Raw genomic sequence first — 57,671 nt, 5'->3', positions numbered from 1 at the left:
TAAGGAAAGGTTGGCTGCAGAAGTACAAGCCTTGCATTGGCAATACCTCCTCTGATCATAAGCCATCAGATTTTTGTGAAACTGGCAAAACATCTGCGCCACTTGCTGATACAATTCTTTAAGTTGCGGTGGTTCTCCGAATTTATAAAAAAGAATGGCATCACCTTCTATTTCAGAAATTTCAAGACCCATTTGATTTGCATTGATGATCAATTCAAGCAATTCTTGTATAATCACTCGGCTGTGGTTGATTTCAGATTCTGTAACAAATCGGGTGAAGCCACTAATGTCAGGGATAAAAAGCAGGCCTTTTGTTTCCATTTTCTATTAAAGTTACAAACAATAAATACATTAGGCAATCCTCCTTATTAAATTGTACTAGTAAAAACTAGCACCCGATTTGGCTTGAAATAAGGGGGATTTCAGATTAGTATATTTCGGAAAAGTGGGAAAGAACCTGCGTTAGCGAAATCTCCATTTTATTGACATAAACGTTAAAATAATGTGTCAAGCTTCAATATTCGGGCTAAATCTCCCATTTTAAATATTTGCTCAAAATATCTTCGTAATTTGAAAAGAAGGAAATCGTCACATACACTCCATTAGGAAGTAATAGGAGTTTGGTCGGATAGCCTCTGATCTTGAAATCCTTCTCCACTTTTCCGTCAGACATCAGCACCTGGTAGCTGTACTTTTCTTTCGCCATAAAGTCATCTACATTCTTCTTCTTATCATAACAAGCTATCGTGGTTACCACGAGCTTTTCGGGATTGGGGTTCTTCAGATGTATGGCTTCAATTCTATCTATTTCCGCTACACAGGCGCCGCACCAGGTCCCCCAGAAATCTACAAATACAAATTTGTTCTCATGATCTTTATTGGCAACTGTTTTTCCTGACCGCTCATTTAAGGAGAAAGTTGGAATTACGGGAAGTTTACTTTTCAATGCCGAGTTGAAGAAGGCCTTGAAATCACCATTTGGATAAGCTTTCAGGTAGTTTTCTTTCAAAGTGGTATAACGCTCCGGTTCGAGGATCACCATGTCGACATACTTGTTAAGTTTGGCCTCATCATTCATGCCGGTGCTGCCACCGGAAGCTAAATAAAGATCAGTATAGGGAACAAAGGGTGTGAATTTGTATTCGCTTTTTAAACCAAACTCATTGTCTACAATATCCTGTTGGGTAGGCAGGTAATCTGCTGCCATTTGCAAATAGGATTCTTCAGTCTTCCTATCCAGTTTACTTTTACGGTAATAGGCATCTGCCAGGTTCTTTTTGTAAATGATTTTGTTCCCGGTAATGAAGGTTTTAAAGATGAAGGAAGGAATATTTTCTATGGAACCTGAGTCGATCTGATCCATTTTTTTCTTTATCAGATCTATGGTGTAATCGATATAGGCGCTCTTGATGGAATCCGGAACCTGTTTTTTTACGAGCTCATCATAAATCAATATTCGGTAAAGTCCAGCTTTATCATACGCTGTATTGAAATGGGTATTGGCTATTGCCGCCAGCACAGCTTGATCGGTCGATAGCTTTGCCTGTACATAGGTCTTCAGTCCTGTGAGCATATCAGTAACGATCTGGATTTTGAGTTCCTCCAGGTCTTTAATAATGTTGTACGCAGTTTGCAGCGTTGCTTGATCCTGAGTCCGGAAGATCAACCCACCGAAATTCTCGTGTATGGAGTTGGCGGTGTTCGGCATGTTCAACGGATAATAATCTTTTCCTTTAAATTTCGTGAAGGACAACTCAATGGCCCTTTTAACCTTACTAAGATCACCCTTTCCCAGGTCAGCGCGCATTTTATTGTCAATGTCATTCTCACCAGGTAAGCTTTCATAGGGCACTTTCTCGAGAATCTCCTGATAATTGCCACCATTTAGGTAGGTTAAAACGCCGAGCTTTGCACCCAAATACCGGTAGTCATCTTTTGCAAAGCCCTTGTCCAGTGAATCCAATTGTTTCAAGATTTCCGCTTCAACGGTCTGGCTTCCTTTCTCCCGGTGGTGCTGATTAGCCAGTTCCTGAATTTTACGGGTTGCCTTGTTGAAAGGCGTATAATAATCAGCATAGTTCAATTTCGCTTTGGCCTCTGACATAAGCGGAGTAGATAAGCCAATGAACTTATCTTTTGATGTAGTGATCAGGTTAAATTTTGTGATGGTATGTGTAGTGCCCATCTCAGCGCCTTCAGGCGAGCGCTGAGTTACTGTGGTGTCACGGTTAAAAGAACGTACCGGGTGTTTAAAGAAGGGTAAACGCTCCTTAAAATAATCTTCAGAAGCAACCACTTCAAGCAGCTTCTGATGTTTTTCATAACCTTCCGGAATGTTTAGAGCTTTCAGTTTGGCCATGATAGCTGCCCTAATTTCAGGTATTCCGTTTATTGTTGTAATGTTCCCTTTTTCATCGATCTTTAATTCATAGGAGGAAATGGTCATCACTTTCTTTGCAACTGCCATAAAAACAGCCGGCTGTTCTTCAAAAGGAACGGTAGAATCATGAATACCATCGCCCCATTTGGTCAGAAATATTTCCGGTGATGCTTTTAAGGTGTATATGCCGTTTTTATGACTGATCACCTCAAAATTGGTTTTCCAGTACTCATAAGTATTGGAACTATATTGTTTGGCTTTCCGGTCACTGCTGTTTATGGCATCGTAACTAAATTTTTGCCCGGGTTTTAGTTTCAGCATTTGTGCATTTACTGTTCCGCAGATCAGAAGCATAGCAATTAAGAGGTTAATTTTCATAGCGTTTATATTTGAGTTTTTTGAAGATAAGATTTATAATGTATGACTTTAATTTACAAGTATTTACCGTACTTGTAAAATATTTAACCTTATTTAACTTTAGCACAAATCTGTTTGATTATTTTAGTTGGAGACCAGAATAAAATTGTTCAACTTGTATCTCAGTAACCTAGTTCAAAGCATTAAATCTGGTCTGTGGTACCATTTTCTGCAACCAATATTTCATTTCAGAACCTAAATGCCACCCACAAGGAAAAGGGAGATGTCAGCAATACTTATTAACTTGCAAAACGATTTAAAACCAACAAATACCAATAATGAAGCTGCTGAGATTCTATTACTTTACATTCCTTTACCACTACCGGAATAAGCCGGAAAGCTGGGTAGGAGACTTCAGGGGTGTACTATTGGTGGAACTCAGTATGTTCTGGTTCATATTGACTTTATGGCTATTGTTAGATCCCGGATTTTGGTCAATGGGCTCCTGGACAAAGCCCATTGTACTAGCCAGCAACATGATCCTACTTATTGCCCTAAAAATTTATTTAATGAACAAGGGGAGGGCTGAGCTTATCTTTCAGGAATTCAAAAATCATCAATTGAATAACCAAACCAACAGAACAGTCTGCTGGGCAGTGTGGGCAGGATCTTTTGTCCTCTTTTTATTATCAGCCTCACTGCAATAGATACAGTAAAAAATGTTACTAAGGTTGGCAATTCTCATCCTTGTTTTACAAAATCTTTATCATTGTGTCCGCTTCCAGATATCCATATGATGTTTTTTTACTTTTCGCCACCACAATAAAGCGCCTGTAATGGAAAGTAAGCCAGGCAATAATCCGATGATCACATATAATATTTTGATGGGGATACCACCAAAACTGCCGACATGAAGAGGAAAAAATGTGGCTTCTGCCTTTTCCCAAACTCCCTTTTCAGCCAAACGTTCAATAGAGGTTATTTTTCCGGTGTTGGGATCAATCGAAATAGAATTCCCGTTATAGAAAAATGCAGATTGGCCCTTTAGGGTGCCACTTGCCTGGAAATTCTTTCCAGGCTGAGTTGGCAGATAGACTTTTTTTAGCATTAAATCGGGCATGCCTTTTTTAGCATTACTAAGCATTTGGTCTATGTTTTGGAAAGACAAGGTATTTATCGGAGTTGAAACAGTTTGCCTCTTCCAGTATGCGGTGTCTAACGAAAATTTATTCATCCAGAAACCAGTAAAGAAAATGACCACATTAAAAACCAATGCCCAGACCCCCACAACTCTGTGGAGGCCTGAAGATGTAGTTCTCCAATTGTTCCATTTGATCTTTTCTTTAAAGGTTAGGACTTTCCATACATGCTTTCGGTAAATGATCAACCCTGTTAGAGTAGATAAGAGCATAGTGATGCCAAAGATTGTAGCCAACAGCAATCCCGGTATGCCAAGCTGGAAACTCCAGTGAAACTGCAATATCCAATGCATGACGCTTGGATTCAGGTCTTTCAGGTTTCCTTCACGCAAAGTCTTACCGGAGTAAGGATTGATACTGATCATACCCAGATCGTAGGTGCTGATCTTTCCGTCATTCTGATACAGCCTAAATTCATATGCTTCTTCAGGAGTCCCTTCGGGATTTAACCAGGCAATACCTGTCAAGTTCGGACGATCAGTACCAATTTTTCTGTAAAGCGTATCTAAAGACAACACTTTACCAGTAGGTTTCACCTGAAGTAAGTCTGAATTGATCGCATGATCGATCTCCTTTAAAAAGACCAGTGCCGAGCCGCTTAGCCCTAACAATAGCAGGAATATCCCACTGATAAGGCCAAGCCAGCTGTGCAGAGAAAATGCCAGTTTGGTTATTGATTTACTCATTGGATCTGATAGCTTATTCCAATTCTATAATTAAACGGATCACCCAGACCGCCAGAAACAGTGCTTGATCTGCTGCCGGTGAAATAGTGTTTATTCGTCAGGTTATAGGCATTAAACTGAATATTATAGCGCCCTCTTTGGTAATTGATGGCTGCATCTAATACAGTGTACTCCGGGAATACAAAGTTTTGATTGCTGATGAGACCAACCTGATCGCTCACATAGCGAACACCACCGGCTATCCCCAGCCCTTTTAGTGTGGTACCATAAAGGTTGTATTTTAACCAGAGGTTAGCGATGTGTTTTGGTGCATTTGCAAAACGATCACCTTTTTTACCATAGGCGCTTGTGCTCAGGATGATATGTTCGTTATAGGCATATCCGGCGATGATATTAAAATTTTGAATCGTGCCAGTGGCAGAAAATTCAATTCCCCTGCTTCGGGTGCCATCAATGGCTGCCTGGCGATGGGAGTTTTCTTCTGTAGGCGCAGCAGTGAGGATATTTGCATATTTGATTTGGTATACGGACAATGTGGTCGACAATTGCTGATTAAAGAAATTAGCTTTAGAACCCAGTTCGTATTGAGTGGCCTTACGGGTAGGAAATGGACCACCAGAAAGCGCATTATTAGAGGTTTGAGGATTAAAAGACTTAAGGTAAGTACCATAAAAAGATAAATTTTCTAAAGGTAAGTAGACCAATCCAACTCGTGGAATCCATCCGGAGGCCTGCAGTTCATCACCTTGTTTATTATCTCTGGCTGATAGCGGAGTTTCCTTTGCGTCATAGTTATCGTATCTCAAAGAAAGCAGTGCTTTAAGCTGTCGGCCAAAACTAACCTGATCCTGAATGTATAAACCCATTAGATTGGTAATGCGCTTGTTGTCGTCTGCTTCCTCAGTCGGAACATCAGCTCCCGGGATATCATTGCGGTAATCAGGATTAAAAATTGAAATACGGGAAGAGGGCTTGTATTGGTAGTCATTTTTCGTCCAGCCATAACGGTTGTAATCAGCACCAACTATGATCTGATGATTTAAGGAGCCGGTCTTGATATCATAGCTTGCATAAGCCGTCGTTTGCAGGCTAAACCGATCGGTTTCCCAGTCCTGGTACCCTCTGCTGATGGAATCATTTTTGATCTTTCCTAAAGGGATATGATCGGTAAAGTCTAGCACATTTCTTACTGCACGTTGTACGACTGTTAGTTTCAATTTTTCGTTGAAGCTATGGTTAAATGTCAGCGTGGCCGATGAATTGTTGGTTTTTCCATAATCAGTTGGACTTTGGATGGTCAGGTTGTTTGGATAATAATTGAAATCAAAAGTGCCGTCAGCTCTGGTGCGAATAAAAGTTCCATTGTCATATTGGTGAACGGCTTTTTGATGGGCATAATTAACTTCCAGATTAAGATTTGTTTTCTCTGAAAAAAGGTAAGTTAATGATGGTGCCAGGAAAATATTTTCTTTATCCTGGTCGTTACGGAAACTTTCGGATTTGTCGTATCCTATGATCGTACGATACAATAGCTTTTTGTTTTTAGTTAATGGCCCTGTAAGGTCTGCGGATGCCCGACGGAATTTCCAGCTTCCTAATGACAAGTCGATGTTGTATCTGCTTTCTGAAAGTGGTTTCTTGGTTACAAAATTGATAACACCGCCGGGAGCTCCTTCACTAAACAAAGCTCCGGAGGGACCACGAAGTAGTTCAACAGATTCTATGTTATACAATAGTGGTTGCTGACTCCATAGGAAGAGGTTACCTCTTATGCCGTTGTAAAGCAGGAAACTAGCATCATTAGGAGAGTAGGCAGTAAATCCGCGCATATTGAATGAACCACTTCCATTGTTGGCTTTCATGCCCGTGAAAGTACCTGCAAGTTCATTCAGCGTAAAAGCTTGCTTGTCCTGCATTACCTCTGATGAAACGACTTGTACAGACTGTGGGGTTTCAAGCAGCGGAATATCCATTCTGGTCGCACTACTGGATCGCTGTATGTGATAACGTTTCTTGATGCTATTGATGGCTACCTCCTTCAATTCCTGCTTGCTTTCTGAGAGCTGCAAATTGAGAAAGGCATTTTTACCTTCAGTAATGATTAGATTTTGCTTAAGGGCGGTATAGCCTATATTGGAAACGACCAATACATAAGTGCCGGCCGGAATAGCATCTAAGCTGAAATTTCCATCTGAATCTGTTTGCGTGCTGATTCCTGTATTTTGTAATTGAACTGTGGCGCCGATAACAGCTTCATCTTTAGTTGTTACGATACGGCCTTTTAAATTTCCTGAGCCAGGTTGTGCAAAGGATTTACTACTGATAAACAATAGCAATAGTATGCTGAAAATATTGATTTTCATTTGAAAGTATAAAATATGTTAATGAAGCAACCATCGTGTACGATTTTTTGCATACGGTCTGTATCTCTTCATTTTATTCAATTGATAATTTTTGCGACCTGGGTCAGATCAAATTAACCGGCCCGAGTCACATCATGAATTCGACCACAAAAATGGCACGTGGGGTAACCTTAGGATACTCCAGAATTATGATTAATAAGATAAGAATAGATTAGGCAGAAGCGTCCTGAGGTGGTTTGAAGATATCGTTGGTAAAAGAAGAAGGTTTAAACTTTAAGTAGAAAGGATTGAAATCATTAGTTGTTGGCAAAACCTGGGATCCATTTAACTCCAATCTGTTCAATTTGCAAAAGAAGAGCACATTCGCTTTTTCAAGATTCGCTGTTCTTTGCTTTTCTTCATTCTGTTCGGCTTGTTTGAGTTTTTTTGCCAGGACACACCGCCCGTTACAGTGCATTTCCGGTTTGTCTTTATTTTCACAAAAGGCCGAAGCAATGTAGTCCTGATTAATTTTAAAAGCAAGGATGATTCCGAGCTTATTAAAGGACTGCATGACGATCATGAGTAGTAATAAAAGGCAAACTGATCTTCTCAATTATTGGTTTTTTACGGTGGCAAAGGTATTGTTTTTTGCGGTACTGGAGAAGTTGTTTTTACTTTAAGTAATGTGAAATCATTCGGGTTACTTGACTTAGGATTAGTTCTCCCCATTACAGCAGTCCGGATCTGCGTTTTGAAGTGGATGGAGCGAATGCAGCCAGAGCCACATTTGAGTGTTCTCTATTGCTTATTCTTGTTTAGATCATCTACGACAAAGCTTATCCATTTGTTATGGGGGAGATGGCCAAGGTCTCTTTCGGGCTGAAAACCTTTTCCATTGATTGGGGCGGTATCTGTCCAGGATGCTTTCGTATCAGGAATGACAAGATAGAAATCGCTGAATGGAAGTTTTGTTTCCTCGGACATACCCATGTAATCCATCATTCCATAGGTATGTGTACCGTATCTTTTTATCTTTTTGCTTTGTCTGGAAATGTAAAAGAAAAATTCAGTTGAGCTTCCTCCCAGGTCGTCGAAGATAAGGGCAATATTGCCTGGACTTTTGGCAATGGAGTCTGCTGTCAGTAGCATAGAGGGGATAGGGTAAAATGCTGCTTTGGATTGCGGGATTTCCTGGTAAGCTTTTTTATTGATTGCAATAAGTTCTGGAGTATAATTTTTTTTCAAAGAGGGATCGGTTGGGGGATTGTCCAGAAATGATTTTATTTTTGGCATCGTACGCTTTTTGTTTTCTTCAGAAAGTCTTAGCAAGGATGGACCCTGGTCGATAGGGTTGGTGTAAAAGTAAGGCATTAGGTAAAACCAGCCTGAGTTTCCACCGGCATTGCCTCTAAGATCGACGATAAGGTTCTCACTGCTCCTGATTAATGAGTCATTTTTTGCAATGATTTCCCTGATTTTATTGTCGTTGTTGAATGACGCTATCCTCAGCAAGGTGGTTTTGTCATTGAGCTTTGAAATGCCAAGTCCGAAATTATAGTTTTTCCAGGTAGCAAGCTCTGTTTTTTCTGCGGCGTTCATCGGGGTTGGATATTCTCTGCCCCAGATTTCGAAGTTCCAAAGGAAGAGCAATCCACCTCTAATGCGCACAGGATAGTCTGGAGTAATCCAATTGTATTTATCAAAGGTGTATCCGCCGGTGGTTTTGGTGATGGTGCTATAGACAAGTCCCTTTGGAAGTTTTACGTCGTTGCTTTTTACGATGACTGCCTGATACACATTTTTTGCTTTGGGGATGATGGCAAGCTTTATACTAGAGTCTGGATTGGTCCAAATTCCTTCAACTGATCCCGGTTTTATTTTGCTGTAAGTACTACGGAATTGTGCTTCGGTGATTTGGTTGTATTCTTTATTACTGTCATCATTTAAGGCATACTCAAAGTCGAAGTGTTTGTCGTTAAAATAACCGACGTATGCTTTGATAATCTTAAAACAGGCTCTAGGATTTGATGTTCCAACAGCACCTTGTTTGAGTTTTTTTACCAGGGTTTTATATTTGGATATGGTTTTTTCAGTAACTGCTGATGGGAAGCCTGCATAGTTTATTTCTGTTTTTTCAATGACTTTGTCCAGATTCTCCAGGCAATTACAGTTTTTTTGTTGGGAAAAGATATTTGTAGTCAATGCCAACATGAAAAGGGTCAGGTAGATTTTGTTCATATGGTTTGTTTTATTTGGTTCATTAATATAGGTATTAATATCTTTTTTGAAAAAGAATGTCCAATTTTACTGGTTGGGTTGTCAGTGCTTGGTATCACATTAAAAATTAAACGAATATGAATGAGTTTTTATTGATTTTCAGGAGAGATTTTACCAATAAGGAGGCGCAGCCTTCTCCTGAGGAATTGCAACATTCGATTAAAGCCTGGCAAAACTGGTTCGGTGGGATTGCGGCTCAGAATAAACTGGCAAGACCTTTACAGCGCTGGGATATTGCCGGTCAAGTGGTGAAATCGGACAAGCAGGTGATCAATGGTCCCTTTGTGGAGATCAAGGAATCCATTGGAGGGCTGATTATTGTCAGGGCAGAAAACTATGAAGAGGCTGTTGAAATTGCACAGGGATGCCCGATCCTGGAGCTAGGTGGCAATGTCGAGGTACGGATGGCTACTGAGCCTGAGGGTTAAATTTTGGAGATAATATTTTTGCATTCGAGTGTAAAAGCATTTTAGATGTGTATATGGAGCAACATGAATTGATCCCAAACTTATTCAGGAACGAGTACCGGAAAATTGTTTGTGTACTTTGCCGTTTGTTTGGTATCGCTCACGTGGAAACAGCAGAGGATATTGTGAGTGATACTTTTCTTTCAGCTACGGAGATCTGGAGTGTAAGGGGAGTGCCGGAAAATCCAACTGCCTGGTTGTATACAGTCGCTAAAAACAAAACCAAAAATTATTTAAAGCGGGATAGTTTGTTTCAGCAGAAGCTATCTCCTGAGCTTCAGTATCAGGCGGAAAAAATGGAGGAATTTGAGCTGGACTTGTCCATCAAAAATATAGGAGATAGCCAGCTGGCCATGATCTTTACCGTATGCAATCCTCAGATATCCACTGAATCTCAGGTCGCGCTTGCACTGAATCTACTTTGTGGTTTTGGCATTCAGGAGATTGCCGATGCTTACCTGACCAATAAGGAGGTCATTTATAAAAGACTTAAGCGCGCAAAGGACCGGTTGAAAGCAGTAAATATGAAGATTGAACAGCCCGGTTTAACTGAGATCAGCTTACGCATGGATACGGTGCTGACCACATTGTATCTCCTGTTTTCTGAAGGCTATTATTCTACTGCACAAAATACGACACTCCGAAGGGATTTCTGCGCGGAAGCAATGCGTTTGGTTTACCTATTGGCGGATCAGGAAACTACAAATCTTCCTGAGGTAAATGCATTGCTTTCCCTAATGTGTTTTCATGTTTCCCGCTTTGATACCCGTGCGAACTCGGAGGGAGAGGCCATTTTATACGGTGATCAGGATGAAAGCCTATGGAATCAGGAATTGATAGGGCAGGGTAAGTATTATCTGGGTTTATCCGCCAGCGGCAGTCGGTTGACCAAGTATCATTTGGAAGCCGGTATTGCCTATTGGCATACACATAAGGCGGATACTGCTGAAAAATGGCAACAGATTCTTCAGCTTTACAATAACCTGCTGGTACTTGAATATTCGCCCATTGTGGCGCTAAACAGAACTTTTGCACTGGCCAAAGTCGATGGGAAACTAGCAGCCATTGCTGAAGCGGAAAAATTGAAACTTACCGGAAATCATTTTTACTATTCGCTGTTGGGTAACTTGTATACAGATGTCGATGATGCACTTGCTTTACAGCATTACAGGCAGGCACTGCTACTCGCAAGTTCGGATGCTGATAAGCTAATCATCAGCAGACACATCCGGCATCTGGATGGTTAATCTTTAAGAGATTTGTCCAGGTAATTGTCCAGGCTCCATTTGTAAGAGGATAAAGAGGCAAACAGCAACTCAAAAACTTTTGTTAAATGCGAAAGGTCGCCTGTTTTCTGGTCAGACGACCTTTATGGCGTTGAAAGATTGTAATGCTTACTTATCTTAAGTTACCCGGTTTGCGGATCCACTCTCCATAAGTTTGTTTGCCGATGCGAGGCTGATCTCCCGGGACAAGAGACTGGTCATTGATTTCTGCACCAAAATATGGGGCGTGAACGTCTGAGATCACTTGCCTGGTGTCGTTTTTAAGACCCAGGTATTGCCTGACGATTTCATCAAGGCCGATTTTTTCAGGACCGGCTACTTCTGTTGAGCCGTTTAAGGGAGATCCAGTGGTGACTTCTGCTAGTGCAGCAACTACATCTTCAGCTGCAATGGGCTGAAATAATGCAGGCGAAACATGGATCTGATCTCCCTGGGTTCCTGCCTGGGCAATACCGCCTACGAACTCAAAGAATTGTGTAGCATGCAGAATAGAATAAGGAATTCCTGATTCCTGAATCAGTTTCTCCTGTGCCAGTTTAGCCTGGAAATAGGTGTTGGCATTTGGGCGGTCGGTACCAACAACTGATAGCGCGACATGGTGTTTTACATTCGCGTCTTTTTCTGCTGCAATCAGATTTCTTCCGGAAGTTTCGAAGAAATCAAATACTGCTTTTTGTTCAAATGATGGGGAGTTAGCTACGTCGACTACAATATCTGCACCAGTTAATGCTGTAGCAAGTCCCTCTCCGGTAATGGCATTTACCCCGGTAGCTGGGGAGGCAGCTAGTACTTCATGCCCAGCCTCGCTTAAAGTTTTTACCAGTTTTGTTCCAATGAGGCCAGTGCCTCCGATTACGACAATTTTCATATGTTAACGCTTAAATTTTGATTGTTTTACATTGATAACAATCGATATTTTAAAATTGGACAGGCTCCGTTGTTTTTATTTCTCGTTTGTTAACATTCACAAGGCGGTAGTAGCCTGTTGTTCTACGGGATCATTTTTATGTTAACTTTGGGTAAAGTTATTTTTAGAAATAGCACGATTTAGATGAAAGCTAAGGAAGTTTTAAAGGATTATGTCGCAAAAAATGCTACACTGACAGATGAACAGTTTGAATACTTCTTTTCCCATTTTGAGCTTCAGAATTTCAAAAAAGGGCAGGTAATCATTTCCCAGGGGAGCATTGTCGATAGTGAATATTTCGTGATCTCCGGTTGCCTGAAATCTTTTTTCATTAATGAAGAATTGAAAATGTTCATTCTGCAGTTTGCGATGCCAAACTGGTGGGCTTCCGATTTTGAAGCGCTTTATAACCACACCAAAGCTAGTACATCATTAGACTGTATTACCGATGCCGAGGTATTGTGTCTTAGCAATGCAAATCGGGAAAAAATTTGTAGTGAAATTCATGCCGTGGAAAGCTTCTTCCGCTGGCGAACCAATAAGGGCTATGTAGCCAGTCAGAAAAGGCTATTATCGTTCATGAACAATAACGTCAAATTCCGATATGAAGAACTGTTGAACTTATATCCGCAACTCTATAATCTTGTGCCAAAAAATCTGATCGCCGCTTATCTTGGTGTATCAAGGGAGACATTAAGCAGACTTTATCATACCTAAGATGTGATGTAGGTCACCTTAACCGACCGATTTTTCTCCCGTACTTTGTGGTGTAATTAAAAAGCAAATCACATGGAAAATCAAAAATTCATTATTGATACTGTAAAGAGCAATATTGATTGGGTAGGTAAAATAAATTGATAAGTTAAATTTATGTGGTATCAAACAAAAGCATCCAAAATATTAGATATTCGATATCCGATTTTGCAAGGACCATTTGGTGGCAACCTGTCATCTGTTGAGTTGGTAGCAACAGTATCAAACCTGGGAGGTCTTGGGGGCTACGGGGCCTATAATTTAAATCCTGAGGAGATTATCGCGATAGATAAGCAGATCAAATTGGCTACAAATAAGCCTTATAATATGAACCTATGGGTCTCGGATTCCGATGCGTTAGGTGGTTCGGTTTCCGATGAGCAGTTTAATCGCGCTCAGCAATTGTTTAAACCTTATTTCGAGGAGTTAGGAATAGCGCCCCCGGAAAAACCGGCACCGTTCAAAAGCCGGTTCGAAAATCAGGTCGAAGTGATTTTGCATCAGCGCCCACCAGTATTTAGTTTTATGTTTGGAGCTCCGGAAGCGGATATCCTGGAGCAATGCCGTAAACTTGGTATAGTAACCATTGGGGCAGCTACGACATTAGATGAAGCCATTACTTTGGAAGCTGCAGGAGCAGACATGATTATCGCATCCGGCTTTGAGGCAGGAGGACATCGTCCATCGTTCCTGGCCTCAGCGGAAAGCTCTACAATCGGGACATTTGTATTGCTCCAATTGATTAAAGAGAAGATAAAGACACCTGTGATTGCCGCAGGTGGGATCGCTAATGGAAAAGGCGTTGCTGCCGCACTGGCTCTTGGGGCAGATGCAGCACAAATTGGCACTGCTTTCCTAGCCACCGAGGAATCTAATGCTACTGCCATTCATAAGCAAATGCTCTTTTCTGATGCAGCAAAATATACGACCTTAACTCGGGCATTTACCGGCCGGCTTGGCAGAGGAATAAGCAGCCGCATTGCACATGATTTAATTCACCAGGAAAATGGATTTCTCCCGTTCCCTCTGCAGACGCAATTTATGTCACATTTAAGGAAAACAGCTATTGAACAAGAAAAATGGGATATGATATTGTTTTGGGGTGGTCAGATCGCGCCTGTACTGAAATATACGAAGGCAGCTGATTTGATGAAATCAATTTTGGAAGAAACGACGGCATACTTTGATCATCTAAAATCTTAAAATCAGTTGCATCTTATTCGGTTTGCGAAATTGGTGTCTTTGGAACACTCCGATTTACTGTAAAGACCTAATTTGCATGCCTGGCCAAAATAATTGGCTCATATAAATATGGAAATATTATCTTTTGCAATCATAATTGGGTCTCTGGCGCTAGGAACTGTCAGCCCTGGACCCAGTTTTATCATGATTGCCAAAACAGCCTTGGGTAAAACAAGGAAGGATGGCATTTTTGCCTCCTTTGGAATGGGAACAGGTGCTGTAATTTTCGCAGGTCTTTCTCTTGGAGGATTACAGTTGCTGTTCAGTGCCATTCCCCTTCTTTATTCTGCTTTAAAAATTATCGGGGGATGTTATTTGTGTTATATGGCCTGGAAGACCTGGCTATCCAGAAACGACTTTGCTTTTACTATGGGACAACACATTGCCGGAGAAAACAGGCAACAACTGCTAGGGTCATTTTACACCGGATTGCTCACGCAGTTGAGCAACCCAAAGACAGCGATAGTTTATACCAGTATATTTGCATCATTGATGCCTAAAAACTATACTTTTCAGGATGCTGCAGTCTTATTAACCTGTATTTTTTTATTGGAGACTTGCTGGTATACTTTTGTAAGTCTTGTTCTTTCTCATCCTATCCCAAGAACGATTTATCTTAAAGCAAAAAGTAGTATCGATAAAGTTACCGCAGGGATACTTGCTGGTTTGGGTATAAGTGTCATTCTCAGTGATTAAATTTTCATCAACGCTTCGTCTTTTCCATCTATATAGTTTTTGATCGAATACTTCATATTGATATCCGGCTTTAGGGGACCTTTCTTCCCTTTCCAGCGCTCCCAATATCTGGTAGAATACGCAACAACTATTTTAGATTTAGGAAGACTAAAACCTCTTACCTCACCATAATGGTTGATGTTGCCACTAGTCGCCTCACCAATGAAGATGGCATTTGAGTTTCTTTTCAGTTCAACTGCATTCATTACTGCTGATGAGAAGGTTTTTTTGCCTATCAGAACAAAGAATTTTCCTTTCTTATTTAAATAACTGGCAGAAATCTTTTCAATAAAAGGATTCAGAATGGCCGAATTTCCTCCACCGTTGTAGCGTAGGTCGAGTATGATTTTTTCGGCTTTTTGTTCGTCGATGATAGGGAAAAGTTCTTCACTGAATTTTGCAAAGGAATATTGTTGGTGCTCTCTGCATTCGCTATAGTTGAAATAAAGGATTTTTTTATCCGCATCATAGTCGAACCAATAATTGCTGCTCTTTTTGTGCGAGAGCAGGCTTTTTCCCGATCTTGTCAGGTTCAGCTTAGCTACATCTTTTCCAGCCACTGGTTTAAGGCTAATCTTTTGTGTCTGGCCATTGCTATTGCTCAATGTAAATGTTGCAATCGAATCGCTATCGATCAGTTCTAAACCATTTAATAATACTGGATTGTTAAGATGTTGCAAAAGGCGATCATCGAAATACGAAGGATTTTCATATTGAATGATTTCCTTAAAACGAGTGAGCACTTCGCTAACCGGATGTCCGTTTATGCTTTCCAATTTACTGTTCAATACCGAAGCATTTGCAGAATCGATGCCGACAATGAATAAACCTTCCTTAAAAAGCTCGAATTGGATGGGTAAAATTTTGGTAAAATCTACTTCTATAAAAGTGTGCTCATCACCAATGGATTTTGTCAGTTTGAAGAGTTCAACAATAAAGCGATTTTGGTCAAATCCGTTGGACCTCATGGATACCTGGTCTACTTTATTTTCAAATTGACTACTATCTATTTTGGCAAAAAGATTGGTATGTTTTATAGGTAAAGTTTTTTTTAGAAATTCTAAATCTTCTATAAAATCGGCTTTTGATAATATTTGTGAAAAGGAGGTACTGCTGATCAGTGCAAATAGAATAAGAATTATCGTTTTTTTCATGTTGAGTTAATCGCGCGTTACGAATTAAGTAAATGACTTTTTACAATGAAAAAGACAAACATTCTTTTAGGAATGTTGCATCTAAAAATAAATAAAAATTTCTGAACCAAACGCAGGCTGAATTGTTATACATTATGTCATCTGATGAAGCGCTTGGAATTATCTTTAAAGCCGAAGTGTCATGGAAACATTTTCTGTAGAATTCAGGGCAGGGAGTCTGGAATTGAGCGCCAGCGTTACTGAATACGATCACCATCAAAAATTTAAAGTAGAAATGCTAAGAGATGAGCCGGACCCTATTTTACTTTCGCGCTCTCAGAAAGGAGAATGGACAGTTGCTCAACGTGGTTCCAGGAATTTCTCCAACAGTGATTTTCAGGAGTTGGAAGATGCGATAGAAGTTCAATTGAATGAAATACATGGAGTACAGCAGATGCTCGTACTCACTGATTTTTCTGAGGAGGCCTCGAATGCCGCAAATTACGCTGTTGGACTGGCTCATCAGTTGAAGACAAGGAAGCTGATCCTTTACCATTCTTATGAATCATTTGTAATACCTCCTGTAGCATTTACACCACTTACAGGGGCCCTTAATGTATCTGCAAAGTTAAGCAATGAAAAACTAAATGAACTTAAAAATGAGCTGGAGGACCGGTTGCCTGAAGCTACAAAAATTGACCTTCGAACTGACGACAGAAACCTAATTGAGGCTGTAAATACGCAAGTTGATGAGGAAAATATCGGGCTTGTTGTTACTGGCATATCCGGAAAAAGTGGTCTGGAAAAAGCTCTTGTAGGCAGTAATGCGATGAATTTGGCCAAAGCTTGCCATGCTCCATTACTGATTGTTCCAGCTGCGGCCACCTTTCAACCCATAAAAACGGTAGTTTTTGCCTGCGATTTAAAGCAGGTTTCCAAATCTACACCTGCCTTTGCCATTAAGTCATTTGTACATGCTTTGGCTGCAAATTTACTCATTTTAAATGTGGAGCACGACCGTGCTCATTTACCTCCAGGTGCCATCAAAGAGATGAGCGACCTACATCGGCTTTGGGATGATGAACAAGTGGAAATCCATTATACTCACCATGAAAATAAGGCTGAAGGAATCATGGAATTTGCTGGGCATCAACGGGCAGAATTGCTGGTCGCAGTACCAAAGGAATACGGATTTTTTGAACATATTTTTCATCACAATATGACTGATAAGCTGGCCTATCACAGTCATTTACCGCTGTTGTTATTTAGATAAGAGGTATTTTTATAGAGATAAATGTGGTTATGGAAAGGAATGTGGTGCTTGGCATACTGATCATTATTTTTTCAATATTGTTATTGATTTTTCTGCTATGGGGGAAGAGAAAAGACTAGGGGAATTCAACACCCTGCCTTGTTATTTTAATTTGCCCGCCTTTTTGAGATTTAATTTAAAGTTAATATTGGATGGGTTTAAATGTAACATGTCTTAGGTACCTTTAGGTAATTAACCTCTTAAATTATATCCATTGAATAAAATACACTCAATATTGGTTCTTTTAGTTGTCGTTTATTTTGCGATGTCAAGCTGTAATAATAAGTATCCATTTAAACCTCCCTACAAGATGGCCAGTGGTTATGTGATTGGAAGGGAGAACTGTAATGAGGATCTTTCAAAAGATTATTGGCTAATTGAAATTGTATCCTCTCCTTCACCAATCAAGCAATATGGTGATACCCTTACGCTTAATGGAGTTAAGTATATCAATGTAGTAAAAGCAACTGGTCTCTCTGAGTCCTTAAAAGTAGTTGGCGAAAAGGTAGGTTTTGATTTTAATATAACGAGCGTCGCTACTTCTACTTCTGGCTGTTCAGTTGATACCCCAAAAACGTATAAACTAAAAGTGGCTAGCATTATAAATAGTGGTAGAGCATTATTTTAAAATAAACCAATTAGTAGTCAGGTTATTAGGTTTTTTGTTCCGTACTTTATTTCGTAATTTTAAGTTAATATAGAGTTGTTAACTTTACAATAGAACCAAAAACTATACTATCCGAATTGCATACTAGAAAGGAGGGAAGGTATGACCATACTTATTATAGTTATTGGATTAGCTTTATTATTTGATGTCATCAACGGCTTTCACGATGCGGCTAATTCTATAGCTACAATTGTCGGAACAAGGGTTTTATCTCCTCGATTAGCAGTATTATGGGCTGCCTTTTTCAATTTCATTTCATATTTGATTTTCAAACTTAATGTTGCAAATACAATCGCTAAGGATATTGTTCATCCCGAAATTGTAACGATGCAGGTATTGATAGCGGGATTGCTGGCAGCTATTATATGGAATCTGCTGACCTGGTTTTTTGGACTTCCTTCAAGTTCATCGCACACCTTAATTGGCGGTTTCGTAGGGGCAGCTATTGCCAGCGCAGGTTTTAGCGCGGTGATGTATTCGGCAGTTTTAAAAATTATCTTGTTTATTTTTTTAGCCCCTTTAATCGGCATGTTGGTTTCTATAGTGATATCCGTTGTGGTGACCTGGATTTGTAGAAATGCTAATCGCGGGAAGGTAAGCAAGCATTTCAAGAAACTTCAGTTGCTTTCTGCAGCTGCCTTTAGTATTGGACATGGTGCAAATGATGCACAAAAAATAATGGGTATCATCGCTGTAGCTTTAATTGCATCCGGAGAGTTAGATAAAACTGCCACAATACCATTTTGGGTCGTCATTTCCTGCCACACCGCAATGGGACTAGGTACATTGCTCGGAGGCTGGCGTATTGTTAAAACAATGGGATCTAAAATAACGCATCTGAAACCATTTGAAGGGTTCAGCGCCGAAACTTCAGGAGCAATCACGCTTTTTTCTACAAGCATCTTAGGTATTCCGGTTAGCACCACGCACACAATTACCGGAGCCATTATAGGAGTCGGGGCTATAAGAAGGATTTCCGCTGTGCGTTGGGGGGTAACTATCCCCATAGTCTACGCCTGGATACTTACCATTCCTGCGACTGGATTACTGGCTACATTGATACACTACATTTTAACATGGACAGTTTTTTAGCAAAACGTAATACATCCTTAATATCTTATTTATATCCCTTGTCGAGTTTTGGAGTTAATATCATGGGGTCAAATAAAGAGCTTGTTAATTTTGAGTTGCTCTATAAACGCTGGAGTGGCATGCTGCATCAATATGCCTTTTATTTTGTAAAAGATGAAGAAGCTGCAGCCAGTTTGGTGAATGATCTATTTGTACAGTTCTGGTTTAACAAAACAAAGCCTGATAACCTTAAGGGCTATTTGTTTAGAGCAATAAAAAATTCCGCCATCAATTACCTGAAACAACATAAGAACAAATCCTTGACTTTACTTGAGCAGGAGGACCTGACTGCAATTTCTGATCTTTCCTTTGGCGATGAAATTACGAATGAATCCGAGCAACTGGATTTTCTGCATTTTCTCATTAACAAACTTCCTGAACGGAGGCAATTGGTTTTTAAAATGCACAGAATAGAAGGCTTTAGCTATGCGGAGATTGCAGACTTACTCCAGATCTCTGTTAGAACTGTGGAAGACCATCTTTCGAAAAGTATGCAGTTTATCTATGGTCAGTCCCAACATTTAATTCATAGAAAGTTAACAGAAGCTTAACTGATCCCAGCCCGTATTTTTTGTGCGCACAATTGTCTTTACTGTTGAATGAGGATAGTTATGGATAATAAATTATGGGATTGCATCACCAAACGCTTGTCTGCTGAAGAAACAGCAGATTCAGCGGCCATGCTGGATACCTGGCTTGCCGAAGATGCAGTACACCAAGAAGAATATTTAAGGATACAGGAGCTCTGGACACTGTCGGAAAAGCTACCTGTACAACAACCGTTAGATTTTGAGTCTGTAAGAGCGCAAATTTCCGAAACAAGTCAGGTGCTAGAGCTTGCCCAAACAAATAAAGCCGGCCTCTGGTGGAAGTATGGTTTGGCCGCAGCCATGACCGGTATCTTCTTACTGACAGGGCTATTTTATTATCGCTCGGCACAAACTCAGCCCGAAAAGTGGGTACTGAAAAGTGCAGGAGCCGGTAAGATCATCAAGGTTTTATTACCAGACAGTACCACTGTATGGCTGAATTCGGGAAGTGAAATTAGCTATAAGGATGACTTCAAAAATGATCATCAGCGCCTGGTGAAGTTGACCGGAGAGGCATATTTTGAAGTTACTCATGATGCGTCGCATCCTTTTGTGGTGAGCAGCGCCGAAATGAATACTACGGTTTACGGAACCAGTTTCAATGTACGGGCTTATGATAGTGAACAATTAATGGTAGTTGCGGTTAATTCAGGTAAAGTGGGGGTAACCACAGCTGAAAATAAAAAAGCAGTGTTCCTATTGCCAAGTGAAAAGTTAACCTACGATAGGAAAAAGGCCAAGACTGAAAAGGCCAGCATGAGCAAAAGCGATGTCGATTCCTGGGTGTCGGGCGAACTGATCTTTGAACAAACGCCATTCAATGAAGTTTTTGAAACTTTAGCACGAAAGTATAACCTGAAGATCAAGACAGGAAAGATTAACTATACTGATTGCAAGCTAACTGCAAGATTCAGAAACAAATCTATACATGAAGTTCTGAAAACATTAAATCTCTCTATGAACATACAATCAAAATTTGTTGGACAAACCATTTACATAGAAGGAGGAGCACCATGCAATAGTACCAAATAAAAAAGCCGTTCCTGTTTGCCCAGGGACGGCCTTAATTCTTAGTCAAACGGCGGCGAACCGTTGACTATCATTTTATTATTTAAATCGTGAAAATTTAAACAACTCAAATTTATGAAAAAAATTAATGAGGCTAACCGCCTTATGAAAATAATTATGCGTACAAGCTTAATAATTAGTGTCATCTCATTGATCTCCATTCAGTTGGTAGCGGCATCTGCAGTACGTGGTCAAAGCGGACTGGATAAACGTATTAGTATCAATATGCGTAATGTGGCTTTCGCAGACCTGCTTAAAGAAATTGAAAAGAAAACAGGGGTCAGTTTTGTGTATACCAACAAGGAAACTGTAGAGACAAAAGTAACTGTTCACGATGAGACCAAAACAGCAAGGACAATATTGATTCCTTTATTGCAAAAAAACAACCTGCGACTTATTGAAGACGGAACAATGGTGGTACTTAAAAAAGCAGAATTGCAGGTACGTGCAGCAAAGCCAGGTGCGGCGGTCGGCTATGTAAAGGATAAAGTAAGTAACCAGACTTTGCCTTATGCAACCGTAATTTTGAAAGAAACCAACCAGAAATATGTTACGGATGCCAATGGCTATTTTGTAATCAACAACTTAAAACCAGGAAAAGCAACGCTTCTGGTAAACTATATTGGGTACGTAGCCACATCGTTTACAGTGGATATCCAAGATGGTGAAACTGCAAAATTAGAACTGAAACTGGAGAGCCAGAGCAACGACATGAAAGGCATTTCAGTAACCGGGATCAGGAGAGGGGAAGCCATTGCCTTGAGTAATATGCGCAATGCAGATAACATTAAATATGTACTTTCTCAGGAGCAGATCGAGCGTTTCCCTGATGCTACTGTTGGCGAAGCTATGCAGCGTGTACCGGGTATTGCGATGGACTATAGCTATGGTTTGCCAAGAAACATCATCATCAGGGGATTGGATCAGAGTATGGGATCTATCACCCTAAACGGAAACAGACTACCCTCTACACAAACCAACTCCAGAGATATTGACCTGAACGGTATTCTCTCGTCGACTGTTGAAGCCATAGAAGTTAACAAAACGCTAACTCCCGATATGGATGCTGATGGAACTTCAGGTTCGGTTAACATCATTTCTAAAACACCAAAATCGGGTACACAGCAAATGCAGGTTAAGGGTTCTTTTGGTAACAATTTTCTATTAGGCAAGCAAAACTTTGATGGGTCATTTGATTTTGGCCGTAGAGATAACAAATGGGCTTACCTGGTTGGTGTAAACTATAGCAATACTTATAGAGGGGAAGACAGAGTTCAGAAAGATTATGATATGTACGAGATTGCAGGGGTAGAGAAAATGAAGCTATCTAACCTTGAATTGGAAGGATCAGACCTGCATCGTGAGAACCTTGGACTGCAAGCTGAATTGAGCTATTTCCCCACTGAGAAGATCCAGATTTATGCAAGAACTTCGTATAACAAGTTTTATGAACTACAAACAAGAGGAACAAAAAGCTATAACATTGGTGAGTACACAGATGAAAATACTGCTACAGGTATTAGTATAGGCGCAAGCGGTTCTCCTAGAGACTATCATAGAGATCTGCTGAGCTTTTCAGTTGGTACTAAAGCCAATATCAATAACTGGAAACTGGATTTAGACCTCACTTATGCAAGTGGCTTATATGATCAGCCAATCTACTACGACGGATATTTTACTTATGGTGGTTTAAATGCCGGCATCGACATCAGTGATCCGCGTGCTCCACAATTTAACTTTACCAATGGCGATGTAAACAATGCTGCCAATTATACCACTTCTTCATATGTGAACAGGCACCAGATTGCTCATGACAAGGATGGTCAAGGATCGTTTAATGTGCAGCGGACTTTTAACCTCAGCCAAAAAAACAAACTGATGTTTAAGTTTGGAGGGCGTTACAGATATAAGGAAGATGACCATACCAGAGATTATTTCCAGTACATGCTGAAGACGGGGAAAGTGTCAATGGATAACTTTCTGTCTGATTATTCCAGGAAGGATTATTTCAATGGCAAGTACAACCTTTCAGGGGCTATTGCCAATGGTTACCTGATGGAAGACTATTATCAGAAAAACCTGTCACTTTTTGAAAGTGACGAAACCTATATCAGACAGAATACCGATCCCGATTCTTATAGTGGTAAGGAAACTATGGGAGCAGGCTATGTAATGGGTAAATTGACGTTAGATAAGCTCGACATCATTACCGGGCTGAGGTATGAACGCACAGGGTTTGATTACCGAGGTAACATTGTGTCGTTTGACAATCAGGGTAAATATGTAAGCACCAATAAAGTGAATACCAAGTCGGCATTTGATGGCTTCTTTCCTAGTCTGAACCTAAAGTATGCGATAGATCAGCGTACCAATGTAAGGGCAGCAGTTACGAGATCACTTTCCCGTCCCGGTTATTATGACCTGGTACCATGGCAGGAAGTAGAGCCACGAAGAAAGCGAATGAAAATGGGAAATCCTGATTTGGATCAGGCTACTTCCACCAATGTTGACTTCTTGTTTGAACACTACCTGAAATCACTCGGTTTATTATCCGGAGGGATCTTTTATAAGAATATAGAAAATTACATTTATGAAAGTATTTATACTCAACAAGGTGGTCAGTTTGATAAGTATCAGGTAACTCAGACTGTAAACGGTGCAAACGCGCATGTTTATGGTTATGAAATTGCCTGGCAGCAGCAGCTAACTTTCTTGCCTGGATTTTTGAATGGTCTGGGTATCTATGGAAACTTTACCCAAATCCAGTCGAAGTTTAAGGTACCGGGTATTGTGAGTGAGCGCACTGTACGTTTGCCATCGATGCGTCCTAAGGTAGGTAACGCATCATTGTCTTATGAGAAGTATGGCTTCTCCGGCCGTATCTCGCTGAATTTCTATGATACTTTTATCAGTGAGCTTGCAGAGGAACAAGCGAATGACCTGATGGAAAAAGGCAGAATGCAGCTCGACTTCTCAGCTTCACAGCGCATTAATAAGAAGTTTACCGTTTTTATGGGGATTAGTAACATCAATAATGCCCAAACTATCCTGGATTATGGTGACGGAAGACCAAATGATCATAAATACTTTTCTACATGGGCCAATGCAGGCTTTAAATACAATCCTTTTTAATGATGAAGAACATTACCAGAGAAATTATCACAATCATTATAGTTCTTTTAGGCTTTCAACTAGCTAAAGGGCAATCTTTCAGGGCTTCAGCTTTCCCCGATCGGATTATTCTGACCTGGTCGGCAGATCCTACAACCACACAGTCGGTTACCTGGCGCACCGACACTACTGTACATAAAAGTTATGCGCAGGTATTGATGGAAGACAGCTCACCTGACCTTGAAAAAGACAATTTTGGAGAATTTGTTGCCCTTACCACTTCCCTGCAGGGAGCCGAATATGAAAAGGCGAATTATCATAGTGCCACCATGACGGGCTTAATACCTGATCAGGTTTATACCTACCGTGTAGGGGATGGAAAGAACTGGAGCGAATGGTTTCAGTTCCGTACTGCACCTGCCAAGGTGAAACCTTTTTCATTCATTTATTTGGGTGATGCTCAGAATGACATCAAGTCAAAATGGTCAAGGGTAATCAGAAAGGCCTTTGCTACTCATGGCGATGCGCGATTTATTGTTCATGCTGGCGACCTGATCAATCGCTCTAACAATGACAATGAATGGGGAGAATGGCATTTTGGCGCTGGGTTCATTAATGGAATGATTCCGAGTATTCCTTCATCTGGAAATCATGAATACTTCAGAGATGAACAAAAGACTTTAACACTTGATCCCCATTGGCGGTCTCAGTATACTTTGCCAGAGAACGGCCCTAAAGGTTTGGAAGAATCTGTATACTACATCGATTATGCCAATGTTCGTCTCATTTCATTGAACTCTCAGATGATTGTACTTGATTCCAACTCCATGAAAATTCAGGCAGAATGGTTGGAAGGGGTATTAAAGAACAATCCCAAGCAATGGACCATGATCACTTATCATCACCCGATCTACTCAACAGCAAAAGGCAGAGACAATAAGGAATTCAGAGATTTGTTTAAGCCCTTGTTTGATAAATATCATGTAGACCTATTGATGCAAGGGCACGACCATACTTATAGTCGTGGGCAGAATTTGCCTACTGGTGTATCAGGAAAGGTTGGCGGCCCTATGTATGTGGTTTCAGTGGCCGGACCAAAAATGTACAAAATAGATGTGAGCCCAAGGTGGATGGATGTATTTGCAGAAAACACGCAACTGTTCCAAATCATATCGGTTGACGGTGATAAACTGATTTATACAGCATACAAGGCTTCCGGAGAGGTTTTTGACGCTTTTAGTCTTAAAAAAACGAATAAAGACAAAGCGGCTGTATTTACAGATTTAAAAAAGTAAAAGGCACAATAGCTTAGAGATTTCCCTAGATATAGCAATGCCTGTTTTGACATAAGTTAAAACAGGCATTGCTTTTGAACTATTTCCGTATCGGCGCAGCTACCTAATGATGTCGCTTAACTGCAAAAAATGCTTTTACATTGATCGTTTCAATATGTTTACAAGGAATTTGCTGATTCGCTGCATATCGATATAAGGTAGCTTCTAAATCACCCTCCACAAGTTTGCCTACAGCAGGCCATTTGCTAATGAAAACTTTTCCTGGTGATAGTAGCTGTTTTGGTGGCCCGGCATCTACACAACTGAGCGCGCCACATAGATATCTTTTTTTATCTACATCGGGACCATAATAGATAACTGCTTTTCTTGGAGGAATACCTCCTGATGGAAAGGAATATGGGTAAAATCCTGATACATTTCCGTTTAACGTAGCCTGAAGTTCGTTTTCTCCATTATGTCCAACGATCACAATATTGTTGCCGTTCGAAGAAATGCTAACATCATCCAGCTGAACCTTTTTCCCATCTACATAAAAATCAAACTTAACTTTTATTAAATTAACAGGACAGAGGATGATCATTTTTCCACTTCTGCCTGGTCTTGTAGGATCCTTTTTCTGGAATAAATTAGATAAAGTTACTTCGGCAGTAGCAGTGCTATTTTTTTTAATGCTGGCTGGAGCAGTATAACGTGCCTCATTTTTTTGGGCGTCCACATTCAGTGTTCCTAACCCATGTACTTTCCATCCGGAAACATTTTTTTTAATGTTGTATGGTTGAGGTTTTGTAACCGGTGCCAACAGATCATCCGGATCTCCTCCAGGTTCAGGAATTTCATCTTCATAGTTCACAGCGCTGATGTAAAAGTTAGCTTTTTCACCTTCAGATACATTGGTTTCGGAGCATAGCAGTTCAAAAATGCGGTAGGTACCCCAGGTACTGAAGTGTTTGGTGGTAACAGTAAGCGTTTGACGAACACTATCTAATTCCGTAGCCACTTTTCCGAACCAATGCCCGGCGCTATCCTGATAAGCAACATTGAGCAGCTCGGGACTGGAACCTTCTATCTGTTTACTGGTATAGTTGAACTTGATGGTGACTGGCTTGGCAAATGATACATTTTCAGGCGTCAATTTATACGTAACAGTATCTCCGCTCTGTGGTAATGTACTCCTGACTGCCTGAATAGAAAATTGCATTGCTTTTTGGATGGCTGCCGGGGGAATAGTGACCGAAATATTGCCTTTAGGTATGGATATAACGCCACCTTCAGGGCCTATTGTTTTTGTTATGGGATTTCCGATCGGTGTACCTTTTTCAAAGACTTCAAGTTCAGGCATTGGCTTTGGCTTTGGATCTTCGGGGTCACGATTGTTATTGTTTTTTTTGCAACCTGTAAGGCTCCCTGCCAGCAGACAGGCTAGTAGCAAAATGCAGAGGGTAATGAATCTGAGTTTCATGATTAAATACTATTAGAATAAGGGAAGCAAAGTAAAGGAGAAAGGGGAGTGTAAGTGATGTAACTTATACAGGAAGCTGGCTTTTAGGTAGATAAGCATAGGTACAACCACTTAGTGGTGTAAACTTCATAAATTTTTGTTGTTTGTCGACGATAATGCATCTTCCGTCTAATAAAATAGGTAATAGTACTGACTTTCAGATGTTCGGATGTATCTTAGCTAAGAAAAATGTGATGCCAGATCGGGTCTCATTTCATTTATTCTTATTAATCGGTTCTCAAGATGGCTTCAAAAGGAATTATTCGTTTAATCCTCTTTTTTTTATTTATCACCTGCCAGGGGAAAGTATCACTCGCTTCGTCCATTCTACAAATTGATTCAAGTAGTTTTAAAGCAAAGGTAAATACCTGTAAGCGTCAGTTACAAAGAAATGTACTCGATTCGGCTACGGGTTCGATAGCAGAGTTAAAGAAAATGGCAATACTGTTCCCCGGAGATTCCAGAGAACGAAATTATTTAATCTATCTTCAACTTCAATTTGATTTAGAGCTCAGGAAAGCAAATTATGTTGAATCCGCAAAAATAGCCAGGGAAACACTTGATCTGAGTTTAAAACTCAATGATCAACTTAATATTGCGGATTCATATTATGCCATTGCTTTTACCCAAAGTAAGGTCGGAGAGTGGAGCAAAGCAGCTGAAAACATAACAAAAGCACTTAAAGCTTCAGAAACGCTCAACAATAAACGCATACAGGGGAAATATTATTTCTTCCTTTCTGATATATTTTTTCAGCTTCGCGATGGTAAAAAATCTCTTTTCTATTCAACTAAAGCCTATGGATTATTTAAGGGGGAGAATAATAGTGAATTTTTAAAAGGTCGTTTAAACATCATTTTAATGGAAGTGCTAAGTGATCAGTATGAGTTGGCATTGAAACATCTTGAGGAAGTAGAGCATAATATTGATAAAGTTAAAGAACCTTTTCAAACTGCATTAATACATTTATATCGAAGTCATGTTTATCACCGTCAAAAGAAGCCGGAACCTTCTCTTTCTGAGTTGAACAAAATACCGCACTATTACAATTTTATTAAAGATAATCTGAAGAAAGTAGATCTGATGTTACATGTTGAGATGGCCATGGCAGAGACTCATTGTGCTCTACAAAATTATAAAGAGGCCAGATATTATTTTGACAGAAATATTAAAATGGTATTACTTAAAATGGATGCCAATGATATAAAGGAAAGCTTACAGCTTGGTTCTAAGATTTATGAAGGCATCGGAGACAATTTAGCTGCTCTGAGTTATCTCAAGAAATTCACTTTATTTAGTGATTCGCTGAATAAAATCTCAATGAATAAAGCTATTCATGAAACTGATGTTAAATACCAAACTACCCTAAAAGAGAAAGCGATATCTGACCAAAAATTATTACTCAGTACCAAGGACTATGAACTCCACAAAAAGGATCGATATATCATTTTTGGTTTCTCTGCAATCGTACTGCTCTTATTGACCTCTTTTATTGGATATCTGATCTATAGGAATAAAAATCAATCCATTGAATTGAGTTTGCTTAAGGCGCAAATACACCCTCATTTTTTATTTAACACCCTCAATAATCTATATGCCTTAAGTATGAATAAATCAGATGAAGCTCCTGGTGTGGTTTTGGGATTGGCCAATATACTTCGATATATTTTATATGAATGCAATACTGTAAATGCTAGCCTGAAAAAGGAAATGGATATTATCTCAGAATACATTGCATTAGAGAAAATAAGGTGTAAAAAAGAACTTGAAGTCAATATCTATATTGAAAACGATTTACAGGCTTATACTATCGCCCCTCTTTTATTATTGCCATTAGTTGAGAATGCTTATAAGCATGGAGCGAATAAACTGGAGATGGACGCCTGGATTAATATACATGCAAAAGTAGTTGGAAATAGATTTTATTTTAAAATATCTAACAACAAGCCTGAAGAGATCAACGCGATTACCTCTAAGTCGAGATATGGCAATATCGGTTTAAGGAATATAAAGAAGAGGCTGGATATCATCTATCCTAAACGGCACAAATTTAAAATTACCGACTCAGAGGATATCTTTTTAGTTTCTCTGGAACTCGAAGTAAAAAGAAGACAAGTTCAATATTCCACTTAGGACATTACCCGAAGTCTTTTTTGACATTCTGCCTTATAGTTGCGTCCTATTGGTAGCTCTTTCCCTAAAACATCTATGGAGTAGGAATGGTAGCTCTCTATTTTGTTCATTGCTACAATAAATGACCGGTGAATTCTGACGAACTTGTCTTCAGGTAATAGCTCTTCAAGTAAGCTGATCTTTTGTTTGCTAATTAAAACTTTATCTTTAAGTACAACTTTGATATAATCTTTTAGGCTTTCAACCCAGTAAATGTCTTCCACATTTACTTTCACCATTTTTCTTTCCACCCTAAGATATAAAAAGACATCGCTTTTCTGTTCAGCCGGTTGCTGAGCGATACTTATTTTGTTACTATTCACTTTATAGGATTCGAATATTTTGTCCATCGCCTTTAAAAAACGGTCAAACGGAATTGGTTTTAAAAGGTAGTCCACTGCATTTAAATCAAAACCATCTAAGGCATAATCTTGATAAGCAGTCGTGAAAATAACTTTGGGTGGATTTTTCAAGCTTCTGATTAAATCTGTTCCCAACAAACCAGGCATCTTAACATCCAGGAAAATAAGATCGACTTTCCCTTGTTGCAATATTTGAAATGCTTGTATTGCATTGTTGCATTTCGCAATGATTTCAATTTCAGGAAAATTCTGTACATACTTCTCAATCACCTCTATCGCATAAGGTTCATCATCCACAATAAGCGCCTTAATTTTCATATCGTTTTTTTTATATTACATTATCTATTTCATCCTCTTTGAGGAGTTGAATTTCAAGTATAACCACGAACATTTCTTCTTCATTATATATGATCAGTTCGTATGCATTTTTAAAATTCAAATCAAGCCTTTTTCTTACATTTTCTAAACCGGGTTTTTCAAAGTCTTGTGCTAAATTTTCTGGTTCGTTAATTGGCCTACTATTGGATACTTTGAATTTCAGTTTATTATCACAAATGTTAATGTCTATTTTTATCCAGGGGTTGTCAATGGTTTCAGCTGTGCCGTGTTTGAATGCGTTTTCAACTAAAGGTAACATGAGTAGCGGCGCCACATAATAGCCCTGACTGGCGCCCGTAATTGTTAGGTCTAAATCTAGCCGGTCCTGATACCTTATCTTTTCCAATTTGATATAGCTTGTTAGTATTTCAATATCTCTTGAAAGCTTCACTACTGTAGTATTACATTCATAAAGTGAATAACGCAGCACCTCAGATAATCCAAGTACAATTTCGGGTGATGATGGAGATTGTTTTAAAGTTAAAGCATACAGATTATTAAGGGTGTTAAATAGAAAATGCGGGTGTATTTGGGCTTTTATAGAATTAAGTTCAGCCTGCAATGAGATTTGTCTTTTTTCATGCCACATTTTTATGAAATTCAAACTGATTGCAAACCAGATTATTGAATTAACTTTTTGAAAAGCGCTTATAAGCGGTTCAGGGGAGATGATATTCTCCATATTCATAAATTCATAGTCGGCAAGGTCTACATGTGCTGAGGCAATGGGTAGCGAATTTGATAAATATGGAAATACAAACATTAATTCTACTATTCTGTAAATGAACGTCATCAGCAGCACTGAGCCTGTAAGCGCAATAAATAATGCAGGATAGTTTTTCTTACGAAGATATATTGGGATAATCAGGTAAGCGTTAATACAGAAATAAACAATATGTACAGGTATAAGTATAAGAGCTAAGTTGAAGGCGATCTGGAAATCCTGACCTGGCTTGCCATAAGGATTTAATAAGGTAAGAACAGCTATACATAACAACCAAAACATGAGGTGATTTGCTAGCCGGAAAGATTGGTTTATCCTTTTAAGGTTTAATCTCATATACAAATATAATGACTTGCCTAGTTTAATTTGAGTTTGAGGACAAAGCGCCTGATTTCATCGACAAAATGCATCCGGCTATCTAAAATCTATACTTAAATTCCTTTCCCCCCTTAAGAATTCCGATTGATCCTTAATTAGGTTTACCGTTGTATCTTCGGGTTTTTCTAATTCGATCAAATAAATAGAATTAATGTCTATTAATTTTGACCTGCGACTTTTACTAAATTCTCTCACCTCTGTTCTACCTATAATGTCATTCTGTCCAACAAAAGTTATAAGTGCAATAAATAGTATGCTTGTAAAAAACTTTACTTGATATTTTTCCATAAGTTAAATCTTGTAGAAAATGTTTAATGCTGCCAGAGGTGCAGACAGATAGTGCCTGGATGTAGATAAACTGAGTTTAACTATAGATAGGTGGTGTTCATCGTTAGAATTCGGTTCAATAGTATGCCTAGATCCCTATTTAAGCGTCAGCTATTTGACCTTATTTATATTCCTGCTTACTTGCAATAAAAATAGGAAGTTGATGAAAAGAAATAGATTGCAGTGGTATAAACTGTACTTACCTTTATTAATATTGTTTTTATTTTCTTGCGAGAAAAAAAAAGTTACTGTAATTGTAGAAGATACGCAACCGCCTATAGTGGCGTTCAATTGGTTGGGTGTGCAGAATGCGCCTGCGAAAATCACTTTCAATAATCTGACTTCGAAAGCAGATTCCTTTCGCTGGAATTTTGGCAATGGTGTAACTTCTACAGCAAGTCAACCTCCCATAGTAAGCTATTCTAATGCGGGGACTTATGAAGTGAGCCTTACGGCAACTTATCATGGTAAATCGGCCTTCATTAAGAAAAATATCGTTATTGTAACAGGTTCTGAACAACCTGTAGCCAGATTTTCAAGTGTTTTTAAAGACAATAAATCCTATCCACCTACTACTGTAGTGTTAACTAATGAATCAGTTAATTCTGATTTTTTCGAATGGCAGATAAATGGTAAAACTGTCAATTCTACCTATGATCGGGGTACTGAGCAAATGGTATGCGGTACACCCGGGAAATATGTTGTTAAGCTCTGGGCAATGAAGGGAAATAAACGTTCTGCTGTATTTGAAGAGATCATTACAGTTGAGGCTAATCCCAATCCAATTGCCAGTTTCATTCCGGACGGATGGATTACAACCAGGAAGGTCGGAGAAGAAGTTGTTTTTTTTAATACCTCTAAGAATAGCGACAGTTGGGAATGGACTTTTGGTGACAATGGTCCGAAAGCAAGTACAGATGAGCATGCCTTCGTGAAATTTACTGCCCCGGGAACCTATACCGTTAAACTGACTGCCAAAAAGGGAAATCTACCTCCTGGTTTTTACCAGGTTAACATGAAGATCATTCCATAATTTGATCTGTAACAAAATATTGTTGCTTTAATTCTGAATTTCATATCTTTAAGATTGCTACTCACTTAAACATCATTTGTGAATGATTAGAGAAGATTTGCAAACTGAAGATTCTGAAAATTGCCCTTCGGACATTTTTCTCAGTGCATTTAAGTACTCAGGAACCGGAGTGGCACTAATCGGCTTGGATGGGAGCTGGATTGATCTGAACAATGCTGTTTGTCAAATCACAGGTTATACGCGGGAAGAGCTGTTACGATTGACTTTCCAGGAAATCACATATCCTGATGATCTGTCTCAGGATCTCGAATATGTGCAACAGTTGTTGGATGGAGAGATAGAGACTTACACCATGGAAAAACGCTATGTAACAAAAGAGCGTAAGGTGATATGGGCGATACTTACCGTTTCGCTTGTGAAAGAAGATAACCAACCCCCGTTTTTTATTTCTCAAATCATTGACATTGACAAGAAGAAGAAACTCTCACAAATGTTGGATGTTAAAGTCAGTGAACTAGAACTGACCAAACAGACACTTGATGGGAAGATCAGACAAATGGAGGAGCTAAATTATTCACTTACTCATAATCTCCGGGGCCAGCTTAAGAATTTACAGATGATTGCTCAGGCGCTGCTATCCAAAATCGACCCATCAGTTGCAGCCAATGAAGTTACTGATGTAATATCCGAACTTGAAGGACTGCAAATGCTTTCAAAATGTTCATCCAAGTTAGCAGATGATCTCGAAAAGTTAATGGCACTGACCAGTTCCAAACAAAATCCGGCATTGCATTTCACGCAATGTGATATCGAGCAAATGACAAAGGAGGTTCTTCTGCAGCTCAGCGCAACGATTTATGAGAAACAGGCTACATTTGCGATGAATTTTAATGTTCCATATTTGTCTGCCCCACCTGTTTATCTCGAAAGTATCTTGTATAATCTAATAAGCAACGCTTTAAAATATACCAGTATTTCCACATCACCGGAGATCAGTATTAGTACTCTGGAAACTGATGGCTGCAAAAGCCTCAGTGTAAAGGATAATGGCATTGGCATTGATCTCGATCGGTTTGGTAATCAACTCTTTCAGCTCAATCAGACATTTCATACGGGCTATGATAGCATAGGAATCGGACTTTTTCTTACCAAAGCCCAGGTAGATGCAATCGGTGGACGACTTTATGTAGAAAGCGCACCCAATAAAGGGAGTGCTTTTACGATATTTCTGTAATTATCTAGAAGATTTTCAGTAACTTAGTTATTGAAACTGCGGTTAGGGGCTCATGACCCAACCGGCCACAGTGTTTCCCGGTTCTATTTATAGGAAACAGAAGCCGCTTAACCAGTGTGCTGAACCGAAACAAATCACAACATCATTTTTAACGAAAAAACGGTGCACGGCTATTTTATGGGCGGCACCTCCATTATATTAACAATTATGAAGAATGAACTACATATTCTGACTTCATATGTAGGCATTCTTCTTGTAAATAGGCCTATATATAATAATGCGCAAGTGTTAGAGTCAGTAAAAGAAGAAATAGGGCGATTAAAAGAGGTTTTTTTCTGCAATTTTAATCAGGCTCAGGAGAGGTGTCAAATTAGAGAACTCTTAAACGTTAGTTATTTACACCTTACAGAACTATCAGATCGCTTATGGGAAAGGGCAAGAGTACATAACCCCATAGCAAGATCAGCTATGCTGATGGTGGGTTCTTTAATGGATTATATGACGAAGTATTATGGCAACTTTCTGGATAAAAACAATGCTTTAACAGCGTTTGAACGTTTCAAGTTAGAGCATAAGTTAATCCAGGATATGAGATCAATAGCAGTTTTGTTGAAGGAGAAAAAAGTGTCAGAACCACTAATTCACCAGGTACTGAAAGCTTTTCAAGATCTTTTTAGTGAATGTAAACATGGGGTATTGAGTTGTGCAGATCGGAAATACATTCAAGAATTCGTGTCGCAACTTTCGGATCTTGCCTATGATAAAAGGGATAAGGATTGGAATTTGCGAATAAGACGCTTGCTGATCAAGTATAATTTTAACCATATGGGGATTTGTAAGTTCCTTGAAATTGAGCTCGAAAAGCAGGCCATTTCGATTAAAAGTTATAAAAAACAGCATAGGCTGTTATACGAAAAGGGATTGTGGCTGGAGGAGATTCAGTGTGTTCAGGAAGTAGCTTACAATTGGAAAGCGATGAGTTTGATGGGGCTTTTGACCAGGCATATTTCCCGTTTAAAAGAGCATTTGAATGAACAAAGGTTGATTGAAGGTGCAGAAAAGGCTGTAAAGCTGAAGCATAACCTGAGCGTTGATGAAATGGCTTTAGAGTTTCATTATAATCATGGAGAGAAGGTTTACGACTACAGAACCAAAAGGGCTGCGGCAGAAGTATTCTGTAGTCACAATCAAAGTATCGGAACAACAGATGCTTCGTTAAACTCTTTTCTAAATTTTGATAGGATGAATCGCAGTGCTGCAATTAAGCTTTATCAGCGAATCGGCCGGATTCAAAAAAAACTTGCAGGAGATTTCGAACTTTAAATAATAATTTGATCTTATATGTATATTTAAATCGAATAATTAATTGTTTAAAAGATGCGCTCTATGAGTCTAAAACCTCTACTAACTGCCTTGGTCTGCTGTATGATCATTATTTCATGCTCAAAAGATAAATCGGGCGCCATTCCTGAAAATAAGTGTGATTATATCAAGGGAATGGTGTCGTTTAATTATCTGGGCGAGCCAGCAGACTGGACTAATATCACCTACGACAATGAAGGTAGGGTAGCCACAGTTAGCGGAGGTGGATCAGACCTGTGTATTTATAAATACACTAAAACAACTATTGAAGCACGTTCAACCGATATCAATGGCGAAAAAAATACAACAATCTATAATCTCGATAAGCAAGGCCGGATTGTTAAAGCTTCCGATAATAGTGAGTTCCGGTACAACAATGAAGGCTACCTTGTAGTTTATAAGTCTCCGGTGACCAATAATGGTGAGCAGGTGGGACTTGCGAATAATACTTTCACTTATGAAAATGGCAATCTGGTGAAAATCCATGTGCAGAATGGTACAGTCGATGGATCGAAAATTACCTTTACTTACTATGATAAACCTGTTCAGGAACTGATGGGCTATAACTCCCCTTTGATGATGGTTATTGGGCTACGAAACGAGCGGATGTTAATTCAGGCAGGCTTTTTTGGAAAAACATCACGGAACCTCATGAAAACTTATCGGTATGATGATGAGTATCCCAGGGATGACGTTAAGTATGAATACGATTCCAAAGGACGCATATCAATGATGACTAATTATAAGGTCGTTTATAATTGTGACTAGTTTTATTTTCAAAAATGGGTATGATTGAGTTTTGTACCCACTTTAATTTTTTCTGATCTTATAAACGTTGTTTTTACAAGCCTCATGAGGGTTTTGTTTAGACCCGAAATTCCTTTTTCTTATTGAAAAACTATACCCCTATTGCATTTTAATCGCTTTAGGGGCATATCTTACTGTACCCATCAGTTCAATTTTATTTCTACTCATTTGCTTTTGTAATATCAAAAAAATGGAAGCAAAAGTAAAAACCTCTAATCATGCGTTGGGATATCTGAGTGGTATGCATTTCCGTGTTAAGAGGAAGCTTCACAACCGTAAATATGCACTGTTTACGGGTGGCACCATCACGGTTTAATTAATGGAGCTGCCCACTTAAGGGGCAAAAAAAAATGATGTTAAATTAAAAATTAATAAGATGAAAAGTATAGATATTAAAAAAACCGCTTTGAGCCTTCTGGTAGCTGGCTTGGCGGTAGGATTCAGTGCATTTACAAATATCGGGAATGAAGGAAAGTTGGCTGACCTGTATTGGTTTGACAGTAATCCGATTGGAGATACCCAGACCAATCCCACTCAATATTTAAGTAGTGATAGTCCAATTTCACAACCGTGTTCAGGAGCAAGCGCAGCTTATTGTGCCAGAGGATTTACCCTAGCACAAACACACGTTGTTGGACTGTATAGACAACCTAATATTGCTTTCAATTTAGGGGCGCCGGCTAAGAAACCATAACAAAAATGAGGGGAGTATACAGCTCCCCTTATTTTTTACTTGTTTGTGATTACTATCATATTAATTTGTCTTTTCTCATTAAATAGCTTAAACCCGCTTTTAATTAGTTGAACATTTAGAACTTCAAGGTCAAATGGTTTAGAAATGTTTATTTTAATGTCAATTAAGTTGGTGTATTTAGTGTCATCTATTATAATGGGGGAGTTCTCCATGGTTATAAAGCTGATAAGGGTTGGTATAGTTATCCCCTTCATTGATATATTCGTCTTACTGGCGGAATAGCTCAAATCAAAATTTCCTGTTTTTGATTTAATATGATCTATTGAATCTATCCTTCGCAATACCAAACAATTTACTGAACGCATTTCGCAAAAGCTCTTGATTTTAAAAAAGCGATCGAGGTCTTCATGCATAATATTAAACACCTCATCATTTGTAAACTCTGGAGGCAGTATCAGTTCATAACAGTGTTGATTTTGTTGCTCCCATTTATACCTTTCGTCTTTGTCCCCATTAAACATATAATCACTAGTATTTATTTGATCAAACACAATGTGTTGGTTAAAGGGATCCTTTGCAACTCCCTTATAGAGGCTGTATTTAATTAATTCAAGAGCGGTTTGGTTAAGGGCATACACTCTTTTTCTATTACTGTCGAACTCCTTATTGATCGTGTAATTAATCCTGTTGTTGAATTTGGTGAGCAACGACCGATAGACGAATGCGGTATCAGTGCCCCCGTTACCACCAGTTAGCAGGGGCTTTGAATTGTTGAAATCCATTTGAAAATCTCTCTCCGGCATTTCCAGCTTTTCTCCCTTGAGTGATCTTTGTATGTTGTCATCATTTATATATTCCGTTGAGGACATGCTAAGAACCTTCCCCGCCTTGTTTATCCAAATGCAGTGAGGATATCCTACCGTTGGCAATAATTCAAACAGCTTATTCTGAGTGTTTTCGAACACTACAAAAGGGAGCTTTATTTCCATACCTATTTTTTTTCTATTCGATAAAAAATCCTTTACAACCTGCTGTTTGTGTAGAAATGATACCGGTATTATTACAACTTGATCTTTATATTTTTTCTGTAATATCTGGAGTTTAGGAAAGGCCTCCAGGCAAGAACCACACCACTTGTTCCAGTAATCAAGGATTACTATTTTTCCTCTGAAATCAGAGAGTTTCAAGTTTCTGTAAGAACTATCTAATACCATATTGAAGTCTATATCAGGAACAACGTCACCAACCTTTAATTTCAATCGTCTTTGCTGCTGACTCAAGGTAGAAAGGGATGAAAAAGCTATAACTATGAGTATGATGAATTTAAGTGTTTTCATTAGCGTTGATTTTGGATGATTCCTGTTAAACCAATAATTTCTTCAGGAATGGGGAGTGTGTATCTTGGATCATTTGGTGGAAGTGTATAGGTTTGGCCATTAGCTTTTCGAGTCAGTGTTATTGCGAAGCGTGGATCAAGGTTTAACCTTCTCAGATCTGTCCATCTCATGTTCCGCATCACCAACTCTTTTCTTCTTTCAGCTAGAATAATGGCTAATGCCTCATCGGAATCAGTTGCAACAAATGGTTTAAAAGAAGTTTTATCAAAGCGATTTATCATCAGTTCATTTAGACTTCTTAAAGCTTTAACAGGGTCACCCAATCTCGCATAACATTCTGCCTGCATTAAATAAACTTCATCATTTGCCAATCCGGTAAATGGGATTATTGTACCACGATAACTTCCTTTAAAAATGACATAGGATTCTTGAAGAGAAAAAAATCTGGTCTTTCTAAGGTCGTTTGCCTCGTATGAATTATACAGATCGTTATCAATTTTCGCATACTCAGGTATTAAACTAGGATAGTCGTAACTTATACCTGAGTGAAAAAGCACCTCTTTATTGAATAAAGTAAAGGTTTCGGATGCTTCAGGATTGATTTGATTATAATCCATAAGCTGATTGTTTAATTCCAGACTAGAGGAGGCGAACTGTAACGCCATGCTATAATTCTGCATGGTAAGGTAAGTGCGGGCAAGTAATGCAAATGCAGCAGTCTTACATGGTCTGGTTTGTACTAAGGGGTTGTTTGGTAGTAATGCTATTGCTTCGTTTAGGTCGGCAATAATTCGCTCATATGTTTCTTTCACAGTTGATCTGGTTGTTAATTCAGATATATCAGCGGTTAAACGTAATGGGATACCTGGTTCTGAGGAAGCAGTATTGCTTTTGTATTGCGGAGCAAATACCTGCGCTAGATTATAAAACTGGAAAGCGCGATAGAATAAGGCACTGCCTTTTATGTTATTATAGGATAGCTGATCTGTTTTGTCTTTGGGAAGTTTATTTAAAGCATCCAGAACGATGTTCGCATAAAAAATCACACGATACGGGCCAATCCAATTTTTTGTCCCCGGTTGAAATGGAATCTTTTTTGCCCATGTATATGCTGCACGATGGTAGTCGTCTGTATTTAAATAATCAGCATCTGTAATGTAATAATCATCTGTACTCAAAGCACCGATATGAGGATCTGAGCCGGCACTGTATCCTCCACTTATAATTAAGTCATTATCCAATAATGCCTGTAACTCGGGAAGAGTGCCTGGCACGACAAGTGAATTATCTGGTTTGGCATTAAGGAATTGCTTTTTGCAACTACAAACTATGGATAGGATACAGATTGCAAGTAGTATTTTTTTATATGTGTTCATGTTTCAAATAGTTAGTTAAAATGTGGCTGTTAAACCAAATGAGATACTTTTTGCTAATTGTGGACTGTAAACGTAGTTCGGGTCGATATTTAATTTATTTGCTGTCCATATGGTTCCAAGGTTGGTGATGTAAGCGGAACAGGTCAACTTTGAAAAGGGGAGACCTTTGATCTTTTGCTTTTCTAAGGTGTAGCCTAGGGTAATGTCCTGCAAACGAATATTGTCGGCCTTTTCAATTAAGGCCTCAGAGTACGCATAGAAGGTATCCCGCTGATCGTTGAAAGGATAAGCAAAAGATGGGACATTCGTCTTCAATTCATCTCCCGGCTTTTGCCATCGTTTTGAATAATCACCATGCCCGGTCCATGTGTTGGCCAGTAGGGTATAATTAACAGAATTATTCCTGAAGTAATACCCCAACTGGTAGCTGATATTGATAGACAGTTCCAACATTCCGAAGCTAAAAGTATTTCTCAGTGACCCGAATGAGGTAGGTTGTGCAGCGTAATGCTTCATATTGTCAAGTAAAGTCTCGTTTCTGATGGTATTGTAGTCGTTGCTTGGTACACCATTAATATATCCTCTGGGGTCGCCAGTCAAGGGGTCTAATCCAGCCCAGGGGTATGCGTAAATTGAGTATACAGATCTTCCTAATACAGGGTTCACCAGGAATCCTGATAGGTATGCTTTGCCATATAGAGAATTTGTTTGAGTGTATTTGGTAACGGTTGTTTTTGTATAGCTATAAAGTGCATCAGTTCTCCATTTAAAGCTACGGTTAAGGATATTGGCAGCTAGTTTTACATCTAGACCATGTCCTTTTATGCTTGCCAGATTGCCAAAGTAAGTGGAAGGCCCATCATTTATTGCAACTCCGGTTGTAGGGTCAATAGGGGCACTTCCAAGCAGATCATCTCCCTTTTTTCTATAATATTCAATACTTCCTGTAACAGAGTTTTTGATCAGGTTAAAATCCAGGCCGATATTTAGCTGTTTTACCGTTTCCCATTTTAATGTGCTGTTGGGCGGGGTTTGAATTTGCATAAATGGTAATCCTGTGTGGTCGGAATAGCCGATGTACATTCCGGTCGTGTAAGCAGAGGCTTGTTTAGAAACATTGCCCTGAGAGCCGTAAGTAGCTCTTAAATTCAAATATGGCAACCATGAAATTTTGTAAAATGATTCTCCGGAGAGTTGCCAAGCCAGTCCTGCAGACCATAACGGAACTTCCTGCTGGTTGGTTTTTACACCAAATAAATTGGATGCGTCTGTGCGGGCACTGGCAGAGACTGTATATAGATTGTTATATTGGTAAGATAGGTTTGCGTAGTTCGATATGTATCGATCTTTTAACCCGGAAATAAATGCTGAGTTTGGAATGGTTTTCTTATTGGAGCGTCTGCCAAAATAATATTGTTGCCACCTGTTTGAGAAATCTAAATTAGCTGATACGATACTTCCGTTAGCGTCATATCCATAATAGTTTGTGCCAAATCCATTTGTTTCCAAATTGCGAATTTCCCATCCTGCAATAGCTGTCAGGGTATGTTTGTTCATCCAGTTTTTGTTGAAACTGACTTGAGCTCTTCCCTGATGGGAACCAGTTTCAGTAACATCCTTATCCAGGATATTGCCCAGAGGGATTGGTCTTGTTAAGCCCTCATCACTTACCTGGGTAAAGTTGTTAACCAGATTTCTCGTATAATATGAATCGGCATTTCTGAGATCATGAGCAATAGATGTTGCCTTTAAATGCTGGTACTTTAAGGAAAGTGCCAGGTAGGGGAATAGCTGATAATTTATTCCCGTATTGAGCACCAATTCACGATTAGTCTGAGTTAGCTTTCTTCGGTTTATCTCCTCCAGAGGTTTGTCTTCCCAGTTAATCAATCCTTTATTTTGAGCAGATTGAGTAAATGCCTTCGTATAATCCCAATTTATAGGTAAAGCATTTCCATTGTCGTCGGCTAATTCAGCATAAGGATAAAGGCGGTGACTATTGGTGCTGGCCATATTGTATCCTGCATTTCTGCCTGTTTTGCTTGTTGCCTGAACATAATTTATTGATGCCTCTATCTGCAGTTTGTTATTAACGTTAAAGGTGTTTTGGGACCGGATGGTAATCCTGTTTTTGTTTTGACCTACAAGAGATGGTGTAGTATGATCATAACCAGAGGAAAGATAATAATTGATAAATTTTGTGTTTCCACTTAAGCCTACTGAGTGCCGTTGATCAACAGAATTCTGATAAAAATATTGGCTCAGGTCATTCATGACATTGTTGCCCTTTAGTGCTTCTAGTTGCTTATCCGCTTCAGATTCTGAAATTGTTTTATCCCGTTTTGCTCTTAACAGTTCTACTACCGGTGTAAAGGGAGGGAAGAGGAAGCCTGCATTATTTAGATCTTCATAGCTTTGATAAAAGCCTAAATCAAAAAGCTTTTTTTCTAGGTCAATAAATTCACTGCTTGAAATGACAGGGAATTTATCAAGCTTGGGCTTTCCAACACGAGTTAAGCTTGAAGATATCTGGACTTTAGGCTGTCCGTCTGTTTCCTTTTTAGTTGTAATAACAATTACTCCATTTCCAGCTCTGGCACCCCATATAGATGCCGCAGCGGCATCTTTTAGAATGGTGATACTTTCTATGTCGTTCGGATTAATCTGATCAATATTTCCTTCGTATGGAAAGTTGTTCAGTACGATTAGGGGGGTGGCATCAGCAAAAATGGTGCTTCTTCCCCGAATTGAATAGGTTTCTGAACTCAGTTCGACCTGACTTTTATAAAATCCGCTTGCCACGGTTTCTAGTTTATCCAAAATGTTGGAAGAAATCCGTCTGTTCAATAATTTCTGGTTTACTTGTTCAAAGCTCCCTGTGGCTCGTTCTTTTGGGATGTTCTGATAACCAGTACTTACTATTTCTACTTCTTTGAGGCTTTGCTCATTGGTTTCGAGCGCTATAATCAATGGTTTTTGTAAGGGAATTTGGATGCCGATGTTTTGGGTTTTGTAGCCAAGGAAGTTAATTGATAAATCATATCTGCCGTTTGGAAGCGTTAAGGTGAATTCTCCATTACTATCGCTGGTTACGTTTTGGCTTGTAGCAATGTTTTTTATTATGGCTCCAGCAAGTGTTTCGCCACTTGCTGCGAATATGATTTTTCCTTTTATGAACTGCTTTTTTGGTGATTTGTTATTTGTAGGCTCTTGAGCTTTGAGGCTCAAAATCGAGCAAAGCGTGGCCAGGACGATTAGTTGTATCGTTTTAAACATATTTGGTCTGTTGGTTTTTTGCCAACATGCCAGAATATGGAAACTGTTATGTGTAGACCTGGCATGCAGGCGGGTTAATTGATTCGGAAATTAAGCAGAAGTGCTTATTAGGGATAAGGGGTGCTTTTAGATTGGGTTTTTTGGTTTGAGCGCGAAGAGTTTGTCCAATGGGCTTATGCCAAGATTGTGTAACACAAAACTATCTCCCTTCCGGTTTTTGGAAGGAAATCTAAATTGAAAGTTAGTTTTGTTTAGTTTTGTCAATTCTCGTCATATTATAACGGGTCTCGGGTATATTTGACGCACGATACTGTAGTGGGTCCTATCTCCGTACTACTAGGTTCCAACACCTTCAACACGGTTACGATAGGCCCCATAGCTCTACAGTCGCACAAAAGTACGCATAATATTGCCATGGGTATTAACCTACCGTCTCGGTTGAATGCAAATGTTGGAATTTGTAGTCGAGACTCTTTAATTAATACTTATATGTAATCTAAGTCGAATATATAGGTTTACTTTGAAATTGACAAATAAAATTAATTCAAAATGTAAGTAAGTTCGCTTGAATTTAATCTTCGAGTATGGTGGATTATATTTAGGTCAAATATGGCTTACAAGGTAGATATCCCTAAAAATAGCTTGGGATCTTATTTAACATCAAAAGGTATTTCAAGCATAGATATTCATGCGAAAACTGGAATTCCCGCCGTTGAACTTAGCCAACTTCGAAATGGCTTAATTAAAGGAATATCGGGTAAAAAACTATTCTTGATTGTTAAAGCTGCGGATTTATACATGGATGAAGCACTAAAGCAAGTTTATCCCGATCTAAAGCTTGTAATTCAGGATCAAAAAAGTCTTGAGACTTCCATTGATACTATGAAGGATTTCTTCGATTCAATAGAGGAAAATACATTGCAGATAGTAGCAAATAAAACAAAGATACCTATTACGAGGCTGAAAAATATAAAGGCGAATAAAGTTAATCTATTAGCCCACGAACTTTATTTAATTGAACTTGCCACTAAAACGAACCCAGGTACTTTATTTCATATGCTTTACCAAGATTTGAAACTCACTACTCCTGAAGAAGAAGCTTGGCTTAGAAAAGAAGAAAAAATTAGAGGCAGTAAAAAATAACAATTGTTTTTAGGGGAGTTCATACTTATAGATGATTTTTAGATCAACCATTTATGATTTTATACCTTGTTAATTGGTAAGTCCTTAATGTCAATCCAGTATTCTTCTGTAAGATCATCATCAATATAAATTGGAGGTCTTTCTCCTTAAAATCTATGTGCACCATCATCAAGATTGAGTTCTTGTAGGTTCGTTGTTTTGCTATTTAAAACTATAAATTATCGAAAACCTGGCTCTTCTGTATCGGTTCATTAGTAAAGCTTTGGACGCAAGTCTCAATAATTCTACCTGTTTTGGATCTAAGCAGATGCCCTTAAGGCCTTTGTCAAAATCTTCAGGACGTTTCTTGGCTGGCAATTAAAAGTTAATATTCTCAGGTTTGACAAATCTTTTTTTCATATGTTTCTGCCGTTTTTGCTAGAAATATGATATATATTGGCCCAACCTAAATTACACTCGAACATGGACTATTTATATGAGAATCTCGGTGACGAGAGATTTCAAGAATTTTGTAATACATTAATTTCAAAAGAATTCACTAATATCCAAGCCTTTCCCGTCGGACAGCCAGATGGAGGTCGCGATGCCGTTGCATACTTTTCCAACTCGGAGCAAAAGGAATTCATAGTTTTTCAAGTTAAATTCGTTCGGAACGCGAACACTATTGCTGATCCGCATAAGTGGCTGACAAAGATCATTGAAGAGGAATCGCATAAGATTGCTAAGCTGATACCAAAAGGTGCATCAAGGTTTTATCTGCTCACCAACGTTAAGGGCACCGCACACCTTGATGTAGGATCAATTGATAAAGTAAATCAAATTCTGGGTGAACATATGCCAGTACAAGCCTTTTGTTGGTGGAGGGATGATTTATCTGCTCTTGTAAGTAAAGACCCTATTTTTAAATGGTCATTTCCCGAAATACTAAATGGGCAGGACATGCTTAATTCAGTCCTCTTTGACAATATAAATGAAAGTAAGGAGAGAAGATCCTCTGTTATCAAAGCATACCTGGTGGATCAATATGAGATGGACAATGAGGTGAAGTTTCGTCAAATTGATCTACAAAATAAACTATTTGACCTATATACGGATGTCCCGATAAGAGCCAAGAAAATTAATCAAAAGAATAAAATGGTGATTAGAACTGTTGATTATTTTGATAGTTTTTATAGTAGGTTGGTCAGATACGAAGACTATTTTCTTCATGAAACGGAACAGGTTGGCGCTGCTTATTTTCTTTTACACCCAAAAGTTCAGGCTAATATAAAAAAAATCCTATTAGAAGGCGGACCTGGTCAGGGAAAGTCGACCATTTCACAATATGTTTCCCAGGTACATAGGGTCAGACTTTTAGATAAATTATCTGATATTGCTTTGTTGCCTGAGGAGCTTATCCACACTCCAATCAGACTGCCATTTAAAATAGATTTGAGGCATATTGCGAACTGGGTTGAAAAGAAAAACCCTTACCTTAGCCGTTTAGATGATGACTTTTTCAATGGAATATGGAAAAATTCATTGGAGTCTTTTCTGATAGGGCATATTATCTACCACTCACAGATTGACAAATTTGATGTTAGTGACTTAGTGGCTATAGCTAAGTCAAGTAGCATATTGTTAGTCTTTGATGGATTTGATGAAATTGCGGACTTAAAAGTGAGGGAGACTGTAATTGATTTCATAAACAGCGGAATTATCAGGATTCAAGAGAATGCAAAATCTTTGCAGGTTATAATAACAAGCAGACCAGCCGCATTTTCAGATACCATTGGTTTTTCCGTCGACACATATCCACATTTTGAGCTTACGGATGTGACACCGAAAACGACTAAAGAATATGTAGACAGGTGGATTAAAGCGAGTAGGCTCGACAATCGTGAGTCATCTGAAATAAGAAGATTAGTCGATGAAAAGCTAAAGATGCCTCATTTAAAAGATTTAGCAAAGAGCCCTATGCAATTGGCCATATTTATAAGCCTGTTAAGAACTCGGGGCGAATCCTTACCGAATAAAAGGACAGCATTATATGATAGTTATATTGATCTATTTTTTAATAGAGAATCCGAAAAGAGTGCTATAATTAGAGATAATAGAGATCTTATCATAGATATACATCAATACCTTGCATGGTTACTACATTCAGAAGCCGAGCTATTAAATACTAATGGAAGTATTACTTTGGAGAATCTCAAGATCAAATTAAAAGACTATTTGAGTAAGGAGGGGCATAAGACTGATTTGGCGGATAAATTATTTCACGTAGTTGAAGAGCGGGTCTGTGCGCTTGTCTCAAGGGTTCAGGGTACTTATGAGTTTGAGGTTCAGCCTCTACGTGAATATTTCTGTGCGAAATTTTTATATAAGACGGCTCCATATTCACCCGCAGGTTTCGAAAAATCTGGCACTAAGCCGGAAAGGTTTGATGCAATAGCTAGAAATTTTTATTGGCACAACGTGGTGCGCTTTTTTGCAGGTTGTTTTGATAAGGGGGAATTGGCCACTCTCATCCAATCCCTAAATGAACTTCAACAAGACGAAATATTAAAGTTTACTAACTATCCTCGGATTGTGACCTCGCAGATATTGTCAGATTGGGTTTTCACGCAATATCCAAAACTTTTACAAAGTGTACTAAAATTGATTTTGGACGGCATAAATATTGGCAGTATTTTAAATCAGGACGAGCGAAAGAGTGAGCCAATAATGTTGCCTATTGATTGTGGTAGGGTGGAGCTTGTAAATGAGTGTTTTGATCAACTACAGCAATTTCCACCTAGTGATTTTGCTAAGGAATTGATCTTATTGATTAAAAATAATCCCTATAACACAGTCAAGTTATGGCATCAAAGATTAATCGCGATGGATGAGGAACAGAAGACAAAATGGCTGGGGTATGCATATCAACTTGGAGTTGTGTATACATTAGAAGATGATAAAATAGATGACTTACTTATAGATTGTGATGAAAAAAATAAGAAGATAAGGATTCAACATCTAATAAACGGAAATAAGCTCAATTACTTTGATGGGAATTTTTCTATGAAAGAAGCTTTGTTCAAAGGGATCTGTGCCTTAGATGTTCGTAGCTTCAGTAGTCGCCCATTGGAACACCCTGTAGATGTATTGTGTATAATATTCCATTCATATATCATGACAGAATTTGCAACTGGATCAGCATCAAATGTAAGTTACCTTACATTTTTAACCAATAGGTACAGGCCTTACAAAACGGTTGATAACTTTGATTTTGCAAAGCTTAATGCGAACGATCAAATTGATAAGAATATTTTGGAATTTTTCAATAAAATTCATTCAACTCTGATACTGACCAAAACGATATGGCTTAAAAGCTTAAATCCGTGGGTATCCTTGATTGATGCATTTGTTGACATGTTTGGAGAGAATTGGCTAGCGAAAAGAGCTTCCGTAATAGCAGCTGGTATTAGAAACAAGGAAGAAAGCTATGAAGAATTTAATGACTTGAATGATGCTACAGTTTCACTTACTAAGCGCGTTAGGTACGCAAGGCTTAAATCTGGAGTGCCAAAATTTTGGATTGGTAGCTTAGAAAAATCACAAGATAAGATGTTTACGCTTCTGGTATTGTTATGTTGGGGAACTCCTAAAACCTTAATTTCCCTAATAGATAACATAGATTTGGAGGTGAACAATTTAACTCAGGAGGATTATCTTAAGCTACTAATGACTTTGGGTAATTCATTGTCTTCGACTTTGAGCTTGCTACAAACTCAAGCGTTTTTTAAAGATATCGCCAATAGAGGTGTTTCAGATGAAACAAAACTGCTTTTAAGCGTTCGTGGTGAAGATAATGAACGTATGAAGTTCATCAATCATAACATTATAACCTATACGTTCAAAACAGCTGAGGCGGCAAGTATATCATTAGATTATTTAGTAAATGACTACTTAAAGACCCCTAAAGACGCAGAAAAATTAATGAAAGTAAAGATAGCGTACCAATCAAATACCACCTTTGTTAAATTCACTACTTATTATTCCCACATGAAAGATAGCGTGCAGATTCCTTTGGAATTGGCAAAACAAATAATGCTGGATCCTAAAGGTTACCCTCGCATAATTGGTTCTCATGCTGAAAAATCTTGTAGACAGTTTGCAAATAAAAATGTAGTTCCTGTAGGTAAAATTGCCGAAGAAATGGGGTGGTTTGATGCAAACTAATTTATGGGTAGTCGTAGCTATCTAATCAGATTAATTGGAATTATTATTCATAGAGGCTTTTTAGTTTAGAGTTTGGTAAAGAACAAATATGATCACTAAAGGGCCTGCAGGATGCTGGACCTTTAGTGTTGGGAGTAAAGCTTGGAGATCTTTTGCAGGAGCTTTATGTATAGGTCGGACTCTAGGTTGTCCTAGTTTTGCTTGCCACAAGATCTTATCCACGTTATAAATTAACGCGCTCAATGGTAAATGTGTTAAACAATATGTGGATAGCAAAAAGGTGTTTGCTAAATGGGGATTGTTCTGTCTAAATTGTTAAATCCTTTTTATATTAAAACCAGTTTGACTTGGGCTAGGTGGTTTGCCAGGGTTTGATAAATAATGGCTTCAAAATAGTTCACTCCGTATGTCCTACTCCTATTTAAAAATTGGCTTCCTAAAAGATCGGTGATTACTTGATCTGATAAACCAGCTATTACATATGTCAGAATCAGCTGTATTTCAGTTGACAACCGATTATTCAAACTATCATCATAAGCGGCCAATAAGCCAAGATTTTCAAAATGGGAACTAGCTACCTGAAAATCACGTCTCGCCATTGCAACTGGTTTTCTGAGAAAATGCCGAATGCGAGGAATACTCCCAGAGCCATTAAAAATTAGCTCGGAATAAAGAAACTGGTGGTTTAATATATTATCGTTGTAATAATGAATAAATTGCCTAAGAGTCCCATTCCGCCATAGTTCGTCTTTTTTATTATTACAGTCATAACAACAGGGAATAAGGTTTCTAACGAACATAGCATATTCAGGAAATTCGTCTTTCGGGATATAATGGTCCAATGTTCTTGGCCTATCCAGCATGCAATAGGGGCAGAGGACTTTCAGTACATCGGGCTGGATAGCAAATATATTTCCCTTTACAAAGCTAGATGATGCAGTTTCGTTTTTGTAACATCCGATTAGATGCGATCTCTCCCTTTCCTCAGCAAGAGTAAATTCTGACCCAGCCTTTGCAGATAGGGTAGAGAATCTTGTCAGGTATTCGTTAAATGTGCCAAGGACACGGGCTGTAATCGGTGTAAGTATGTTTTTCGCTTTATTTTGTTTTTCGCCAACAATTGTCAGAAAGAATATATGTTCGTTGATTTGATAACACTTAGAATTTATCATCTGTCGTTACCTCCTATGATCATTTTCAAATATAATTGAGCGTTTAGGCTCAAGCGATTTTCAAAAAGTTTTAGGATTTGTTCAAAAGTTTTCTCCTGCGCAAGGTTTCGAAAGGTATGTTTGTAGATTTCTTCTTCTTTGTCGACATCAAAAATAGAATTGTTTATGTTGGTGAGATTTTCGCCAAAACATTCAATTGTTGGTGAGAAAATCAATGGCATGTTTCCTTGCCTTTGGAATACCCGAATGAATTTTGAGGGAATCTCCTGCAGGATTACCGGAGAATGGGTGGCAATGATACAGAAAGAATTGTACTGATGTAGAAGGATATTAAGCGCGTTCAAAATACGGCTGACGATGTTCGGATGCAAATGAGTCTCGGGTTCGTCGAAAAGGATAATCGAACCATTATCAATCGTAGCAAGTAGTCTGGTAAAAAAGTGGAATGTGATTTTTTGGCCAGAGCTAAATATATCGTCAATAGTCGCTGTAAAATCACTAAGAGTAGTCGCGTCGAATGCATCTGTGTGAACTTCGATGTTTTCTAGATCAAGCGCCGAATTGAGGATGTTGTACCAAAGATTTTTACGATCCCTATCTTTTATGAGTTCACGGTAGGAGCTCCAAAGCTCCTTGTTGTTGCGCTCGGAGTCGAATACTCCATCCTTATCTTTAAGACTGATAAGTTCATAATTGATGTCCTGCTTTTTTGGGATTCCAAAATTGTCAAACAAGCTGAAAGATATTGCCTTGACTTGCGAAAAGATAGGTCTTTCAGGGTAAAATAATCCGTCCTCAACGCTATTAGCAAGTTTTTTTGCTAGTTGGGACAGGTATTTTGTTTTTCCTGTTCCATTTTTACCGATCAGACAAAAAAAACGATTTGGAAGTGGGTCATCTTTGGTAAAGTTAAAATCGACTTTATGCATGTCCAAAGCCTTTGGCAGTTGAAAAGAGAAGCTGAACTTGAAATCTTTACTCTCCCTACCCACTCCCAAAAGTAGAAGGTTATCATTATTGGTGCGGAATAAGTTTTCAGCCTCGCTACTTCTGAGCAACGACACCCTAAACCCAGCCTCGTTAAAGAAGCGATTATTAAGCCGAGTGTCAATGGTGCAGTCATTCAAGGCGCGTAAGACTTGTTCGGGATCAAAAGGGAGCTCGTCCCGGATCGTATCATAATATCTGGCTGATTGTCCCAGAGATATGAAGCTGTCACTCAGATCAGTAAACTCTTTAGGAAGCCTGGTGTATTTTTCACCTTCCATCAATATCTTTACCTGCCCAAATGGTGTCCGAGTATTTATGTCCTTATAATAGAAACAATTGAAGGATGTATAGTAACCATTGTCGTTCCATGAGGTCTGGATAAGGATAATTGATGGGTATGTCCAGTTTGGAGAGGGCATGTCTTTGTAATCTTTTTGATAGAAATTTAACTTAGAATTTTCTATGCTCCTATTTTCCCAAATATCAAAGGCCTTCTCGAGTATTTCCTGTTTGTGAACTTGTCTGATTCCCTGTTGGAGTTTATATTGGAACACCTCGCTTTTAGGCAGGTCATGCCATTCTACATTGACAAATTTTACCCAGTTCTCATAGGGAATACTATATTTTTCAAAGTCTTCTTCAAATGCCTCGACTTGTTGGACAGGTTTTAGCCGATCTTTCACTTTTGCAATTGCATAAACTGTGAATCCTTCTGTTACTAATATCAGGTCTCCTATATCGTATGGATAGTCATCCACGCCGATTGCAATTTTTTCTCTTTTTATAAAATTAAAGAAACTTGAATTATTAGCTTCCCAGTTACATCCAAGTTTCCATACTTTATTTTTTCGTAAGATTTCAAAACCAAGCTCAATAAAACGTTTATTTACCCTTTCGCCTCCGTAAATTCTTCCCAACTCACTACTCGTCGCAAGCTTGTATGCAATACGAAGTATTTCTTTGGGTGGGTAAGCATTACCATCTACAATTAGATCATAACCTGTAGACGTAGCCAACTTCCTATTTTCATCAATTACTACTGTAATTGCCTCAAATACGTGGCGTCTTTCAATTTTTCTATAAGTACTATCCATTTGGATGGTTTTTGGTGAGCGTTGGCTTTTGTTAATATAGAGATGCTAAAAATACGAGATCAACATTTACGTATTTGCTTTGGCATTAAGCTTGATGATTTTTGTCAGTTCATCTGATACTTTGACATCCAAATTTATACCCTTTGATTTCAATTCGTCTTTTATTGATTTTTGATCAAACTCCAGTTTGTCCAACAGGAATTTGTGCTTTGTAGTAAAAGTGCGGAATAAATCATCCCAGGACATAGCGAAGATTTCCATATTTCCTGATGATTTTACAAGGTATCGCTTTCCCTTATCCTGAAATGCTAGGTATTCCTTTTCAATATAGTCGTCAACTTTATTGCTGATTACGAAAAACCTCCATCTTCTGGTCTTTGAATTGAATTGTTCCTGCCTTGTAATGTAATCCATGTAATCATCTATTTGTCGCAACTGTTCCTTTCCGATTGTCACACTCGGGCGCTTCAGTTCGACCATAATATTTTCTTCGATGTCATCATCATGATTGTATCCATCAGGAATACTACGTTGGCGGCACATAAATATATCTGGGCGCCTATTTTTTTCAATGTCGTTACTTTTCTCTATAGATTTATCTTCTTCTCCGTCGAGAATATTAAGGTAGTTAGCTAAAAGTTTTTCGAATCCTTCATTAGAGGACACCAAATGAAATTGTTCACCAAATAACCAGTAGTTTTCTGCTATGGCATGTTGTATATGATCACGCTCATTGGTGAATTTTTTTAGATCAAAGACCAGTGTTCTCAAAAGTTCTACTGTTCGGAAACGGCTTTCGATCAGGTTAATGGTTCTGGTAATCCTGCCGAAGGAAGTTTTCTGCAATAGAATGGCTAAGTTTTCTCTTTCCTCTTTTGAAATATTGACAATTCCCTCTAGGATCGAAAGAATGTTTTCCCTTTCATCAGTATCGAGCAAGAGGTTTATAAAGCCGATGCTTGTGCGTTCTTGGGTTTCGTTCAAGCCTTTGAATATTTTTGGCTGGATACAGTAAATTTCCTTTACAACTTCGATTAGGTCTTTCTTTTTCGCCTGTTCATATTTGTTATCGCTGAAATAGGGGATAGCTCCTGTACGCTCAAAACGCTCTATCAGTTCGTCAGCGGCGTTGCCTCTGATGAATAATTTCTGTTTTTCAGCAACAATCTTCTGCAGCTCTTTGTAAAGGGTTTTATAAACATGGCCGACGTTGTTTGAACCAAATATCCTGGTTGCGGGTTCGACCGAATCCGAATGGATGAAATTGTTGAAAAACGTTGATTCAACGTAAAGACTGTGATAAAAATTTATTGCGTTGTTATTGAAAGAAGTGAGGGATTTTGAGACTTCTCTTTTATCGTCGTTAAGGAAATAGTAGTAATATTTATCTCCAATCTTTTCCATCCATCTTACATAAGTAATTTCAAATTTATGCTTGGTCCCATCAGCATCTGTGATGAACATAGGTATTTCTTCACTGTCGGCAACAATTCTCTGGTATTCAATCGGTTCCCCGTTAATGCTTAGCTTGTAGTTATTCTTTTTATTTAATAGTAAAAACCAGCCAAATTCGTTTTCCAGGTATTTTATGAAATCGACGGCCTGAAATGAAAATCCGGTTACCCCATGCAGATTCGTTAGAGTCAGCGTGGTTCCTGTAGCACCTTTATCACTACTTATTTGATTGTCGTTTTTGTAGACATCTTTATTATTCGCGCTGATGGTGATATCGTAAGTGCAGTATTTTGATGTTGCTTGGTCAAGAAAAGTCGTTTGCCACTTGGCATCATAAGCAAGTGCGATGAACGAAAATCTACCTTTACCTTTTTTCCCTTTTGTATAAGACGAACGCTGGTAGGAATTTCGTTTGATCGAATCTAGGAATGCCCCAAAGGTCTCATCCAGATTGCCAAGATTGATACCCGTTCCATTATCTATGATGCTAAGCCAGTGTATGGTCCCTATCTGATTTGTGTCAAATACGATATTCACTTCGGTTGCGTTTGCATCATAGCCATTCCACAACAGCTCACAGACCGCTTCCATATAGTCTTTAGTAATTCCAGCGGAGTCAACACTGTTGTTATTGATGCTTACCTTATTATCCATTCTCTGAGCGTTTTTTGAATTTTCTAAATTAAGATAAATAGTCTTTAAATTTCTCATCACTTTTCAGATTAATTGATTGCGTAAAATAAGCTAAAAATATTAGTATTTTTAGCTATTGTGCTAATTATATTGGATAATGTGCGTATTCGTAGATTTCTTTGCGTTGAATAAACTTGAACAGTATAGGTTTAGCACAGCGTAAGGAATTGATATGAAGTAGACAGAGCTCTCATCTGATATTCCCGATAACATTCTTGAATATATTAGGGCATTGCTCGATCAGCTATAATACTCTTAATTTTAGTGTTGGTTAATCTACTCAACAATAGGGGGATTAACCACTGTCTTTTCGTGTTTATACAGATACAGCTATTGGATCATTTGGTAGAGTGAATTTGAAAATAAATAGTAATTTGGCTAAGTTAACTTCCCTTAATCGCAATCTGGTCAGGGGGAGGGGTGAAGTAAAACCGACTCCAATAAACTTTAAATAACGTAAACTCAAAATATATAATGGGACATATTATCAGTAGTATCACAATAGAGAATTTTAAGTCAATCAAGAATCATAGTTTCGAGTTTGAAAGCTTTACACCCCTTGTTGGTTACAATAATGCTGGTAAGTCTAATATTCTGCAGGCAATCAAGTGGGTTCTGCGCAAGTCATCACTTCCTACAGCGTTTTTTAATGATGTAGGTAATTCAATCGTTGTGACGGCCACTATTGATGGGATTACCGATCAGATCCTGCAGAATATTGATCAGCTTCATCGGGCGAGGATAGAGCCTTATCTGGTTGCCGACCGACTGACTATTAGGCGTATCCAAGATATTCCAGGACAGGCTGTAGGCGGGATAAAGCTGATGGTCCTTAGTCCAGTTGATGGGACAACATGGGACAATAATCCCGCTGGAATTGATAATGCGATAAAAGACCTCTTTCCTGAGCCCATCCATATTGCGGCAATGGATAATGCGGAGGATGATGTGAGCAAATCGAGTGCATCCTCAACCATTGGAAAGCTTTTGGCTGAAATGATCGAGCCTATTGAAATGCAATACGGAGATCAGGTCAATACCGCTCTACTGGGGCTCAAGAATCTTTTGGATGTTGATGGGATTAATAGGGCACCAGAATTGGGTGTGTTTGATAATGAGGTGAGTGCGAAACTTGATGCATTTTTTCCAAATATTAGCATAAAGGTGCACATTCCTACTCCTGAGCTTAAGGAGGTTTTTAAGAAAGGAACCATTAAGGTTTTCGAGGATGGTGTGCTTAATCATAAGGATGTTGGTGCTCTAGGACATGGCGCGCAGCGTTCGATTCAGATGGCCCTGATTCGTCACTTGGCAGATTTGAAGTTGGCTAGTCAGGTCAACCTGACAACGACTTTGTTGTTGATTGATGAGCCTGAGCTTTATTTGCATCCCCAAGGGATAGAGATATTGAGACAGTCTCTTAAGATTCTGTCCGAACAAGGATATCAGGTGGTATTTTCTACACATTCGCCTTTTATGATTACTACAAAAGATGTTGGTAGTACGATTTTGGTGAGAAAGAGCTTAGGTTTGGGCACACACAAACGGCAATCTCTTAAGGCGGCTGTACCAATGATTGAGGCTAATGCTAATCACCAAATTTCCATTGTATATTCTTTGACAAATTCAAGCAACATACTCTTCTCTGAAAAGGTGATTTTGGCCGAGGGGAAGACGGAAAATCGTTTGCTTCCGCTAATCATCGAAAAGGTTATGGGATGTAGTTTACTTCATCATAAGACAGCATTCGTTAATATGAATGGATCGGGTAATACCAAAAAGACTATGCAGGTTTTACGCGTAATGGATTTACCAGTGAAGACTTTGGTTGATTTGGACTTTGCAATGAAGAAAGGAATAGATGAGGGTTATTTGGTAGCGGGTGACGTGGATATCTTGGCCTGTAAGACAGAACTTGCCAATATTGCTAATGCAAATAATATAACTATTGGGCCGGATGGCTGGCCGGAAAAAAGTCAAGCCGTGACTGCGGCAGAGGCTTTCGCAATATTGGCCAAATCTGCTTCGATTGCGACTAATCTGGAAAATATTTGTACTAAGATGAAAAGTCACAATATTTGGGTCTGGAGAAAGGGGACGATTGAGGATCATCTTCATTTGTCAGGCAAGAATGAGGTTGTCTGGGCAGCATTTGTGAATAGTTTGGATAATAACACCCTAGCAACCATGTTGCCAGGTGATCATACTGAAATACAGAATTGTATTACTTGGCTACTTACTTAGTGCTGTTTATAATTCACTAAGTGATCTTTACTTTGCTTTCTGAAATGGTGCTAAAACTCTATAAAATATCTAACTAATATTAACAATCGAATAAAACGCTTCTACATGAAAATTACAGAGGAAACAAGAAAGGCACTACAAGAAGGGATAATTTAATCACACTATCATTGCTAATTTGCTTTGAATGACATTCTTTTCCAGCGTTTAGTATTACTTGCACTTACGACTCCCGGTAGCATAAATGCTTTTAATATGGCTGCAGGATTGAATGATTTATTGTTAATTACTGAATTGCCAGAGAAGGTTTCTGTAATATATTGAAGGGTAAGTGTTATTATACACAGGCACCCTGCTTCAGCATCAAAGCTGAATTCTGCAGGAGGTATAACCTCGGGTTTATACTTGTACTTTATTTCAATATATTGAACGTCTTGCACTAAATAGCGTTTGTTTTTGAGGTCGAACAAGGCAACCTGAAAGGCTAAAACACATTTCTTAGCGCTAGAAGGGAACCTTAATTCTTGGGGGATCTGCATCTCGGGTACAGCTATTTTAATCGCATTGTTACTTGCAGTAACCGATGGCTGAGCGAAAAACCGATCTCTTACGGGGGATGTGTTATTAAATTCAAAACCATTAAACCTGTTGAAGGGTGCAATAGAGAAATCGAATACTTTTGTTCCGGGAACAATAGCTGCATTAAGCACTTGCGTGGTTTCGCCTGTAAACCGGGAAATCATCATGCTATCATATTGGCCAATAGTTGGTGAAAGCGCAACTCTTATGTCGGCCGCCAAATTGCTAGCCTTTCCAAAAGTGGTTGACGCATTTTTGGTATTCTGAGTTTGTTTTATTTTCTTTTTTTTGGTTTTACCTTGAACGATTTGCTCATCGCGAACCTTTTTAAAAACGACATCGCCAACGGTGCCTCTTAAAAATTTGCCATCAAATTTTCCCATACTTTGTTAGTGTTTAAAATTAAGCGTGCAGAATGGTTTGGTAACGGCTTGATAGAAAGGAACTATGAAGTTAATGAAAGTGAAAGACAAGTCCAAGGTTTTCTCGGGAATACATGGACTCACCATGGACTTACCATGGACTCAACATGGACTTTGACCAAAGGATGGTCGAACAGTTTTTCGACATGTATTGTGTTTTCAAAATTAGCGAATATCCGCCTTTTGTGGATCCGACCCTTTTAATTATTTCTGTGCCATAACAAAAAGACTTTTAGAAAGATTGGGGGGTAAGGATGTTGATTCCTGCTGATCCGGTACGTTTGACGCAAGGGTTTACTCGAGTCATTTGATGCTTAGCTTTTCTCTTCGCTGGTTTCATCATTTTTAATGTCGGTATTTTCAGGTTCGTCAGTTTGGCTGTCTGCTTTGTTAATGGCAATTCCATTGAAGCTAAGTGTTTCTCCGGGATAAGGTTCTGGAAGCTCAGTGCTGGTGATGTCGGGATTTACGATGGCTAGCTTTCCCTTTGTGTCGACAAATAGGCCGAAGTAGTAGCTGGATTCGCCGATTCGTATTATATCCCTGCGTTCTGATTCATGTAGGGCAACCATCCAGAATATGGGTAGGGGGTCATTGAGCCTAGCTTTGGCTTCGGAGTAGGTTTGGTCCCAGTCGCTGCCAACTTTGGAAAGCAGGAATTTGAATAGTGGGGTGTAGTCGTATCCGTGTTTGCCGCTGTTCATCGGTTTATGGTTGCGGTCGTCGTTCAGAAATGCCTTGGTATGCCTTTCATAGCGGTACTCACTTCCTTTCCTTACATTGTATTTGCTTGACAGGGATACTTTGTTTTCTTTGCGGTAGAGCGGCTTAATCCTGTTGCTCATGGTTTGTTGTTGCTGGTTGTGTTGACTAAATGTAGACAAATAGGATGTATAGCGTTAATTGTTTCTAACACGAATATAAATATAACATCATTCTACTTTTTTGTAGTTTTATATTTAATCGAATAGAACGCTTCTGAATGAAAATTAAAAAAACAACATTCGCCAGAGATGAAGTAACAAGAGAATATTTCTCAATTGATTAGTTTACGAATTTAAATAGTATGTATAGAATATTGTGTTCTAAATGTAAAGCAGAACTTGATAAGTATGGTAATATCATCTCTTAAAAATGAGAATACAGATTATTAGCGATCTACATCAAGAGTTTGGGATTTCAGATCTGAACTTTAAAAATGCTGACCTTGTCATTTTATCTGGTGATACCAATCTTGGGACAAAAGGGGTTGAATGGGTTAAAAAATATATTCCAAGCATACCTGTAATTTATATTATTGGTAATCATGAGTACTACAAAGGTTCATATCCAAAGACGCTCCATAAGATCATCGAAGCATCAAGGGACTCAAATGTAACCGTTCTTGAAAATAACAGAATTGAGTTCGACGGGATAAGATTCCATGGCACAACCTTATGGACTGACTTTTCGTTGTTTGGAAATCCAGTTGAATATGGGATTATCTGTCAAGCTAAAATGAATGACTACAAACAAATTCGTCGAGATCCTTCCTATTCTAAATTGAGATCTATAGACACCTATAAGATTCACCAGTTTTCAAAAATATGGTTGGAGGAAAGTCTGGAAGAATCTAAAAATTATAAGAATGTGGTTATTACACATCACGCACCTAGTATAAAATCGGTTCCTGAATTATACAGAAATGATCCAGTAACTTCGGCATATGCTTCTAATCTTGAGGATTTGATTTCGAAATATAATCCGCTGTATTGGATACATGGGCATATTCATACTCCAA

General features: G+C 38.8%; 42 protein-coding genes (1 of these 42 running past the window's edge). 23 read left to right on the top strand and 19 right to left on the bottom strand.

Annotated features, from left to right (window positions below):
• Window positions 1-321 carry the 5' portion of a DUF2652 domain-containing protein gene (locus J1905_RS14685; protein WP_214228038.1) on the bottom strand. The gene continues 744 nt to the left of window position 1, outside the view, so 321 of the gene's 1,065 nt are visible here — the first part of the coding sequence; it begins with the start codon at window positions 319-321; its stop codon lies beyond the left edge, outside the window.
• Window positions 322-526: 205 nt separating this feature from the next.
• Window positions 527-2,758, bottom strand: coding sequence for a TlpA family protein disulfide reductase (locus tag J1905_RS14680; RefSeq protein ID WP_214228037.1), 2,232 nt, complete (start codon window positions 2,756-2,758; stop codon window positions 527-529).
• A gap of 317 nt (window positions 2,759-3,075) precedes the next feature.
• On the opposite strand from J1905_RS14680, the gene J1905_RS14675 reads away from it, so the two are divergent.
• Entirely contained in the window at window positions 3,076-3,444 is a 369-nt protein-coding gene (locus J1905_RS14675) for a hypothetical protein (RefSeq protein WP_214228036.1), read from the top strand.
• A gap of 59 nt (window positions 3,445-3,503) precedes the next feature.
• On the opposite strand, the gene J1905_RS14670 is transcribed toward J1905_RS14675, so the two are convergent.
• From J1905_RS14670 to J1905_RS14655, 4 genes are all read right to left on the bottom strand, one after another.
• Window positions 3,504-4,622: a PepSY-associated TM helix domain-containing protein gene (locus tag J1905_RS14670; protein ID WP_214228035.1), complete on the bottom strand. Its 1,119-nt coding sequence runs from the start codon at window positions 4,620-4,622 to the stop codon at window positions 3,504-3,506.
• The gene (locus J1905_RS14665) at window positions 4,619-6,985 is read right to left on the bottom strand and encodes a TonB-dependent receptor (protein ID WP_214228034.1); all 2,367 of its coding nucleotides are present in this window, start codon (window positions 6,983-6,985) and stop codon (window positions 4,619-4,621) included. The genes J1905_RS14670 and J1905_RS14665 overlap by 4 nt, the downstream gene beginning before the upstream one ends.
• A 211-nt stretch (window positions 6,986-7,196) precedes the next feature.
• The gene (locus J1905_RS14660) at window positions 7,197-7,580 is read right to left on the bottom strand and encodes a hypothetical protein (protein WP_214228033.1); all 384 of its coding nucleotides are present in this window, start codon (window positions 7,578-7,580) and stop codon (window positions 7,197-7,199) included.
• A 185-nt stretch (window positions 7,581-7,765) separates the two neighbouring features.
• On the bottom strand, window positions 7,766-9,205 hold the full coding sequence (locus tag J1905_RS14655; RefSeq protein ID WP_214228032.1) for a S41 family peptidase: 1,440 nt from the start codon (window positions 9,203-9,205) through the stop codon (window positions 7,766-7,768).
• A gap of 116 nt (window positions 9,206-9,321) precedes the next feature.
• Between J1905_RS14655 and J1905_RS14650 the strand changes: the two genes are divergently transcribed.
• Both J1905_RS14650 and J1905_RS14645 read left to right on the top strand, forming a co-directional pair.
• Window positions 9,322-9,672: a YciI family protein gene (locus tag J1905_RS14650; RefSeq protein WP_214228031.1), complete on the top strand. Its 351-nt coding sequence runs from the start codon at window positions 9,322-9,324 to the stop codon at window positions 9,670-9,672.
• Window positions 9,673-9,725: 53 nt separating this feature from the next.
• On the top strand, window positions 9,726-10,958 hold the full coding sequence (locus J1905_RS14645) for an RNA polymerase sigma factor (RefSeq protein WP_214228030.1): 1,233 nt from the start codon (window positions 9,726-9,728) through the stop codon (window positions 10,956-10,958).
• Window positions 10,959-11,109: 151 nt separating this feature from the next.
• On the opposite strand, the gene J1905_RS14640 is transcribed toward J1905_RS14645, so the two are convergent.
• Window positions 11,110-11,865, bottom strand: coding sequence for an SDR family oxidoreductase (locus tag J1905_RS14640; protein ID WP_214228029.1), 756 nt, complete (start codon window positions 11,863-11,865; stop codon window positions 11,110-11,112).
• 183 nt (window positions 11,866-12,048) lie between these two features.
• On the opposite strand from J1905_RS14640, the gene J1905_RS14635 reads away from it, so the two are divergent.
• The 3 genes from J1905_RS14635 to J1905_RS14625 all read left to right on the top strand — a co-directional run bounded on the left by J1905_RS14635 (window position 12,049) and on the right by J1905_RS14625 (window position 14,595).
• Entirely contained in the window at window positions 12,049-12,621 is a 573-nt protein-coding gene (locus J1905_RS14635; protein WP_214228028.1) for a Crp/Fnr family transcriptional regulator, read from the top strand.
• A 153-nt stretch (window positions 12,622-12,774) separates the two neighbouring features.
• Window positions 12,775-13,860 (top strand): NAD(P)H-dependent flavin oxidoreductase, encoded by a 1,086-nt coding sequence (locus J1905_RS14630; RefSeq protein WP_214228027.1) that lies wholly within the window; start codon window positions 12,775-12,777, stop codon window positions 13,858-13,860.
• 108 nt (window positions 13,861-13,968) lie between these two features.
• Window positions 13,969-14,595, top strand: coding sequence for a LysE family translocator (locus J1905_RS14625; RefSeq protein WP_214228026.1), 627 nt, complete (start codon window positions 13,969-13,971; stop codon window positions 14,593-14,595).
• On the opposite strand, the gene J1905_RS14620 is transcribed toward J1905_RS14625, so the two are convergent.
• Entirely contained in the window at window positions 14,592-15,788 is a 1,197-nt protein-coding gene (locus J1905_RS14620; protein WP_214228025.1) for a S41 family peptidase, read from the bottom strand. The genes J1905_RS14625 and J1905_RS14620 overlap by 4 nt on opposite strands.
• 181 nt (window positions 15,789-15,969) lie before the next feature.
• Here J1905_RS14620 and J1905_RS14615 point away from each other — a divergent pair, with 181 nt between their 5' ends.
• The 7 genes from J1905_RS14615 to J1905_RS14585 all read left to right on the top strand — a co-directional run bounded on the left by J1905_RS14615 (window position 15,970) and on the right by J1905_RS14585 (window position 24,941).
• Window positions 15,970-17,040 carry a universal stress protein gene (locus J1905_RS14615; RefSeq protein ID WP_214228024.1) on the top strand — a complete coding sequence of 357 codons (1,071 nt, stop codon included), beginning with the start codon at window positions 15,970-15,972 and terminating at the stop codon, window positions 17,038-17,040.
• 253 nt (window positions 17,041-17,293) lie between these two features.
• Entirely contained in the window at window positions 17,294-17,707 is a 414-nt protein-coding gene (locus J1905_RS14610) for a hypothetical protein (protein ID WP_214228023.1), read from the top strand.
• A gap of 141 nt (window positions 17,708-17,848) precedes the next feature.
• Window positions 17,849-18,838, top strand: coding sequence for an inorganic phosphate transporter (locus tag J1905_RS14605; protein ID WP_214228022.1), 990 nt, complete (start codon window positions 17,849-17,851; stop codon window positions 18,836-18,838).
• Complete coding sequence (locus tag J1905_RS14600) at window positions 18,823-19,428, top strand: sigma-70 family RNA polymerase sigma factor (RefSeq protein WP_214228021.1); 606 nt, start codon at window positions 18,823-18,825, stop codon at window positions 19,426-19,428. Before J1905_RS14605 ends, J1905_RS14600 begins: the two co-directional genes overlap by 16 nt.
• A 60-nt stretch (window positions 19,429-19,488) precedes the next feature.
• Window positions 19,489-20,499 (top strand): FecR family protein, encoded by a 1,011-nt coding sequence (locus J1905_RS14595; RefSeq protein ID WP_214228020.1) that lies wholly within the window; start codon window positions 19,489-19,491, stop codon window positions 20,497-20,499.
• A 111-nt stretch (window positions 20,500-20,610) separates the two neighbouring features.
• On the top strand, window positions 20,611-23,667 hold the full coding sequence (locus tag J1905_RS14590) for a TonB-dependent receptor (protein ID WP_214228019.1): 3,057 nt from the start codon (window positions 20,611-20,613) through the stop codon (window positions 23,665-23,667).
• Complete coding sequence (locus tag J1905_RS14585) at window positions 23,667-24,941, top strand: purple acid phosphatase family protein (RefSeq protein WP_214228018.1); 1,275 nt, start codon at window positions 23,667-23,669, stop codon at window positions 24,939-24,941. Before J1905_RS14590 ends, J1905_RS14585 begins: the two co-directional genes overlap by 1 nt.
• 103 nt (window positions 24,942-25,044) lie before the next feature.
• Here the strand turns inward: J1905_RS14585 and J1905_RS14580 are convergent, their stop codons facing one another.
• On the bottom strand, window positions 25,045-26,400 hold the full coding sequence (locus tag J1905_RS14580) for a hypothetical protein (RefSeq protein ID WP_214228017.1): 1,356 nt from the start codon (window positions 26,398-26,400) through the stop codon (window positions 25,045-25,047).
• Window positions 26,401-26,682: 282 nt separating this feature from the next.
• On the opposite strand from J1905_RS14580, the gene J1905_RS14575 reads away from it, so the two are divergent.
• Complete coding sequence (locus J1905_RS14575; RefSeq protein ID WP_214228016.1) at window positions 26,683-28,572, top strand: tetratricopeptide repeat-containing sensor histidine kinase; 1,890 nt, start codon at window positions 26,683-26,685, stop codon at window positions 28,570-28,572.
• Here J1905_RS14575 and J1905_RS14570 read toward each other — a convergent pair.
• Complete coding sequence (locus J1905_RS14570; protein ID WP_214228015.1) at window positions 28,569-29,291, bottom strand: LytR/AlgR family response regulator transcription factor; 723 nt, start codon at window positions 29,289-29,291, stop codon at window positions 28,569-28,571. The genes J1905_RS14575 and J1905_RS14570 overlap by 4 nt on opposite strands.
• A gap of 10 nt (window positions 29,292-29,301) precedes the next feature.
• A complete protein-coding gene (locus J1905_RS14565; RefSeq protein WP_214228014.1) occupies window positions 29,302-30,411 on the bottom strand; it encodes a sensor histidine kinase in 1,110 nt (369 codons plus the stop codon).
• A gap of 532 nt (window positions 30,412-30,943) precedes the next feature.
• Between J1905_RS14565 and J1905_RS14560 the strand changes: the two genes are divergently transcribed.
• The 5 genes from J1905_RS14560 (at window position 30,944) to J1905_RS14540 (ending at window position 35,910) form a co-directional block, all read left to right on the top strand.
• The gene (locus J1905_RS14560; RefSeq protein WP_214228013.1) at window positions 30,944-31,813 is read left to right on the top strand and encodes a PKD domain-containing protein; all 870 of its coding nucleotides are present in this window, start codon (window positions 30,944-30,946) and stop codon (window positions 31,811-31,813) included.
• Window positions 31,814-31,895: 82 nt separating this feature from the next.
• Window positions 31,896-33,047, top strand: coding sequence for a sensor histidine kinase (locus J1905_RS14555; protein WP_214228012.1), 1,152 nt, complete (start codon window positions 31,896-31,898; stop codon window positions 33,045-33,047).
• 207 nt (window positions 33,048-33,254) lie between these two features.
• The gene (locus J1905_RS14550) at window positions 33,255-34,370 is read left to right on the top strand and encodes a hypothetical protein (RefSeq protein ID WP_214228011.1); all 1,116 of its coding nucleotides are present in this window, start codon (window positions 33,255-33,257) and stop codon (window positions 34,368-34,370) included.
• A gap of 63 nt (window positions 34,371-34,433) precedes the next feature.
• The gene (locus J1905_RS14545; RefSeq protein ID WP_214228010.1) at window positions 34,434-35,177 is read left to right on the top strand and encodes a DUF4595 domain-containing protein; all 744 of its coding nucleotides are present in this window, start codon (window positions 34,434-34,436) and stop codon (window positions 35,175-35,177) included.
• Between the two features lie 415 nt (window positions 35,178-35,592).
• Entirely contained in the window at window positions 35,593-35,910 is a 318-nt protein-coding gene (locus J1905_RS14540; RefSeq protein ID WP_214228009.1) for a hypothetical protein, read from the top strand.
• A 35-nt stretch (window positions 35,911-35,945) separates the two neighbouring features.
• On the opposite strand, the gene J1905_RS14535 is transcribed toward J1905_RS14540, so the two are convergent.
• From J1905_RS14535 to J1905_RS14525, 3 genes are read right to left on the bottom strand one after another with little or no spacing between them, the layout of a single operon-like run.
• Window positions 35,946-37,247: a TlpA family protein disulfide reductase gene (locus tag J1905_RS14535; RefSeq protein ID WP_214228008.1), complete on the bottom strand. Its 1,302-nt coding sequence runs from the start codon at window positions 37,245-37,247 to the stop codon at window positions 35,946-35,948.
• Entirely contained in the window at window positions 37,247-38,623 is a 1,377-nt protein-coding gene (locus J1905_RS14530) for a RagB/SusD family nutrient uptake outer membrane protein (protein WP_214228007.1), read from the bottom strand. Before J1905_RS14530 ends, J1905_RS14535 begins: the two co-directional genes overlap by 1 nt.
• 15 nt (window positions 38,624-38,638) lie before the next feature.
• Window positions 38,639-41,899 (bottom strand): SusC/RagA family TonB-linked outer membrane protein, encoded by a 3,261-nt coding sequence (locus tag J1905_RS14525; RefSeq protein WP_214228006.1) that lies wholly within the window; start codon window positions 41,897-41,899, stop codon window positions 38,639-38,641.
• A gap of 609 nt (window positions 41,900-42,508) precedes the next feature.
• On the opposite strand from J1905_RS14525, the gene J1905_RS14520 reads away from it, so the two are divergent.
• Window positions 42,509-43,042: a hypothetical protein gene (locus tag J1905_RS14520; protein WP_214228005.1), complete on the top strand. Its 534-nt coding sequence runs from the start codon at window positions 42,509-42,511 to the stop codon at window positions 43,040-43,042.
• 462 nt (window positions 43,043-43,504) lie between these two features.
• Window positions 43,505-47,245, top strand: coding sequence for an NACHT domain-containing protein (locus tag J1905_RS14515; protein ID WP_214228004.1), 3,741 nt, complete (start codon window positions 43,505-43,507; stop codon window positions 47,243-47,245).
• Window positions 47,246-47,571: 326 nt separating this feature from the next.
• Here J1905_RS14515 and J1905_RS14510 read toward each other — a convergent pair whose 3' ends face one another.
• The 3 genes from J1905_RS14510 to J1905_RS14500 form a co-directional block, all read right to left on the bottom strand.
• Entirely contained in the window at window positions 47,572-48,417 is an 846-nt protein-coding gene (locus tag J1905_RS14510) for an HNH endonuclease (RefSeq protein WP_214228003.1), read from the bottom strand.
• Entirely contained in the window at window positions 48,414-50,501 is a 2,088-nt protein-coding gene (locus tag J1905_RS14505; protein WP_214228002.1) for an AAA family ATPase, read from the bottom strand. Before J1905_RS14505 ends, J1905_RS14510 begins: the two co-directional genes overlap by 4 nt.
• 66 nt (window positions 50,502-50,567) lie before the next feature.
• Entirely contained in the window at window positions 50,568-52,547 is a 1,980-nt protein-coding gene (locus J1905_RS14500; RefSeq protein WP_250318103.1) for an ATP-binding protein, read from the bottom strand.
• A gap of 576 nt (window positions 52,548-53,123) precedes the next feature.
• On the opposite strand from J1905_RS14500, the gene J1905_RS14495 reads away from it, so the two are divergent.
• Complete coding sequence (locus tag J1905_RS14495; RefSeq protein WP_214228001.1) at window positions 53,124-54,893, top strand: ATP-dependent nuclease; 1,770 nt, start codon at window positions 53,124-53,126, stop codon at window positions 54,891-54,893.
• Between the two features lie 170 nt (window positions 54,894-55,063).
• On the opposite strand, the gene J1905_RS14490 is transcribed toward J1905_RS14495, so the two are convergent.
• Both J1905_RS14490 and J1905_RS14485 read right to left on the bottom strand, forming a co-directional pair.
• Entirely contained in the window at window positions 55,064-55,852 is a 789-nt protein-coding gene (locus J1905_RS14490; RefSeq protein WP_214228000.1) for a hypothetical protein, read from the bottom strand.
• 353 nt (window positions 55,853-56,205) lie between these two features.
• Window positions 56,206-56,736 (bottom strand): hypothetical protein, encoded by a 531-nt coding sequence (locus tag J1905_RS14485; RefSeq protein ID WP_214227999.1) that lies wholly within the window; start codon window positions 56,734-56,736, stop codon window positions 56,206-56,208.
• 289 nt (window positions 56,737-57,025) lie between these two features.
• Between J1905_RS14485 and J1905_RS14480 the strand changes: the two genes are divergently transcribed.
• The coding region (locus J1905_RS14480) for a metallophosphoesterase (RefSeq protein WP_214227998.1) at window positions 57,026-57,671 on the top strand (646 nt) is incomplete at its 3' end.

The organism is Pedobacter sp. B4-66 (genome assembly GCF_018492665.1).
GTDB lineage: Bacteria > Bacteroidota > Bacteroidia > Sphingobacteriales > Sphingobacteriaceae > Pedobacter.
This window is presented reverse-complemented; position numbering and strand designations above follow the sequence as displayed.

Excerpts from the sequence above, each read along its gene's own strand:
- J1905_RS14680 (WP_214228037.1), bottom strand. The coding sequence starts at position 2,758 with ATGAAAATTAACCTCTTAATTGCTATGCTTCTGATCTGCGGAACAGTA.
- J1905_RS14675 (WP_214228036.1), top strand. The coding sequence starts at position 3,076 with ATGAAGCTGCTGAGATTCTATTACTTTACATTCCTTTACCACTACCGG.
- J1905_RS14670 (WP_214228035.1), bottom strand. The coding sequence starts at position 4,622 with ATGAGTAAATCAATAACCAAACTGGCATTTTCTCTGCACAGCTGGCTT.
- J1905_RS14665 (WP_214228034.1), bottom strand. The coding sequence starts at position 6,985 with ATGAAAATCAATATTTTCAGCATACTATTGCTATTGTTTATCAGTAGT.
- J1905_RS14655 (WP_214228032.1), bottom strand. The coding sequence starts at position 9,205 with ATGAACAAAATCTACCTGACCCTTTTCATGTTGGCATTGACTACAAAT.
- J1905_RS14650 (WP_214228031.1), top strand. The coding sequence starts at position 9,322 with ATGAATGAGTTTTTATTGATTTTCAGGAGAGATTTTACCAATAAGGAG.
- J1905_RS14645 (WP_214228030.1), top strand. The coding sequence starts at position 9,726 with ATGGAGCAACATGAATTGATCCCAAACTTATTCAGGAACGAGTACCGG.
- J1905_RS14640 (WP_214228029.1), bottom strand. The coding sequence starts at position 11,865 with ATGAAAATTGTCGTAATCGGAGGCACTGGCCTCATTGGAACAAAACTG.
- J1905_RS14635 (WP_214228028.1), top strand. The coding sequence starts at position 12,049 with ATGAAAGCTAAGGAAGTTTTAAAGGATTATGTCGCAAAAAATGCTACA.
- J1905_RS14630 (WP_214228027.1), top strand. The coding sequence starts at position 12,775 with ATGTGGTATCAAACAAAAGCATCCAAAATATTAGATATTCGATATCCG.
- J1905_RS14625 (WP_214228026.1), top strand. The coding sequence starts at position 13,969 with ATGGAAATATTATCTTTTGCAATCATAATTGGGTCTCTGGCGCTAGGA.
- J1905_RS14620 (WP_214228025.1), bottom strand. The coding sequence starts at position 15,788 with ATGAAAAAAACGATAATTCTTATTCTATTTGCACTGATCAGCAGTACC.
- J1905_RS14615 (WP_214228024.1), top strand. The coding sequence starts at position 15,970 with ATGGAAACATTTTCTGTAGAATTCAGGGCAGGGAGTCTGGAATTGAGC.
- J1905_RS14605 (WP_214228022.1), top strand. The coding sequence starts at position 17,849 with ATGACCATACTTATTATAGTTATTGGATTAGCTTTATTATTTGATGTC.
- J1905_RS14600 (WP_214228021.1), top strand. The coding sequence starts at position 18,823 with ATGGACAGTTTTTTAGCAAAACGTAATACATCCTTAATATCTTATTTA.
- J1905_RS14595 (WP_214228020.1), top strand. The coding sequence starts at position 19,489 with ATGGATAATAAATTATGGGATTGCATCACCAAACGCTTGTCTGCTGAA.
- J1905_RS14590 (WP_214228019.1), top strand. The coding sequence starts at position 20,611 with ATGAAAAAAATTAATGAGGCTAACCGCCTTATGAAAATAATTATGCGT.
- J1905_RS14585 (WP_214228018.1), top strand. The coding sequence starts at position 23,667 with ATGATGAAGAACATTACCAGAGAAATTATCACAATCATTATAGTTCTT.
- J1905_RS14580 (WP_214228017.1), bottom strand. The coding sequence starts at position 26,400 with ATGAAACTCAGATTCATTACCCTCTGCATTTTGCTACTAGCCTGTCTG.
- J1905_RS14575 (WP_214228016.1), top strand. The coding sequence starts at position 26,683 with ATGGCTTCAAAAGGAATTATTCGTTTAATCCTCTTTTTTTTATTTATC.
- J1905_RS14570 (WP_214228015.1), bottom strand. The coding sequence starts at position 29,291 with ATGAAAATTAAGGCGCTTATTGTGGATGATGAACCTTATGCGATAGAG.
- J1905_RS14565 (WP_214228014.1), bottom strand. The coding sequence starts at position 30,411 with ATGAGATTAAACCTTAAAAGGATAAACCAATCTTTCCGGCTAGCAAAT.
- J1905_RS14560 (WP_214228013.1), top strand. The coding sequence starts at position 30,944 with ATGAAAAGAAATAGATTGCAGTGGTATAAACTGTACTTACCTTTATTA.
- J1905_RS14555 (WP_214228012.1), top strand. The coding sequence starts at position 31,896 with ATGATTAGAGAAGATTTGCAAACTGAAGATTCTGAAAATTGCCCTTCG.
- J1905_RS14550 (WP_214228011.1), top strand. The coding sequence starts at position 33,255 with ATGAAGAATGAACTACATATTCTGACTTCATATGTAGGCATTCTTCTT.
- J1905_RS14545 (WP_214228010.1), top strand. The coding sequence starts at position 34,434 with ATGAGTCTAAAACCTCTACTAACTGCCTTGGTCTGCTGTATGATCATT.
- J1905_RS14540 (WP_214228009.1), top strand. The coding sequence starts at position 35,593 with ATGAAAAGTATAGATATTAAAAAAACCGCTTTGAGCCTTCTGGTAGCT.
- J1905_RS14535 (WP_214228008.1), bottom strand. The coding sequence starts at position 37,247 with ATGAAAACACTTAAATTCATCATACTCATAGTTATAGCTTTTTCATCC.
- J1905_RS14530 (WP_214228007.1), bottom strand. The coding sequence starts at position 38,623 with ATGAACACATATAAAAAAATACTACTTGCAATCTGTATCCTATCCATA.
- J1905_RS14525 (WP_214228006.1), bottom strand. The coding sequence starts at position 41,899 with ATGTTTAAAACGATACAACTAATCGTCCTGGCCACGCTTTGCTCGATT.
- J1905_RS14520 (WP_214228005.1), top strand. The coding sequence starts at position 42,509 with ATGGCTTACAAGGTAGATATCCCTAAAAATAGCTTGGGATCTTATTTA.
- J1905_RS14515 (WP_214228004.1), top strand. The coding sequence starts at position 43,505 with ATGGACTATTTATATGAGAATCTCGGTGACGAGAGATTTCAAGAATTT.
- J1905_RS14510 (WP_214228003.1), bottom strand. The coding sequence starts at position 48,417 with ATGATAAATTCTAAGTGTTATCAAATCAACGAACATATATTCTTTCTG.
- J1905_RS14505 (WP_214228002.1), bottom strand. The coding sequence starts at position 50,501 with ATGGATAGTACTTATAGAAAAATTGAAAGACGCCACGTATTTGAGGCA.
- J1905_RS14500 (WP_250318103.1), bottom strand. The coding sequence starts at position 52,547 with ATGGAAGCGGTCTGTGAGCTGTTGTGGAATGGCTATGATGCAAACGCA.
- J1905_RS14495 (WP_214228001.1), top strand. The coding sequence starts at position 53,124 with ATGGGACATATTATCAGTAGTATCACAATAGAGAATTTTAAGTCAATC.
- J1905_RS14490 (WP_214228000.1), bottom strand. The coding sequence starts at position 55,852 with ATGGGAAAATTTGATGGCAAATTTTTAAGAGGCACCGTTGGCGATGTC.
- J1905_RS14485 (WP_214227999.1), bottom strand. The coding sequence starts at position 56,736 with ATGAGCAACAGGATTAAGCCGCTCTACCGCAAAGAAAACAAAGTATCC.